The organism is Streptomyces sp. NPDC050422, from assembly GCF_044458665.1.
GTDB lineage: Bacteria > Actinomycetota > Actinomycetes > Streptomycetales > Streptomycetaceae > Streptomyces.
In genome coordinates this window covers 113,617-169,217 of sequence record NZ_JBITIE010000011.1, presented here as the reverse complement: position 1 = coordinate 169,217, position 55,601 = coordinate 113,617, and the positions used below count along the sequence as shown (strand labels likewise).

49 protein-coding genes and 4 pseudogenes (2 of these 53 only partly in view) are annotated in these 55,601 nt (G+C 70.8%); 30 read left to right on the top strand and 23 right to left on the bottom strand.

The window, feature by feature from the left end; translation table 11 throughout:
• A protein-coding gene (locus ACIBJG_RS19190) for an ABC transporter permease (protein WP_399308705.1) crosses the window boundary here: on the bottom strand, positions 1-68 show its beginning. Its footprint begins 583 nt before the window's first position; only the first 68 of its 651 coding nucleotides appear in the window; the start codon lies at positions 66-68; its stop codon lies off the left edge, out of view.
• Positions 65-1,132 carry an ABC transporter ATP-binding protein gene (locus ACIBJG_RS19185; protein ID WP_399308704.1) on the bottom strand — a complete coding sequence of 356 codons (1,068 nt, stop codon included), beginning with the start codon at positions 1,130-1,132 and terminating at the stop codon, positions 65-67. The genes ACIBJG_RS19190 and ACIBJG_RS19185 overlap by 4 nt, the downstream gene beginning before the upstream one ends.
• A gap of 127 nt (positions 1,133-1,259) precedes the next feature.
• On the opposite strand from ACIBJG_RS19185, the gene ACIBJG_RS19180 reads away from it, so the two are divergent.
• A complete protein-coding gene (locus tag ACIBJG_RS19180) occupies positions 1,260-2,819 on the top strand; it encodes an aromatic amino acid ammonia-lyase (RefSeq protein ID WP_399308703.1) in 1,560 nt (519 codons plus the stop codon).
• A 191-nt stretch (positions 2,820-3,010) separates the two neighbouring features.
• Here the strand turns inward: ACIBJG_RS19180 and ACIBJG_RS19175 are convergent, their stop codons facing one another.
• From ACIBJG_RS19175 to ACIBJG_RS19160, 4 genes are all read right to left on the bottom strand, one after another.
• Positions 3,011-3,871 (bottom strand): DUF3592 domain-containing protein, encoded by an 861-nt coding sequence (locus ACIBJG_RS19175; protein ID WP_399308702.1) that lies wholly within the window; start codon positions 3,869-3,871, stop codon positions 3,011-3,013.
• Positions 3,872-3,895: 24 nt separating this feature from the next.
• Positions 3,896-4,981, bottom strand: coding sequence for a hypothetical protein (locus tag ACIBJG_RS19170; RefSeq protein ID WP_399308701.1), 1,086 nt, complete (start codon positions 4,979-4,981; stop codon positions 3,896-3,898).
• 269 nt (positions 4,982-5,250) lie between these two features.
• Positions 5,251-6,774 carry a glycerol kinase GlpK gene (glpK, locus tag ACIBJG_RS19165; RefSeq protein ID WP_399308700.1) on the bottom strand — a complete coding sequence of 508 codons (1,524 nt, stop codon included), beginning with the start codon at positions 6,772-6,774 and terminating at the stop codon, positions 5,251-5,253.
• Between the two features lie 219 nt (positions 6,775-6,993).
• Positions 6,994-7,899, bottom strand: coding sequence for an MIP/aquaporin family protein (locus ACIBJG_RS19160; protein ID WP_399308699.1), 906 nt, complete (start codon positions 7,897-7,899; stop codon positions 6,994-6,996).
• 117 nt (positions 7,900-8,016) lie between these two features.
• Between ACIBJG_RS19160 and ACIBJG_RS19155 the strand changes: the two genes are divergently transcribed.
• The 10 genes from ACIBJG_RS19155 to ACIBJG_RS19110 all read left to right on the top strand — a co-directional run bounded on the left by ACIBJG_RS19155 (position 8,017) and on the right by ACIBJG_RS19110 (position 18,374).
• Positions 8,017-8,511: a carbohydrate kinase family protein gene (locus ACIBJG_RS19155; protein ID WP_399308698.1), complete on the top strand. Its 495-nt coding sequence runs from the start codon at positions 8,017-8,019 to the stop codon at positions 8,509-8,511.
• A 220-nt stretch (positions 8,512-8,731) separates the two neighbouring features.
• Positions 8,732-9,748, top strand: a complete 1,017-nt coding sequence (locus ACIBJG_RS19150; protein ID WP_399308697.1) for a zinc-dependent alcohol dehydrogenase family protein — start codon at positions 8,732-8,734, stop codon at positions 9,746-9,748.
• A 418-nt stretch (positions 9,749-10,166) separates the two neighbouring features.
• A complete protein-coding gene (locus ACIBJG_RS19145) occupies positions 10,167-10,580 on the top strand; it encodes a cupin domain-containing protein (protein WP_399308696.1) in 414 nt (137 codons plus the stop codon).
• Positions 10,581-10,775: 195 nt separating this feature from the next.
• Positions 10,776-10,904: a hypothetical protein gene (locus ACIBJG_RS19140; protein WP_399308695.1), complete on the top strand. Its 129-nt coding sequence runs from the start codon at positions 10,776-10,778 to the stop codon at positions 10,902-10,904.
• Positions 10,905-11,371: 467 nt separating this feature from the next.
• Positions 11,372-12,901 carry a sugar ABC transporter ATP-binding protein gene (locus ACIBJG_RS19135; RefSeq protein WP_399308694.1) on the top strand — a complete coding sequence of 510 codons (1,530 nt, stop codon included), beginning with the start codon at positions 11,372-11,374 and terminating at the stop codon, positions 12,899-12,901.
• Entirely contained in the window at positions 12,898-13,953 is a 1,056-nt protein-coding gene (locus tag ACIBJG_RS19130) for an ABC transporter permease (protein ID WP_399308693.1), read from the top strand. The genes ACIBJG_RS19135 and ACIBJG_RS19130 overlap by 4 nt, the downstream gene beginning before the upstream one ends.
• Entirely contained in the window at positions 13,946-14,998 is a 1,053-nt protein-coding gene (locus ACIBJG_RS19125) for an ABC transporter permease (RefSeq protein WP_399308692.1), read from the top strand. Before ACIBJG_RS19130 ends, ACIBJG_RS19125 begins: the two co-directional genes overlap by 8 nt.
• A 136-nt stretch (positions 14,999-15,134) precedes the next feature.
• The gene (gene rhaS / locus ACIBJG_RS19120) at positions 15,135-16,223 is read left to right on the top strand and encodes a rhamnose ABC transporter substrate-binding protein (protein WP_399308691.1); all 1,089 of its coding nucleotides are present in this window, start codon (positions 15,135-15,137) and stop codon (positions 16,221-16,223) included.
• Positions 16,224-16,478: 255 nt separating this feature from the next.
• Positions 16,479-17,735 (top strand): M20 family metallopeptidase, encoded by a 1,257-nt coding sequence (locus ACIBJG_RS19115; protein ID WP_399308690.1) that lies wholly within the window; start codon positions 16,479-16,481, stop codon positions 17,733-17,735.
• A gap of 174 nt (positions 17,736-17,909) precedes the next feature.
• The gene (locus ACIBJG_RS19110; RefSeq protein ID WP_399308689.1) at positions 17,910-18,374 is read left to right on the top strand and encodes an Asp23/Gls24 family envelope stress response protein; all 465 of its coding nucleotides are present in this window, start codon (positions 17,910-17,912) and stop codon (positions 18,372-18,374) included.
• Positions 18,375-18,526: 152 nt separating this feature from the next.
• Here the strand turns inward: ACIBJG_RS19110 and ACIBJG_RS19105 are convergent.
• The 4 genes and pseudogenes from ACIBJG_RS19105 to ACIBJG_RS19090 form a co-directional block, all read right to left on the bottom strand.
• A pseudogene (locus ACIBJG_RS19105) lies at positions 18,527-18,908 on the bottom strand (phytoene desaturase family protein); the annotation flags it as partial.
• A 73-nt stretch (positions 18,909-18,981) separates the two neighbouring features.
• Positions 18,982-19,068, bottom strand: a pseudogene (locus ACIBJG_RS19100) (FAD-dependent monooxygenase); the annotation flags it as partial.
• Positions 19,069-19,140: 72 nt separating this feature from the next.
• Positions 19,141-19,620 (bottom strand): SRPBCC family protein, encoded by a 480-nt coding sequence (locus ACIBJG_RS19095; RefSeq protein WP_399308688.1) that lies wholly within the window; start codon positions 19,618-19,620, stop codon positions 19,141-19,143.
• 516 nt (positions 19,621-20,136) lie between these two features.
• On the bottom strand, positions 20,137-21,003 hold the full coding sequence (locus ACIBJG_RS19090; protein WP_399308687.1) for an alpha/beta fold hydrolase: 867 nt from the start codon (positions 21,001-21,003) through the stop codon (positions 20,137-20,139).
• 76 nt (positions 21,004-21,079) lie between these two features.
• On the opposite strand from ACIBJG_RS19090, the gene ACIBJG_RS19085 reads away from it, so the two are divergent.
• The gene (locus tag ACIBJG_RS19085; protein ID WP_399308686.1) at positions 21,080-21,937 is read left to right on the top strand and encodes a helix-turn-helix domain-containing protein; all 858 of its coding nucleotides are present in this window, start codon (positions 21,080-21,082) and stop codon (positions 21,935-21,937) included.
• Here the strand turns inward: ACIBJG_RS19085 and ACIBJG_RS19080 are convergent.
• The gene (locus ACIBJG_RS19080) at positions 21,858-22,754 is read right to left on the bottom strand and encodes an L-histidine N(alpha)-methyltransferase (RefSeq protein ID WP_399308685.1); all 897 of its coding nucleotides are present in this window, start codon (positions 22,752-22,754) and stop codon (positions 21,858-21,860) included. The genes ACIBJG_RS19085 and ACIBJG_RS19080 overlap by 80 nt on opposite strands.
• Positions 22,755-22,782: 28 nt before the next feature.
• On the opposite strand from ACIBJG_RS19080, the gene ACIBJG_RS19075 reads away from it, so the two are divergent.
• Positions 22,783-24,291 (top strand): PLP-dependent aminotransferase family protein, encoded by a 1,509-nt coding sequence (locus ACIBJG_RS19075; RefSeq protein WP_399308684.1) that lies wholly within the window; start codon positions 22,783-22,785, stop codon positions 24,289-24,291.
• Between the two features lie 78 nt (positions 24,292-24,369).
• Here the strand turns inward: ACIBJG_RS19075 and ACIBJG_RS19070 are convergent, their stop codons facing one another.
• Positions 24,370-25,329 (bottom strand): MBL fold metallo-hydrolase, encoded by a 960-nt coding sequence (locus ACIBJG_RS19070; protein ID WP_399308683.1) that lies wholly within the window; start codon positions 25,327-25,329, stop codon positions 24,370-24,372.
• Between the two features lie 164 nt (positions 25,330-25,493).
• On the opposite strand from ACIBJG_RS19070, the gene ACIBJG_RS19065 reads away from it, so the two are divergent.
• A complete protein-coding gene (locus ACIBJG_RS19065; RefSeq protein ID WP_399308682.1) occupies positions 25,494-25,985 on the top strand; it encodes a hypothetical protein in 492 nt (163 codons plus the stop codon).
• Positions 25,982-26,323: a transcriptional regulator gene (locus ACIBJG_RS19060; protein WP_399308681.1), complete on the top strand. Its 342-nt coding sequence runs from the start codon at positions 25,982-25,984 to the stop codon at positions 26,321-26,323. The genes ACIBJG_RS19065 and ACIBJG_RS19060 overlap by 4 nt, the downstream gene beginning before the upstream one ends.
• On the opposite strand, the pseudogene ACIBJG_RS19055 reads toward ACIBJG_RS19060, so the two are convergent.
• Positions 26,305-26,909: pseudogene (locus ACIBJG_RS19055) on the bottom strand (flavodoxin family protein). The gene ACIBJG_RS19060 and the pseudogene ACIBJG_RS19055 overlap by 19 nt on opposite strands.
• A 296-nt stretch (positions 26,910-27,205) precedes the next feature.
• Between ACIBJG_RS19055 and ACIBJG_RS19050 the strand changes: the two are divergent.
• Both ACIBJG_RS19050 and ACIBJG_RS19045 read left to right on the top strand, forming a co-directional pair.
• Positions 27,206-27,886, top strand: coding sequence for a HemK2/MTQ2 family protein methyltransferase (locus tag ACIBJG_RS19050; protein ID WP_399308680.1), 681 nt, complete (start codon positions 27,206-27,208; stop codon positions 27,884-27,886).
• Entirely contained in the window at positions 27,870-28,100 is a 231-nt protein-coding gene (locus tag ACIBJG_RS19045; RefSeq protein ID WP_399308679.1) for a CDGSH iron-sulfur domain-containing protein, read from the top strand. The genes ACIBJG_RS19050 and ACIBJG_RS19045 overlap by 17 nt, the downstream gene beginning before the upstream one ends.
• Positions 28,101-28,444: 344 nt before the next feature.
• Here ACIBJG_RS19045 and ACIBJG_RS19040 read toward each other — a convergent pair whose 3' ends face one another.
• On the bottom strand, positions 28,445-29,011 hold the full coding sequence (locus tag ACIBJG_RS19040) for a DinB family protein (RefSeq protein ID WP_399308678.1): 567 nt from the start codon (positions 29,009-29,011) through the stop codon (positions 28,445-28,447).
• 125 nt (positions 29,012-29,136) lie between these two features.
• Here ACIBJG_RS19040 and ACIBJG_RS19035 point away from each other — a divergent pair, with 125 nt between their 5' ends.
• Positions 29,137-29,781: a TetR/AcrR family transcriptional regulator gene (locus ACIBJG_RS19035; RefSeq protein WP_399308677.1), complete on the top strand. Its 645-nt coding sequence runs from the start codon at positions 29,137-29,139 to the stop codon at positions 29,779-29,781.
• Positions 29,782-29,831: 50 nt separating this feature from the next.
• Positions 29,832-31,280 (top strand): MFS transporter, encoded by a 1,449-nt coding sequence (locus ACIBJG_RS19030; RefSeq protein ID WP_399308874.1) that lies wholly within the window; start codon positions 29,832-29,834, stop codon positions 31,278-31,280.
• Between the two features lie 250 nt (positions 31,281-31,530).
• On the opposite strand, the pseudogene ACIBJG_RS19025 reads toward ACIBJG_RS19030, so the two are convergent.
• The 3 genes and pseudogenes from ACIBJG_RS19025 to ACIBJG_RS19015 form a co-directional block, all read right to left on the bottom strand.
• Positions 31,531-31,623: pseudogene (locus tag ACIBJG_RS19025) on the bottom strand (GNAT family N-acetyltransferase); the annotation flags it as partial.
• Between the two features lie 48 nt (positions 31,624-31,671).
• Positions 31,672-31,959 carry a DUF1905 domain-containing protein gene (locus ACIBJG_RS19020; RefSeq protein WP_399308676.1) on the bottom strand — a complete coding sequence of 96 codons (288 nt, stop codon included), beginning with the start codon at positions 31,957-31,959 and terminating at the stop codon, positions 31,672-31,674.
• A gap of 77 nt (positions 31,960-32,036) precedes the next feature.
• Positions 32,037-33,656 (bottom strand): family 20 glycosylhydrolase, encoded by a 1,620-nt coding sequence (locus ACIBJG_RS19015; RefSeq protein WP_399308675.1) that lies wholly within the window; start codon positions 33,654-33,656, stop codon positions 32,037-32,039.
• A 221-nt stretch (positions 33,657-33,877) separates the two neighbouring features.
• Here ACIBJG_RS19015 and ACIBJG_RS19010 point away from each other — a divergent pair, with 221 nt between their 5' ends.
• Complete coding sequence (locus ACIBJG_RS19010) at positions 33,878-35,173, top strand: glycoside hydrolase family 1 protein (RefSeq protein ID WP_399308674.1); 1,296 nt, start codon at positions 33,878-33,880, stop codon at positions 35,171-35,173.
• Positions 35,174-35,183: 10 nt separating this feature from the next.
• Positions 35,184-35,771 (top strand): TetR/AcrR family transcriptional regulator, encoded by a 588-nt coding sequence (locus tag ACIBJG_RS19005; RefSeq protein ID WP_399308673.1) that lies wholly within the window; start codon positions 35,184-35,186, stop codon positions 35,769-35,771.
• Between the two features lie 72 nt (positions 35,772-35,843).
• Here the strand turns inward: ACIBJG_RS19005 and ACIBJG_RS19000 are convergent, their stop codons facing one another.
• Both ACIBJG_RS19000 and ACIBJG_RS18995 read right to left on the bottom strand, forming a co-directional pair.
• The gene (locus ACIBJG_RS19000; RefSeq protein ID WP_399308672.1) at positions 35,844-37,067 is read right to left on the bottom strand and encodes a serine hydrolase domain-containing protein; all 1,224 of its coding nucleotides are present in this window, start codon (positions 37,065-37,067) and stop codon (positions 35,844-35,846) included.
• 1 nt (position 37,068) lies between these two features.
• Positions 37,069-39,387 (bottom strand): glycoside hydrolase family 3 C-terminal domain-containing protein, encoded by a 2,319-nt coding sequence (locus ACIBJG_RS18995; RefSeq protein WP_399308671.1) that lies wholly within the window; start codon positions 39,385-39,387, stop codon positions 37,069-37,071.
• A gap of 364 nt (positions 39,388-39,751) precedes the next feature.
• On the opposite strand from ACIBJG_RS18995, the gene ACIBJG_RS18990 reads away from it, so the two are divergent.
• Positions 39,752-40,699 (top strand): SGNH/GDSL hydrolase family protein, encoded by a 948-nt coding sequence (locus tag ACIBJG_RS18990; protein WP_399308670.1) that lies wholly within the window; start codon positions 39,752-39,754, stop codon positions 40,697-40,699.
• Here ACIBJG_RS18990 and ACIBJG_RS18985 read toward each other — a convergent pair.
• Positions 40,689-41,327 (bottom strand): TetR/AcrR family transcriptional regulator, encoded by a 639-nt coding sequence (locus ACIBJG_RS18985; RefSeq protein ID WP_399308872.1) that lies wholly within the window; start codon positions 41,325-41,327, stop codon positions 40,689-40,691. The genes ACIBJG_RS18990 and ACIBJG_RS18985 overlap by 11 nt on opposite strands.
• A gap of 293 nt (positions 41,328-41,620) precedes the next feature.
• Between ACIBJG_RS18985 and ACIBJG_RS18980 the strand changes: the two genes are divergently transcribed.
• The 4 genes from ACIBJG_RS18980 to ACIBJG_RS18965 are packed head-to-tail and all read left to right on the top strand — an operon-like array spanning position 41,621 to position 46,788.
• Complete coding sequence (locus tag ACIBJG_RS18980) at positions 41,621-43,156, top strand: ABC transporter substrate-binding protein (RefSeq protein ID WP_399308669.1); 1,536 nt, start codon at positions 41,621-41,623, stop codon at positions 43,154-43,156.
• A gap of 28 nt (positions 43,157-43,184) precedes the next feature.
• Complete coding sequence (locus ACIBJG_RS18975; RefSeq protein WP_399308668.1) at positions 43,185-44,126, top strand: ABC transporter permease; 942 nt, start codon at positions 43,185-43,187, stop codon at positions 44,124-44,126.
• Positions 44,123-45,943 carry a dipeptide/oligopeptide/nickel ABC transporter permease/ATP-binding protein gene (locus ACIBJG_RS18970; protein ID WP_399308667.1) on the top strand — a complete coding sequence of 607 codons (1,821 nt, stop codon included), beginning with the start codon at positions 44,123-44,125 and terminating at the stop codon, positions 45,941-45,943. The genes ACIBJG_RS18975 and ACIBJG_RS18970 overlap by 4 nt, the downstream gene beginning before the upstream one ends.
• The gene (locus ACIBJG_RS18965) at positions 45,940-46,788 is read left to right on the top strand and encodes an ABC transporter ATP-binding protein (protein ID WP_399308666.1); all 849 of its coding nucleotides are present in this window, start codon (positions 45,940-45,942) and stop codon (positions 46,786-46,788) included. The genes ACIBJG_RS18970 and ACIBJG_RS18965 overlap by 4 nt, the downstream gene beginning before the upstream one ends.
• A gap of 86 nt (positions 46,789-46,874) precedes the next feature.
• Here the strand turns inward: ACIBJG_RS18965 and ACIBJG_RS18960 are convergent, their stop codons facing one another.
• On the bottom strand, positions 46,875-47,711 hold the full coding sequence (locus tag ACIBJG_RS18960) for an alpha/beta fold hydrolase (RefSeq protein WP_399308665.1): 837 nt from the start codon (positions 47,709-47,711) through the stop codon (positions 46,875-46,877).
• A 312-nt stretch (positions 47,712-48,023) separates the two neighbouring features.
• On the opposite strand from ACIBJG_RS18960, the gene ACIBJG_RS18955 reads away from it, so the two are divergent.
• Entirely contained in the window at positions 48,024-49,838 is a 1,815-nt protein-coding gene (locus ACIBJG_RS18955) for an ABC transporter ATP-binding protein (protein WP_399308664.1), read from the top strand.
• A 37-nt stretch (positions 49,839-49,875) separates the two neighbouring features.
• On the opposite strand, the gene ACIBJG_RS18950 is transcribed toward ACIBJG_RS18955, so the two are convergent.
• Positions 49,876-50,859: a LuxR family transcriptional regulator gene (locus tag ACIBJG_RS18950; RefSeq protein ID WP_399308663.1), complete on the bottom strand. Its 984-nt coding sequence runs from the start codon at positions 50,857-50,859 to the stop codon at positions 49,876-49,878.
• 256 nt (positions 50,860-51,115) lie between these two features.
• On the opposite strand from ACIBJG_RS18950, the gene ACIBJG_RS18945 reads away from it, so the two are divergent.
• The 3 genes from ACIBJG_RS18945 to gap all read left to right on the top strand — a co-directional run bounded on the left by ACIBJG_RS18945 (position 51,116) and on the right by gap (position 54,675).
• The gene (locus tag ACIBJG_RS18945) at positions 51,116-52,528 is read left to right on the top strand and encodes an aminopeptidase P family protein (protein ID WP_399308662.1); all 1,413 of its coding nucleotides are present in this window, start codon (positions 51,116-51,118) and stop codon (positions 52,526-52,528) included.
• Between the two features lie 80 nt (positions 52,529-52,608).
• Positions 52,609-53,565, top strand: coding sequence for a GlxA family transcriptional regulator (locus tag ACIBJG_RS18940; RefSeq protein ID WP_399308661.1), 957 nt, complete (start codon positions 52,609-52,611; stop codon positions 53,563-53,565).
• A 111-nt stretch (positions 53,566-53,676) separates the two neighbouring features.
• Entirely contained in the window at positions 53,677-54,675 is a 999-nt protein-coding gene (gap, locus tag ACIBJG_RS18935; protein ID WP_399308660.1) for a type I glyceraldehyde-3-phosphate dehydrogenase, read from the top strand.
• A gap of 66 nt (positions 54,676-54,741) precedes the next feature.
• Here the strand turns inward: gap and ACIBJG_RS18930 are convergent, their stop codons facing one another.
• Positions 54,742-55,601 carry the 3' portion of an NEW3 domain-containing protein gene (locus tag ACIBJG_RS18930; RefSeq protein ID WP_399308659.1) on the bottom strand. Its footprint extends 142 nt past the window's final position, so the window shows 860 of its 1,002 coding nt (coding positions 143-1,002); its start codon lies beyond the right edge, outside the window; its stop codon occupies positions 54,742-54,744.

Sequence of the window (55,601 nt, the reverse complement as noted above, 5' to 3'; positions counted from 1 at the left end):
AGGTGGGAGAGCGTCAGGGTGGCGAGATCACCGGTGTGGTCGGATATCCAAGACCAGTCGACGGTCATGCGGCCACCGTGCTTGCCTCGCTGTGCACGTGCCCCGCGTGTTCGTGGATGTCCTCGCGGGACGTCACGCCCGTGAGGACGCCGTCCGCGTCGACCCGGGCGACCAGGCCGCTCGGCGCGGCGATCGACTCGTTGAGGGCCGAGAGGAGCGAGTCCGTGTCCCGCAGGGGGCGGACCGGGGTCTTCGTGTCCGTCTCGCTGTCGTGCCAGGCCAGCGGCTTGCGGGCGGCGTCGAGGGCCAGCTGCCAGCGGGCGCCTTCGGAGGCGGGCGCCTGAGGGACCTCCGCGAGCGTCGTCAGGGACAGCAGCTTCAGGCTGCGCTCCGCACCCAGGAAGTCCGCGACGAACGCGTCCGAGGGACGGGCCAGGAGTTCGGCGGGTGCGGCACACTGGACGAGGTGGCCGCCGGTACGGAAGACGGCTATACGGTCGCCGAGCCGTACGGCCTCGTCGATGTCATGCGTGACGAAGACAATGGTCTTGTTCAACTCCCTCTGGAGGCGGAGCAGTTCGTCCTGGAGCTGGGTGCGGACCACGGGGTCGACGGCGCCGAACGGCTCGTCCATCAGGAGTACCGGCGGGTCCGCGGCGAGCGCGCGGGCCACGCCGACGCGCTGCTGCTGGCCGCCGGAGAGCTGGTGCGGGTAGCGCTTGCCGGCGTCGGCGGAGAGGCCGACCGTCTCCAGGAGTTCCGCCGCCCGCGCCCGCGCCTTCTTGCGGCCCCAGCCGAGCAGGAGCGGCACGGTCGCGATGTTGTCCAGGACTGTGCGGTGCGGGAAGAGCCCGGACTGCTGGATGACGTAGCCGATGGAGCGGCGCAGTTCGGCGGCGTCCTGCTCCAGGACGTCCTTGCCGTTGACCCTGATCGTCCCGGAGGTCGGATCGACCATCCGGTTGATCATGCGGAGTGTCGTCGTTTTGCCGCAACCGGAGGATCCGACGAGGACGGTCACGCCCCCCTCCGGCATCTCGAGGGTGAGGTCGTGCACCGCGGTTGTGCCGTTCGGGAAGCGCTTGTGGACCTTGTCGAATTGGATCATGAGGAGTCCCTTGCCCGGCTGCATATCATCATGCAGAGTTCTCGGTGACTGAATAGATTGTCAATGGGTCGTCGCCACTCAGACGTGAATCCGTGGCGGAAAATGGCCGCAGGGGCAGATCGAGCGCCCGATCAAGGAGGAATCACCACTGATGTCGTCTCATGTCGTGGACGGGGTTGTCGGTGACAGCAGCGCGATCGTCGTCCTGGACGGCCGCGGACTGATGGTCGCAGATGTCGTACGCCTGGCCGAATCCGCCGCAATGCCCGTTCCGACGACCGACGGGATGAAGCGCGTGGAGGCCTCGTGGAACGCGGCGCGGCACATCGCCTCGTGGGGTCGCGTCTATGGTCGCTCCACCGGCGTGGGTGCGAACCGGAATGAGTCCGTGCCGACGGAGGCGGCCGCCGACCACGGCCTGCGGCTGCTGCGCAGCCATGCCGGAGCGATCGGCGAGGAGCTGCCCGCGCGGCAGGTCCGCGCCATGCTCGCGGTCCGCGCCAACCAGCTGCTCGCGGGTGGCGCCGGCCTGCGCCCGACCGTCGTCACGGCGCTCTGCGAGGCCCTGGAGACGGGCGTCCATCCGAAGGTCAACGAATTCGGGTCGGTCGGCACCGGCGACATCGCCGCGCTCGCGCAGATGGGCCTTGCGCTTGCGGGCGAACACCCCTGGCAGGGAGTGGGGGCGGCACCCGACCCGCAGCCTCTCGACAACAACGATGCGCTCGCCCTGATCAGCAGCAACGCCCTCACTCTCGGCCAGTCCGCGCTCGCCGTGCACGAGCTGCGTGGCCTGATCGCGGCCACGCAGGTGGTGGCGGCGCTGTCCCTGATGGCGATCGACGGTTCGTACGAGGCTTACGCACTGCCCGTGCACGAGGCGCGGCGGCACGCCGGTTCGTACGCGGTCGCCGAACGGATGCGGGAGCTGCTCGGCGCCCCCGACCGCCCCACGCCCCCGCTCGGCCGGATCCAGGACCCGTACGGCCTCCGCTGCGTCCCGCAGATCCACGGGCCCGCGCACGACGCGGCGGACGCGCTGGAGGGCGTCCTCGCGGTCGAGATCAATGCGGCAGCCGAGAACCCGCTGATCTCGGCGGCCGACATGGCCGCCTACCATCACGGTGGCTTCTATCTGGCTCAACTCGCCCTGTCCCTTGATCACTTCAGGCTGGCGGTGACGCAGGTGGCGCGCCTGTCGACCTCGCGCCTCTCGACGCTGAACGAACCGGGATTCACCCGCCTGCGGCCGTTCCTCGCGGACGGTGAACCGGCGTCGTCGGGCGTGATGATCCTCGAATACGCGGCCGGCGCGGCGCTCGGCGACCTGCGGGCTTTCTCGGCGCCCGCGTCACTCGGCCACGCGGTGCTGTCGCGGGGCGTCGAGGAGCAGGCCAGCTTCGCCTCGCTGGCGGCGCGCCAGACGCTGCGGGCGTGCGAGGCGTACCGGCTCGTCGTTGGCTGTGAACTCGTCGCGGCAATAAGGGCGTTGCGGCTGCGCGACATGCGGCTCGACCCGGAGCTGCCTGTCGGCCGCGCCTTCGAGCTGGCGGACTCGGTGCTCGACGCGGGGCTGGCCGACCGGCCGTTGACGGATGATGTGACGGTTGCGGCCGGGCTGCTCGACCGGTTCGCCGAGCTGTGGCTGGACCTCGGGTCCGGGAGCGGAGCGGCGTTCGACGGTGCGGGTGGGGTACGGAGAACGCTCTGAGCAACGAGGGTTTTCCGCGCGGGCGCCTAAGCCGCCCGCCCGCCGCCCGCCCGCCGTGCCCGGTGCGGGAACGGTGCTCGTGATCATGTGGTTGTCGAGACCGATGAGAGCCGAGCGAGACCGTGCCCGCCCGGACACCATCGCCCATCCCGGCCGCGGCTCTTCCGGGAGAGCGGAGCCTTTCCCGGCCTTCAGAGCATCACCACTCCCGCCACAGCCGTTGCCACGAGCACGACGATCGCCAGGACGTTGAACGTCACGTCCCGGTCCTCGGAGCGGTGTTCGGCCGCGCGGTCCAGCGTGAACTCGGCCGGGTCGGCGGACGTGTAGTGGACCGTGACGTCACGGCCGTACGCACCGGCGGGGGCCGAGAGGTTCGACGTGCAGTGGGCCGTGACGGCCGTGCCCTCGCGGGTGGTGAACGACACGACCGGGGTGATGGTGGTCGAGGTGTCGCCGTCGTCGTCGACACTCACATCCTTCAGGACCGCGACGACCTGCCCCTGCGCGGTGTCCATCGCGGCCAGTCGCTCGATGCGGCGGTTCCTGGCGCGTACTGTCCCAGGGAGATGAACGGCGCCGGAGACCGCCCACGGACCGCTGATGCCGATCAGCGCCCACGGCCACCCCCAGTCGACCGCGGCGAGGACCACCAGCCCCACATAGACCAGGAAGACCGCGAAACTCGGCCGGCCCAGCCCACGGCCGGGCGCCTCCGGAGTGTTGGAGAACCGGTAGGCGTGCGGTCTGCCCCGCAGGTGGCTGACCCCGATCTCCCGGCCCTCCCACGCAGCGGTGATCATCTCGCCCCGCTCGCCGTCGTTGGTCACGGTGACCTCCTGGCCCGAGGCCGGGTCGCGGTAGGAGACGACCACCCATATCCCGCCCTTCCGGGATCCGCCGTGCCGGGGCTCCCGCACCTCCCTGATTCGCCCCGTGACCCGGACCGTCCGCTGCGCCTTGGTCACTCCGGCCAGCGACATGCCGTATCCGACCAGCGCAGCCACACCCCACACCGCACACCACAGCACCAGGAACTCGTCCCACCCCATGCGCCCCTCCTCCTGCCGATCCGGTCAACTGCCGCTGCGCCGCAACACTTTGCCCTGGCCGTCCGTCTCCAGCACTCCCGTGTCCCCGCCGCCGGTGGCCACGACTCTGAGCGTGAGCGAGCCGCTGACGCCGTCGGCGGTGAGCTGCCAGCTCTGCGGGGGCTCGACGCCGAGGGTGGTCGTGGCCTCCTCGACCAGGCCCGGGACGCGTTCGTAGGGCAGGGACCTCGGATCGAACCCGGCGGTCTTCACGCCGGTGGGTGAGAAGACGACCGTCAGCATGTGGTCCTGCACGACGACGGTGAGCGCCTGACGCTTGTCCGCGCCGCGCGTCAACGACTCGACAGCCTTGCGCAGTTCGCCCTGGTCGAGCATCGACTGGCCGGCACCGAGGGTGACGGTGCCCGTCGCCGACGTCACGGTGGTTGTGGACGACCAGGAGGAGACGGACGGCCTGGAGGTGCCGCTCCCGCCCTCATGAGAGTCGAACAGGTCGGCACGGAACAGCAGGAGCACGGCAGCCGCGCCGAGCAGCAGCCCGAAGAGATTGAGGAGACCGCCTGCGCAGCCCTCCGGGGGAGGATCGCTCTTCATGGCCGGACCGGGCACCGAGTCCACCCGGGCGGCGGCCACCCGCTCCTCCCACTCCGGCGTCGGCCGCTTCACGATCCGCGTCTTCCACGGCCGGTCCGGCGGATACTCCACCACGACGACTCCGCGCGGCCGGTAATCGGGCAACTCGACGAGGTTGACGTCCTGTGTTATTTCGACACGGAACGCGGGTGCGTCGTCCGGCGTGACCGAGAGCTCGAACCGCACCGGCACATCGCTGGTCTCACCCCCGAGAGCCTCCAGACTCTCGATCACCGCCGGCGCCATGCGCGGCACGACGGCTGCCTCCCGCGCACGGCGCGGCAGCATGGCGAGGAAGAAGACGAGCCCGTAGACCGCGGGCAGGATCAGCCCTGTGACGATCAGCGCCGCCCTCCCGACGACACAACCACCGATGAAGGCGGTCAACGACGCCCCGGTCACCCCGCCCGTCAGAAACCCCAGAGCGAGGCCGACCGGCTTGCTGTGCCTGGGCGGCGCGCCCGCGGTGATCGTCATATGGCCGATTGTGCACGGCGTGGGTAGCGGCCGACAGACCTGTGGATGGGCCCGGTGTCCTGTGCGGCATCCGCCGGTGCCTACGCACCAACGGCGTCCGCCGGGGTGGGCCGGACGGACGCCGTTCGTGGGTGGCTCACGCGACCCCTCCACGGCGGCCGCCGGATACGCACCCATACGGCGCCCGTCGCCGTCGGCGGAGCAACTGGATGGGCACGAGGCCGTTCAGCGCGGTGGGGCCTCGCTCGTGAAGTGGTCCTGCACCGTACTCAGTCGGCTTTCACCTTTACCCAGTCCAGGGTGCGGTCCACGGCTCGCTTCCAGCCCTCGTATCCTTCCTGGCGCCGCTCCTCGCTCCACTGCGGTTCCCACCGCTTGGACTCCTGCCAGTGGGAGCGCAGTTCGTCGGTGTCGCGCCAGAAGCCGGTGGCGAGTCCGGCCGCGTAGGCCGCGCCGAGCGCTGTGGTCTCGGCGACGACCGGACGGCTGACCGGTACGCCCAGCACGTCCGCCTGGATCTGCATGCACAGGTCGTTGGCGGTCACGCCGCCGTCCACTTTGAGTACGTCCAGGTGCACGCCCGAGTCCTGCTCCATCGCGTCCACCACGTCGCGGCTCTGGTAGCAGATGGCCTCCAGAGTGGCGCGCGCGATGTGCGCGTTGGTGTTGTAGCGGGCCAGCCCCACCATCGCTCCGCGGGCGTCCGAGCGCCAGTACGGCGCGAACAGCCCGGAGAACGCGGGCACGAAGTACATTCCGCCGTTGTCGTCCACCGAGCGGGCCAGTTGCTCGCTCTCCGGGGCGCTGCCGATGATCTTCAGCTGATCGCGCAGCCACTGTACGGCCGCGCCAGTGACGGCAATGGAGCCCTCCAGCGCGTAGACCGCCGGGCTGTCGCCGAACTGGTAGGCCACGGTGGTCAGCAGCCCGTGTTGTGAACGCACCAGTTCCGTACCGGTGTTGAGGACGAGGAAGTTGCCGGTGCCGTACGTGTTCTTGGCCTCGCCGGGTGCGAAGCAGACTTGGCCGACCGTAGCTGCCTGTTGGTCGCCGAGGACGCCCGCGATCGGGATGGCGGCGTTCAGCGGCCGGGAGGTGCGGGCGGTGCCGTACGCCTCCGCGTGGGAGGAGGGGTGAATGCTGGGCAGCATCGCGCGCGGGATGCGGAAGATGTCCAGCAGTTCGTCGTCCCAGTCCAGTGTCTCCAGGTTCATCAGCATGGTTCGGCTGGCGTTGGTGACGTCGGTGGCGTGTACGCCACCGCGCGGGCCGCCGGTGAGGTTCCACAGCACCCATGCGTCTGTGTTGCCGAACAGCGCGTTGCCCGCCTCGGCGGCCTCGCGGAGCCCGTCCACGTTCTCCAACAGCCATTTGATCTTGCCGCCGGAGAAGTACGTGGCAGGTGGCAGTCCCGCTTTGCGCCGGATGGTGTCCCCGTGGCCGTCTCGTTCCAGGGTTGCGGCGATGGTGTCCGTGCGGGTGTCCTGCCAGACGATGGCGTTGTAGTACGGGCGCCCGGTGCGCGGGTCCCAGACGACGGTGGTCTCCCGCTGGTTGGTGATGCCGATCGCCTTGAGGTCCGAAGCGTTCAGGCCGCCTGCCCGGATGGCGTTCTGGATCACCGTGTTGGTGCGTTCCCAGATTTCCACGGGGTCGTGCTCGACCCACCCCGACCGGGGCAGGATCTGGTTGTGTTCGAGCTGGTGCCGGGACACTTCGTTGCCGGCGTGATCGAAAATCATGAAGCGCGTGCTGGTGGTTCCCTGATCCACGGCGCCGACGAACTCGGGCATTGCTGCCGTCCCTTCTGCTGATCGTATGCGTTCGAGAACGGGCCGGCTTCCCGGGGACAGCGGCGGACCGGAGACCGCCGCCGTGCTACGTGCCGGGTCGCGGGATGCCCGCGTCGCCCTCACCACGGTCCCCGCGGGTGCCGGGCTCCGCCTGCGGAAGGCAGCCATTCGGGGCCGGAGGGGCGGCCGGGGACGCCGGCATCCCCTCCGGCCCGGGCCTCAGCGTCGGGACGTCGGCTCGTCCGCTACGTGGCCCTCCTGCTCCGGGCCGCTGCGCGCCTTGACCAAGGGGGCGATGGCCAGGTCGTAGACCGTGGTGCCGACGACTCCGCCGATGAGCGGGCCGACAATGGGGATCCACCAGTAGCCGCTGAACCACTGGAAGGTCCCGGGCAGTGCGATCTTTCCCCAGCCCTCGAAGAACGTGAACAAGCGTGGCCCGAAGTCACGGGCGGGGTTGATCGCGTACCCGGCACTCGTGCCGAAGGTCAGTCCGATCGCCACGACGATAAGACCGATGATGAAGGGCGCGAGATTTGACAGGGGGGCGGTGTTCCGGGTGTCGGTGACCGCGCAGATCAACAGGAGCAGAACACCCGTGCCGATGATCTGGTCGAGCAGCGGACCCCACCACGAGTCCCCGAAGTATTCGGCGGGGAAGGTGGCGAAAATGGAATAGGTGGAAAGCGACTTGTCCCGGGAGAGCCCCGCATGCTGATTGAATGAGTCGATGGCCCACCGGTAGGACGCGTACACGAGCGCGGCGGCTACGAAGGCCCCCACCAACTGAGCGAACCAGTAGGGGATGACCTTCCGCCAGGCCAGCGTGCGCCGGACGGCGAAGGCGAGCGTCACCGCTGGATTGAGGTGTGCACCGGTGACACCTCCGGCAACGTACACGCCGAAGGTGACTCCGAAGCCCCAGCCCCAAGCGATGATGAGCCAGTCGGCGGCCCCGAAGGCGACTGACTGGCGGCCCGATCCGGGCAGGCCGACGACAGCGACAGCCACCGATCCGATGCCCAGCAGGATGAGAACGAAGGTCCCGAGGAATTCGGCTAGCATTTCCCCGCCGATACCCTCGCGATACCCTCGTCGACGTGTCGCACGAACAACCTCAGCCATCATCTCTCCTTCGTTCGGTCGAAATACTTCGCCAGCTCGTGGCCTCTCGCTCGGAACCTAGGCAGCGTGCAGTGCGTGCAGGCCTTGCCGACGACGAGTCCCGGGAATTGCCCTCCGATGGAGTACCGGGGCCTGCCGCGTGAGCAACCGGGTCGCTGCCGCTGTGCCGGAAGCACGCAGGCAGCTGAAGCCAAAAGACCACCGCCCTGGAGACCTTTCTCGTCGCACCTCGCCGGCTCTTCCTGCGCGTCGCCACCGACGAGGGAATCACCGGCTGGGGCCGAACCGGAGGCCGCTGCGGCGCTGCTCGCCCGGGACCGCAGGGAAGTGGTCATCACCCGCGGCGGCGACGGAGCGACTGTCACCACCGCCGGCGGGACGGTCAGCGCCCCGGCCCGGCGTGTGCCCGTCAAGGACGTGATCGGTGCCGGTGACGCCTTCGTCGCGGGGTACCTCTCCGCCCTTCTCGACGGGCTTCGCGTCGAGGAGCGACTGCACCGCGTCATCACCACCGGTGCCTTCGCCGTCACCACACGGGGTGACTGGGAAGGGCCGCCGACCCGAGCCGACCTCGTACGGCTCGACAGCCCTACCGGTACGACGTTGCGCTGATTCACACAAGAATTCAGGGACGTACTGCTGGTACACCCATCGACGGTGACTGGCTGTCCGTGGTGAAGGGCGGTTACCTGGAGGATGTGGTGCTTTTCCCCGGCTGTCCATCGGCGGGGGGAGGAGGCCGCCCGGTCCTGGTGCGCGATGTTCGTGTCCCGGGGTCGGTCGCACGGGACCGCAGCAATGGTCCGACCTCCAGTACGTAAGGAAACCCCTCATGCGCGGCGCAGTGATTCACGCCCCCGGCGATGTCCGTTTCGAGACGCTGGACGACCCGAAGATCCTTCACCCGACCGACGCGATCATCCGGACGGCCGTCTCCTGTGTGTGTGGATCGGACCTCTGGCCCTACCGGGGGCTGGAGCCGGTCGGCGATCCGCATCCGATGGGGCACGAGTACGTCGGTTTTGTCGAGGAGGTCGGCAGCGGGGTCACCTCCGTCAAGCCGGGGCAGTTCGTCGTCGGCTCGTTCGCGACGTCGGACAACACCTGTGCGAACTGCCGTAACGGATTCCAGTCGAACTGCCTGCACCGTGAGTTCATGAGCACCTGCCAGGCCGACTACGTACGCATCCCCAACGCCCAGGGCACCCTGGTCGCCACCGACGGCATTCCCGCCGAGGACCTCTGGCCCGGCCTGCTCGCCGTCTCCGACGTGATGGGCACCGGCTGGTGGGCGGCCGACGCCGCCGAGGTCAGGCCCGGCTCGACCGTCGTCGTGGTCGGCGACGGGGCAGTCGGTCTCTCGGCCGTGATCGCGGCCGGGGAGATGGGCGCGGAACGCATCATCGCGATGAGCCGCCACGCCTCGCGTCAGGACCTGGCCCGCGAGTTCGGCGCCACTGACATCGTCACGGAGCGCGGCGACGAGGGCATCGCACGGATCAAGGACCTCACCGACGGCATCGGCGCCGACAGCGTGCTGGAGTGCGTGGGCACCGCCCAGGCGATGCGGCAGGCCCTGCACTCCGCGCGCCCCGGCGGCAACGTCGGCTTCGTCGGCGTTCCCCACGAGGTCGCGATCGACGGACAGGAACTGTTCTTCTCCCACGTCGGCCTGCGCGGCGGCCCCGCCCCCGTACGCCGCTACCTCCCCGACCTGATCGACCGCGTCCTGGCCGGCCGGATCAACCCGGGCAAGGTCTTCGACCTCACCCTGCCCCTCGACCAGGTCGCCGAGGGCTACAAGGCCATGGACGAACGCCGTGCCATCAAGGCCCTCCTCAAGCCCTGACCGCCACACGTTCCCCGTTCCGTCACGGCGCCGGAACGCCCGGTCCATCGAGGATGACCCAGCATGACCACGTACGTCCTAGTCGGTGCCGGTGCCGGCGCGGACTGGCCACCGCCCGCCGCTTCGGCACAGCCGGCCACAGCGTCGCCCTGATCGCCCGCAGCTCCGAACACCTCGAACCCGTGACGGACGAGCTCCGCCGGGACGGCGTCCAGGCCCGCGCGTTCCCCGCGTGCCCTGCACACCGAGCGCGACCGATTTCGCCACTACGCCGAGCCGATGCCCGAGTGACGGCACCGGTGTGGACATGACCGCGGCACCCCATCCGGGCGTACGGCTCCGGCTGCCCTGCCGGCGATCGCAGCGCCCGACACCGGTACACCGCCCCGCCGCATCAGCACAGCAAGGAGCCCCTTCCGTGGAACACGTCACGCAGACCCCGACCGCCAAAGCACCCGCCGAGCGCTTCACGGGCGACGTCTACCTCAACATGATCGAGACCCCCGTCGAACCGGCCCGGCTGGCGACCGCCCTGGTCCGCTTCACTCCCGGCGCCCGCACCAACTGGCACGCGCACGCCAACGGCCAGACCCTCTACATCACCGACGGCGTAGGCCTCGTCGGTACCCGCGAAGGCGACGTCGTACGGGTCAGCACCGGGCAGACCGTCAAGTGCCCGCCCGGAGAGGAGCACTGGCACGGAGGTACCGACACCACGTTCATGGCCCACATCGCCATGGTCGTTGGCGACGCCGACGGCGATGGCACCACGTGGCTGGAACCGGTGACCGACGAGCAGTATGCCGCGGCGCTCGCCACTGTCATTGACTGAGAGCGGGTACGACGGCCGACCGATGCGGGAGGGGCTGCGCCCCGGTACGGCGTGAACTGGCCTACCAAAGTACCCGCATGACGCCTGAGATGTGGGACGAGCCGGACCGGTGGCGTGCGGAGACAGTGAGGCGGAACATCCTCTCCGGCGCCGTCGCGCAGGGGATAGGCGCAGTATCCGCAGGGTGAGCTGCACATGGCCGCCGACGTCTCCCTCCCGCTCCACAGTTCGAAGGCGAAGGCCGCGGACCACGGCTGGAAGGGCGAAGACCTTCCCTGGGCTTCCTGCGCGAGCACCCACTCGGATCTGCCGAACGTGGACTGACGGCGCTTCGAGCGAACATCCGAGTCGATGCGCTGGAATCCGTGAAGAGAACCCGTCAGCTGGAGGCGGTGGTTCGAGCCGGGTGCCGGATCGCGTGACCACGCGCTGAGTCCGTGGATCCCGGTGGTGAAGGTGGTCTGAGCGGTGGGCGCTGAGAGCGTTTTAATGAATCGATTCATTGCTTAGGGAGAAGTTAGCTGTCCGCGTAGGGGTCGTCAAGAGCGCCCGCCGGATGGCAGGGCGTGTTATCGGATCGTGTCTTCTTCGGGGTGGTGGGTACCCGTGCGGCCCCGCCTTCGCAGTTCAGTAGGGCGTGACAACGTTTCCCCCAAGGGTGCTGGATGTTTCGCCGACTTGGGTGCGGAGCCCCCCTTGACGTGTTCGGCAGGGCGGGGCTAGCTTCCCGGCAACTCCACTGAAACATTTCATGCCAGCGTCCAGCTCGGCACAAGCACGGGAGAATGTCCATGACGCACCCCGAACCGGAGATGACTCCGGTACTCGCGCTGGAGGGGGTGAGCAAGTCCTTCGGCGCTGTCCGGGCGTTGCGTGGTGTGTCCCTGCGGCTGTATGCCGGAGAGGCCCATGCCCTTGCCGGCGAGAACGGCGCGGGCAAGTCGACCCTGATCAAGGCGCTCGCCGGCGTGCATCGCCCCGACGCGGGCACGGTTCTGCTGGACGGCGAGCCCGTCGAGTTCCACGGCCCGGCCGATGCCCGTGACGCCGGTGTCGCCGTGATCTATCAGGAGCCGACGCTCTTCCCGGACCTGTCCGTCGCGGAGAACATCTTCGTGGGCCGCCAGCCGAGGCGTTCCCTCGGCCGGGTGGACCACCGTGCCGTGAGGCGGGCGGCGGCCGACCTCTTCGAACGCCTCGGCGTCGACCTCGACCCCGACCAGCCGGCGCGCGGGCTGTCGATCGCCGACCAGCAACTGGTCGAGATAGCCAAGGCTCTCTCCTTCGACGCCCGCGTCCTGATCATGGACGAGCCGACCGCCGCGCTCACCGGCAGTGAGGTCGCCCGTCTGTTCGGCGTCGTCAGGACACTCCGTGCCGAGGGTGCGGCGGTGCTGTTCATCTCGCACCGGCTGGAGGAGATCTTCGCGCTCTGCCAGCGCGTCACCACCTTGCGCGACGGCGCGTGGATCTCCAGTGAGCCGCTCGAGGGTCTGAGCGAGGACGACCTCGTACGCCGCATGGTCGGCCGCGACCTGGACGAGCTGTACCCGAAGCAGCGTACGGAAGTCGGGGAAGTGGCCCTGCGCGTGAGCCGGTTGACCCGTGAGGGAGTTTTCACGGACGTGTCCTTCGCCGTGCGGCGAGGCGAGATCGTCGGGCTCGCGGGCCTGGTCGGAGCAGGCCGCAGCGAAGTGGCCAGGGCCGTGTTCGGTGTCGACCGGTTCGACGCCGGCGAAGTCGAGGTCCTCGGACGGAAGTTGCGGTCCGGCGCCCCGAGCGTGGCGATGGCCGCAGGCCTCGCCCTCGTCCCCGAGGACCGCCGGGCCCAGGGCCTGGTGATGGACATGTCCATCGAGCGGAACATCGGCCTGACCGGTTTCGCCACGACCACACGCGCCGGGCTGATGAACCGCGCCGCCGAACGCGACCGCGCGGTGGACTGGGCGGTCAAGCTCCAGGTCAAGTACGCCCGGCTCGCCGATGTCGTCGGCACGCTCTCCGGTGGCAATCAGCAGAAGGTGGTCCTCGCCAAGTGGCTGGCCACCTCCCCGCAGGTGCTGATCGTGGACGAACCGACGCGCGGGATCGACGTCGGCACCAAGGCCGAAGTGCACCGGCTGCTCTCCTCGCTGGCCGCGGAGGGGGTCGCGGTGCTGATGATCTCCTCCGACCTCCCGGAGATCCTCGGCATGGCCGACCGGGTGCTCGTGATGCACGAAGGAAGGCTGGCCGCCGAGATCCCCCGGTCCGAGGTGACCGAGGAGACCGTCATGGCGGCGGCGACCGGCCGTGCCGACCGAGGAAGGACCGAGGCATGACGATGACTGCTGACCCGGTGCGGCGCAGCCCGGCACCCGAGTCCGTCGCCTCGCGACGACTCGTCGACAAGGTGTTCAAGGCCCGCGAACTGGCCGTGGCCCTCGTTCTCGTGCTGATGCTCGGCGTGACCCAGCTGACCAACAGCGAGTTCCTGTCCGAGCAGGGCATCAAGGACCTGATGCTGAACGCGACCATTCTGGTGCTGGTCGCGGTCGGCCAGGCCGTGGTGGTGATCACCCGTAACGTCGACCTGTCGGTCGGCTCCGTCCTCGGGATCTCCGCCTTCGCCGCCGGCGTCTACCTCCAGGACGGCGGCAATCCACTCGTCGCGGTCCTGCTCGCCGTCGGCCTCGGCGCGCTTTTCGGCGTCCTCAACGGAGCCCTGGTGAGTCTGGGCAAGGTACCCGCGCTCGTCGTCACCCTGGGGACGCTCTACATCGTCCGCGGCATCGACTCGATCTGGGTCGGCTCCCGCCAGATCACCGCCGACGCACTGCCCGCCTCCTACGTCGACTTCGGCCATGACGGGATCTGGGTGCTGCCCTATCTCGCGCTGCTCGCCATCGTCGTACTGGCCGCCGTCGCCTACTACCTCCGCAGCTACCACAGCGGACGCGACCTCTACGCCCTCGGTTCCAGCCCCGAGGCCGCCCGGCTCGCGGGCATCCCGGTCCGGGCCAGGCTCATGACGGCCTACGTGCTCTGCGGCGCCCTCGCCGGTCTCGCCGGAGCCCTGTACCTGGCCCGCTTCGGCAACGTCGACTCCGCCACCGGAAACGGATACGAGCTCACCGTGGTCAGCGCCGTCGTCGTCGGCGGCGTCGCCTTCACCGGCGGCTCCGGCACGGTCTACGGCGCCGCACTCGGCGCCCTCCTGCTCACGTCCATCAACAGCGTGCTCCCGGCCATCGGTGTCAGCTCCGTCTGGGTCACCGCGATCAACGGCTTCCTTCTGCTGCTCGCCATCGCCGCGGACCGGATCCTGGCACTGCGGGTCGCCGCAGGGCTGCGCAAGAAGGCCGCACAGATGAGGAGCGCCCGCCATGCCTGACATCACCAAGACCACGTCCCCCGCTGCTCAGCCGCCGGCGCTCGCCCGGCTCGGGGGAGCGGTCCGCTGGGACACCGCGGTCGGCGCCCTGCTGCTGACCCTCCTGATCTGTTCGTTCTCCTTCGTCGACAACTTCGGCAACGCGCTGAACCTCTCGTTCCTGATCGGCAACACCCTGCCGATCGCTCTGATCGCCCTGCCCATGACCATGCTGGTGGTCTCCGGCGAGGTCGACCTCTCCGTCGGCTCCACGGCCGGTCTGTCCGGAGCGGTGATGGGCGCGCTGTGGAACGCCGGCATGACCATCGAGACGATCATTCCGCTGTGCCTGCTGCTCGGCGTGGTCTGCGGCCTGATCAACGGACTGCTCGTCACCCGACTCGGGCTGCCCTCGCTCGCCGTGACCATCGGCACCATGGCCGCCTACCGCGGCATCGCGCAGATCGTCCTCGGCTCCGACTCCGTCACCGACTTCCCCACCCAGTACCTCGACTTCGGCGCCGGCCGGATCGGTGACACGTTCATCCCGTACGCGGCCATCCCCTTCACCGTGCTGCTCGCCGTGGCCGTCGTCGTCCTGCACGCCACACCGTTCGGCCGCTCCCTGTTCGCCACCGGCGCCAGCGAGGACGCTGCCCGGTTCTCGGGCATCCGCGTCAAGCGGCTCAAGCTCTCCATGTTCGTGACCACCGGCGTCATCTCCGCTCTGACCGGCGTCTTCTGGGCACTGCACTACGCGAGCGCCCGCTACGACAACGCCACCGGCCTCGAACTGTCCGTCATCGCCGCGGTGCTGCTGGGCGGCATCGACTTCGACGGAGGCAAGGGGACCCTGGGCGGAGCCGTCGCCGGTGTACTGCTGCTGGGCACCCTGCAGAACGTCATGAGCCTGGTCAACGTGTCCGCCCAGTCCCAGATCGTGGTCACCGGCGTACTGCTGGTGATCTCCGTCCTCGCCCCCCGTGTAGGCCGGCAGGTCAGCCAGGCCCGGGCCCGCAGGAGAACCTCCGCCGCGGTCATCTCGCCCTCGGCCCGTACCTCCTGACTCCTGGGCGCCACCTGGTCCGCAGACGTCACACCCCGCACACCATGGGCCCGCACACGAACCCGCACGTCCTCCTTCACCGTCCGGACATCCGTCCGGCAACCCCTGCCGCGCGCGGCAGCGAAAGGAAACCGTCATGCACGGCACCACCGCCAGCAGGGTCCGGCTGACCGCCGCACTCGCCGTCACCGCCGTCCTCGCCCTCGGCGCGACCGCCTGCTCGGGTACCACCAAGGAATCCGCGAACAAGGACGCCGGTCCGGCTGCCGCCACCGGCAAGGCCGACCCGAACAAGGCCACCAAGAAGGGACTCACGGTCGCCTTCCTGCCCAAGCAGGTCAACAACCCCTACTTCACCACCTCGGACAACGGCGGCAAGAAGGCCCTGGGGCAGCTCGGCTCCACCTACAAGGAGGTCGGCACCAGCAGCGGCACCGACACCTCGGGGCAGGTGTCCTACGTCAACACCCTCACCCAGCAGCAGGTCGACGCCATCGCCGTCTCCGCCCAGGACCCGGGCGCTCTGTGCACGTCCCTGAAGCAGGCCATGAAGAACGGCGTCAGCGTCGTCACGTACGACTCCGACACGCAGACGGACTGCCGTCAGGTCTTCGTCTCCCAGGCCGGCGCCGAGGACCTCGGCCGCACCCAGATCCAGCTGCTGGCGAAGCAGATCGGAGGCAAGGGCGAGATCGCGATCCTCTCGGCGGCCCAGACGGCCACCAACCAGAACACCTGGATCGACTTCATGAAGGACGAGCTGAAGAAGCCCGAGTACAAGGACATCAAGCTGGTCAAGACCGCTTACGGCGACGACGACGCCCAGAAGTCCTTCCAGCAGACGCAGGGCCTGCTGCAGGAACACCCCAACCTGAAGGGGATCGTCTCCCCGACCACCGTCGGCATCAAGGCGGCCGCCCAGTACCTGTCCGGATCCAAGTACAAGGGCAAGGTCAAGCTGACCGGCCTGGGCACCCCGAACGACATGCGTGCGTACGTCAAGAACGGCACCGTCGAAGGCTTCGAGCTGTGGGATCCGGCCAAGCTCGGCGCCCTCGCCGCCCACACGGCCGTCGCCCTGGAGTCCGGCCAGATCACCGGCGCCGCGGGGGAGACGTTCAAGGCCGGCGACCTGGGATCGTTCACGATCGGGAAGGACGGCGTCGTGTTGCTCGGCAAGCCGACCGTCTTCGACAAGTCCAACATCGATCAGTTCCAGTTCTGAGCCCCCGAGCACCCCATGTCGTCATGCGGCCTGCCTGCGATTGAAACGATGCATCCATGGCGGTGCCGTGGGGGAACGTCACCCTGGGCGGCGTGGTGACATGGGGTGACCGGATCGGCGTCCCCCAGCACGGCTGGACTCCGCCCGGTTGCCCCGACCGGTGCCCCCGAACAACGTGGTCCCGACAGCCCGTCGCATCGATGCGGTGGCCCGGCACGAGGAAGACGAGCCGCTCCGCCCAAGCAAGGAGTCTCGATGACCGATCCTGCCCGGACCGTGCTGGCCGGCCTCGGCGCGATCCGTTCCGACGTGGAGGACCTCTACAAGGACCTGCACCGGCACCCCGAGCTCGGCCAGCGGGAGCACCGCACCGCGAAGAAGGCTGCGGACGCCCTGCGGGACGTCGGCTACGACGTCACCGAGGGCATCGGCGGCACCGGCGTGATCGGGGTCCTCGCGAACGGGGACGGCCCCGTCGTCATGGTCAGGGCGGACATGGACGCCCTCCCGGTACGTGAACGGACCGGTCTTCCGTACGCCTCCACCGCGACCGCCATCGACGAGGACGGCAGTGAACAGCCGGTCATGCACGCCTGCGGCCACGATGTGCACGTGGCGTCCCTGATCGGCTGCGCCCGGCTGATGGCCGCGCGCCGGGACACCTGGCGGGGCACGTTCGTCGCGCTCTTCCAGCCCTCGGAGGAGAACGGCGACGGAGCCGGCGCCATGATCGGGGACGGCCTCACCGCGAAGTCGCCTCGACCTGATGTCGTCCTCGCCCAGCACGTCCTGCCCTGTCCCGCCGGGTTCGTGGGAACCCGTGCGGGCTCGTTCCTGGCCGCGGCCGACAGCCTGCGCATCACCGTCCACGGACGAGGGGCGCACGGCTCCATGCCCCAGGCGGCGGTCGACCCCGTGGTGATGGCCGCCATGATCGTCGTACGCCTGCAGACCATCGCCTCGCGGGAACTGGCGGCCACCACCCCCGCCGTCGTCACCGTGGGCAGTATCCACGCCGGCACCGGCCCCAACGTCATCCCCGACCGGGCCGTCATCGAACTCAACGTCCGCTCCTATGACGACGCCACGCGCGCCCAGATCATGGACGCGATCGAACGCATCGTCCGCGCCGAGTGTGAGGCGTCCCGCGCGCCCCGAGCGCCGGAGATCAAGCGGATCTCGTCCTTCCCGCCCACCGTCAACGACGAGGAGCCGACCCGGCGCGTCGCGGAAGCGTTCGCCGAGTACTTCGGCGACGACGCCCGCACCGCCGAACTGCAGACCGCCAGCGAGGACATGAGCGAGATTCCCCAGGCATTCGGGGTGCCGTTCACCTACTGGGCGATCGGTGGCATCGATCCGGAGCACTACGCCGAGGCAGTCGGCAAGGGGACCGTGGCCCAGGACATCCCGGTCAACCACAGCCCCTTCTTCGCTCCCGCCATGCAGCCCACGCTGGACACCGGCGTCAGCGCATTGACCGTGGCCGCGCTCGCCTGGCTCGGCAACTGAGCCGCCGGCTGTGGCGCAGAAGCCATGGGGGCCGGACGTCATGGTGAGGGCACAACACCTGAATGGCGGAGGCCCGTCTTCCGGAGCACAGTGGAACTACTGGGGGCAGAGGTCGGCGGAGCAATCCATCCCGTCCGGTCCGCCCCTCTCCGAACAACACTGTGCGAGGAACTCATGGCGACAAGCGACAGCCGGAGTGGCACTGAACTGGGAACGAGCGGCACCTCGGGCGGAACGCGCGGGACCACCGTCATCGCGGACACCGTGGTGTCGACGATCGCCGGCATAGCCGTGCGTGAGACGGAGGGAGTGCATTCCCTCGGCGGGGGCGCCACGCGGGCTCTCGGAGCGGTCAAGGACAAGGTTTCGCGGTCCAACGACCACGGCCGCGGGGTCAAGGTGGAAGTAGGTGAGAAACAGACCGCCATCGACGTCGACATCGTGGTGGAGTACGGCATTCCCATCCTGGACGCCGCGAAGAGCATCCGGTCCCACGTCACGGACGCGGTCGAGACCATGACCGGCCTCGAAGTCGTCGAGATCAACATCAAGGTGCTCGATGTCCACGTGCCGGGATCCGACGACGACGAGGACGAGGACGACGGGGAACGCTCTCCGTCGAAGTCCCGCGTCCAGTGACGCGGGCGCCCCAGCACCCGTACGTGTGAGTGTTGTAGGTGGGCGTCACCCCGTCGCGATGCCTTTTGCACGTTTTCGTGGCTCGGCGACGGGGGCCGTCGTCGCGGGGCGGGTTGGTGTACTCCCTCGGGCGGTGGTGAGGAGCGTCGGCCTCAGCGCCGGCCCTTCCGGTCGCGACGGGTGAGCCCGCTCTGAAGGTGGGACAGGGCGCCGGTGCGCGACCGGCGCAGAGCCGCGCGCGGCGTTGGCTCCGGGGGCGCCATGGACGCCGCCGCCCGGGTGCGCGGAGGCGGAGGCGAGATAGAGCCCGCGGACGGGCGTTTCCGGGCGGCCGGTGCCGGGGGAGGGGCGGAAGACCAACTGCTGGTGCATGGCGGTGGTCCCGCCGTTGATGGCACCGCCGTGGAGGTTGGCGTCCATGCTCTCCAGCGTGGGCGGGGCGAGGATGCGCCGAGCCCTGATGAGGTCGCGGAAACCCGGGGCATAACGTTCGGCCTGGGCCTCGACCCGGTCCGCCATCGTCTCCTGCTCCCGGGTCGCTGGCGAACTCGGGATCGACCCCACGGTCGTGCCGGACCGCGCCTCCGGGCTCGTCCTGGGCCTCCAGTACCTCCACGCTCCAGCCCGCGTCGGCCAGGAGATTCGCCGCGACCAGCCCGTTGGGGCCCGCCCCGATCACTACGGCGTCAGGCATGGCCGGCTCCCGCCTCGATGGTTGGTGCCCCGCCGTGCGGAGCGGCCGATTCCAGGTCGGCTCGGTTACCTTTCACGCCCGGTGCGGCCGGGGTCGCCGGGTCGCTGTGTGTGTCTGGTCTTCGTCCCCCTCGCACAGCTTGGCGAGGCGGCCCAGCATCACCCGGTGCCGTACTTGCTGCGCCAGGTCCACGAGACCGTTGTGCAGAGCGCCGCCGGCACCGCGAAGCGGGTGCTCGTCGAAGATGAGGAGTGTGTGGCCGCCCCAGGGCCGCAGCTCCATCGCGATCCTCGCGGTCCCCAACGGCCCGCTGTCCGCCTCCAGTTCGAGCGTGGTGATCGGCTCGCTGCGGCGGACCACGGTCCGGTTGTGGAGGGTGGCCGGCCCGATCCTGATCTCGTAGCGGAGGGTCGCCCCCAGTTCCGGCCACTGCCCCTCGTCCACCTCGGCCCGCGAGGCACCGACGACCCAGTCCCCGTACCGCTCGACGTCGGACAGGACCGCCCAGACGTCTGCGGGGGACTTCCTGATCAACCGGTGTCGTACGGCCATGCGGTGCCTCCGTGGTCCGAAGTGTCGCGATCGGTGCTGCGGGTTCCCACGCTAAGGGCTGTCCCGCAATTCCTGGCGGGCGCACGACGACAGCTACGGCACCTCGCCGCGTTGTCGAAACGCCCGAATACATCCAGTATGCGGGCGCCTCTCCGCCTTGCGATGCACCGCATCTGACGCCGCGCGCTGATCCACCAGGAATTGCGGGACAGCCCTTAGGCCCGGGTACACACGCGCGCGCGCCGCCGCTCACCACCCACCGCCGCCGGCGGTGCGGGTGGGGGCCGGATGGTGCAGCAGGCGTGTCGGCCGACCTGCCGAGGGGTACCCGTGGGCAGCAGTCGATGTCACTTCTGCCAGTGCCGACAGCTTCGGGTGAGGCACTGCCCGTCACGAAGATCGGAACCCGGTGAGCGAGAGGAAGAACCCAGTGCCGGCCGCTGCGGACAAGGCCGCGCAGAAGGTCCAGAGGCGGTGACGGCGCGACGGCTCGGTCAGGTGGCCTTCAGGTGGCCTTCAGGTGGCCTTCCGGACTCCCGCGGTGTGCGTCGCGGTGAAGGCCAGCAGAAGCGCGGCGGTCCGCGGCGGATCCTCCAGGATGGGGGTGTGGCCGGCACCGGGCAGCCACTCGACCTGCGCGCCGGGGACGGCGCGGTAGTCGGCGGCGGACGACGGGCGCCATCTGCGGTCCTGGTCTCCGAAGATCACCTGCAGCGGCTTGCCGAGGGCCGCCAGCCGGCCCGGGAGCGCCTGCCGGTTCAGATAGGCGAGGGACGCCCGCATCGACGTGGTGAACGCGTGGTAGGTCATCCCGCGCACCTCGTCCACGAGGTCCTGGGGGACCTCGTACCCCTCGCGGAAGCCGGTGCTCGCGAGGCCGCGGATCTGCGCGTCGGTCGGGGGCCACTGCGAGGGGTCGACCGATCCGGAGGGCGCCGGTGAGAGGAAGGCGTCCAGGCCGGGTCCGGTGTTGATGAGCGCGAGTGCGGTCACCAGGCCGGGGCGTTGCTCGGCGAGAGCAGTGGCGGCGTAACCGCCACTGGAATGGCCGACGACGACGGCGTCCTCGACGCCGAGCCGGTCCAGTGCCGTGCCGACCGCACGCCCCTGGGCGGAGGTCTCGTAGTCGCCGCCGGCCGGCTCGGACGACAGGCCGTGCCCGGGCAGGTCGATGCGGATGACGCGGTGGGAGGGGGTCAACAGCGGAACCATCGCAGCCCACGAACGGGCGGAGGCGGCGGAACCGTGGAGGAGGAGGAGCGCCGGGGCGTCACGGGGGCCGTCCTGGCACACATGGATGTCTCCGGCGTCCAGATGGAGGAGCGATTCCTCGGTTGCCTGGACGTCGCCGTTCGCGTGCGGTTGTCCGTCGGGAGTGGTCATGAGCCCACTGTCGCCGTTCTGGCGCGCCGGTTCTTGGACAAATGTTCCCTGCCCCCGGTCCGCGTAGCATGTGACGATGCGCTCCACCGAGAGTGAACGCGACGGACCGGCCGCGTGGGACGTCGCGCGTCCCCGGCGGCCCGGCCGGGTGGTGGGCGCGGACATGGCCGGGTTCGGTGTCCCCGGCCAACTGACGGGCGGGTTGCGGGTGGTCCCGCACCCGGCCGTGATGCTGATCCTGGAAGCCGGTGCGAGCCGGGCCGTCGTGGACGACGGCGTGGGACGGCGGCATCGGGGGAGTGTCGTCGCCGGGCCCGGGTTCGGCTCCGGAGGCGCGGTCCGGGCGTGGGGCGCGCAGGTGGAATGCGTGCAGGTGCGCCTGTCTCCGGTGGTCGCACGCGCCGTTCTGGGCGTATCCCCGGCAGACCTGGCCGGTGCGATGGTGGACCTCGACGACCTGTGGGGACGCGAAGCCTCAAGGGTGCGTGAGCAGTTGGGTGAAGCGTCCTCGTGGGAGCAACGGTTCTCGTTGACGGACGCGCTGCTCACCCGGCGACGCGAGGGCCGGTCGCCGGTGGACCCGGAGGTGGCCTGGGCCTGGGACCGGATCGTCGACAGCCGCGGCCTCGTCCGGATCGGCCGGCTGGCGGACGAACTGGGGTGGAGCCGCAAGCGTCTGTGGTCGCGGTTCCACTCCCAGATCGGCATGCCGCCCAAGCGCGCCGCCGGACTGGTCCGGTTCGACCATGCCGCCCACCGGCTGGTCGCGGGTGACGGCGCGGCCCAAGTCGCCGCGGAAGGCGGCTACTTCGACCAGCCGCATCTGCACCGGGACGTCGTGACGTACACCGGGCTCACGCCGGCGACCGTGGCGGGCGAGCCCTTTCTGACGGTCGACGACACGGCCTGGCCGGGTTCACGGCGACGCCCTTGAAGAACGTGTAGTGGAAGCTCCCGCCGTCGCCGGCGGTGCGGTGCAGGTCGGCGATCCCCTGGTCCCACTCGCCCGTGGTGGTGAGGTCGGCGGCCAGCGCCTTGTCCCGAACGGATGCGACCATGGCGATGAAGGTGTTACGGGTGAAGCCGTCGACCAACGCGGGCCGCGTCCGGTCGGTGTAGACCGTGAGCGGGCGGACCGCGACGTCCTCGTATCCGGCACCGGCCAGCAGCGGCTGCAACTGCCGGCCCAGCAGCGCGTCCCCTCCCGAGGCGGCCTGGAGACTGACCTGGCAGCCGATCGCGGCCCGGGCGAGCGCGCTGTCGGGGTGGAAGAAGGCCGACCCGTGGTCCCCCTCGATCACCGTGATGGTGCCCCCGGGCCGCAGTACGCGCCGCAGCCCGGCCAGCGCCCGCCGGGGGTCCGGCAGGTGCTCCAGGACGAAGCACACGAAGACATGGTCGAACTCCCCGTCGGCGAAGGGCAGATCGAACACATCGGCGCGGAGCCACTCCACCTTGGCCTCCGGCAACAGCCCCGCGACGCGGGTGCAGGCCTGGGCGAGTGACTCCTCGGACCGGTCGACCGCGACTATGCGCGCCCGGGGGCTGGAACGGAGCAGATGGACCGTCTGGGCCCCGATCCCGCAGCCGAGCTCCAGCACCCGGCTGCCCGCGGGGTAGGCCGTGCCGGCGTGCAGCAGTTGCGCCAGCGTGTCCGCCTGGTCGCCCAACCGCCGTCTCTCACGCGGCGAGTAGCCATGCACGTAGTCACCCGCCGGGACGGAGCCGGAAGGAGTTGTGGCTGTGTTCATGGCTCCACTCTGTTGCCACTATGGCCCGATGAACAGATCCAAAGACGGGGCTCCACTCCGGTCCATAACCGCAGGGGCCGACTTCCTCCATCTGGCCATCGACGAGGCACCGGGGGGCGGGAAGTCCGACTGGCTGGCCCGGCAGATCCGGCTCGCGCTGGAGGACGGGCGTCTGCCGGTGGGGAGCAGGCTGCCTGCCACCCGGGTGCTGGCCGGTGAACTCGGCGTATCGCGCGGAGTGGTCACCGAGGCCTACCAACGCCTGATCGAGGACGGGCACCTCGCAGGGCGGGGCCGTAACGGCACGATCGTCGTCGGCGCCCCCGCGGCGATGCCCACAGCGACCAGGCCCGCCACGCGTACCGTCCCGCCGACACCCCGTTCCGTGTTCGCCGCCGCGCCCGGCGCGGACATCTTCGACACGATGCGCACGGCCCGGGCACGGATCGACCTCTCGCCGGGGCTCCCCGACCTCGCCGCGTTCCCGCGAGCGGCGTGGCTGCGTACCGAACGCCAGGTCCTCGATCACCTCGCGGCATCGGACCTCGGATACGGAGATCCACGCGGTACCCCGGCACTTCGCCTGGCCATCGCGAACTGGATCGCCCGCAACCGCGGCATCAGGGCCGACCCCGACGAGGTCCTCATCGTCGCCGGCACCGCCCAGACGCTCACCCTGCTCGGACGGGTGCTGCGCGATGACGGCATCTCCGCGATAGCCGTGGAGGACCCCGGCTCCCTCGGCGCCCGCCAGCACCTGCACAACTGCCGGTTGGACACCCCGCCCGTCGCGGTCGACGCTGAAGGCATCCGCGTCGATCAACTGCGCGCCACGGGCGAAGCGGCCGTCCTCCTCACACCCGCGCACCAGTTCCCCACCGGCGTGGTCCTCCGGGGCAGCCGACGCAGCGAACTGACGCGCTGGGCCCGCGAATGCGACGGACTGATCATCGAGGACGACTACGACGCCGAGCACCGCTACGACCGCACTCCGGTGCCCGCTCTGCGGTCCGTACTCGCCGACAACGTCTTCTACGCCGGCAGCGCCTCGAAGCTCCTCGCGCCGGCCTTGCGCATCGGGTGGGTCCTCGCCCCGCCGAAGTACCGCGACGCGCTCGTGGACGCCAAACGGTTCGCCGACCTCGGCAACGCCGCCCTGCCACAACTCGTCCTGGCCCGGTTCATGGAATCGGGTGCGATGGAACGCCAACTGCGGCACCTGCGCAGGCACCACCGCCACCGCCGCGACGCCATGATCAGAGCCATCAGTACGCACCTGCCGAGTGCGATCGTGCACGGCGCCGCGGCCGGCCTGCACCTGACCATCACCTTCGACGCCGAGTTCGCCGACACGGAACTCGCGGCCATGGCGCTCGCCCGCGACGTGAAAGTGCACCCCCTGTCCTGGCACAGCCAGCGGCGCCACCGACCGGGACTGGTCCTGGGCTACGCCGCGAGCACACCCACCGACATCGGCGAAGGAGTGGCGACTCTCGGCGAAGTGCTGCGAGGCAGCGGTGCCGGGCCCGGGGCTTGATGCCGGCGGTGTTGTTCGGGGCCGGTACCGAGGGGGCATCGTGACATCCGAACGACAGGCTCATGGCCGCCGCCCGGGTCAGGACGGCCAGGGATCGGCCCGGCGGCCCACCACGGGCAGGGTCAGGGCGACCCCGTCGGATTCGGCCTTCCGGGTCAGGAAGTCCATGCTGGCCGTGAAGTCGTCGAGGAAGGCGCGGAAGGGTCTCAGGGGGCGGTCGAGGGGGCGGAAGAAGTCGTCCCAGTGGATGGGGACGACGCGCCGGGCGCCCGTGGCCGTGACCAGCCGGTGCCAGTACTCCTCCCGGAACGCCTCGTCCTGCTTGCCGAGCGCGCCGATCCCCAGGTACACGGTGTCGGCGACGTGCCCGTCGAGGGCGCCCGGCAGGCTGTGCGCGCTGGCGTGGACGAGCAGTCGCCGTGCGCCGTGCCGGACGTGGAGGCTGTAGCAGTCGCCGGTCCGGTAGGCGGTGGCGCGGACCGGAGGCCGCAGGGGCCGGTCGATCGGGCCGGGGGCGATGTCGCCGGGGCTGTGCCGGGCGGGCAGGGCGGTGAGCGTGAAGCGCCCGATCGTGAACGGCTCACCCGTGACGGCCGGTTGGAAGCGGTCGTCGGGGAAACCCTGCCCGAGGGCGATGTTGCGGGTGGATGCGGAGCCGATGAGCCGGGCGCCCGTCGCGGCGGCCACCTGGGGGGAGTCCAGGGCGTGGTCGTAGTGCGAGTGGACGACGAACACGGCGTCGAGACGGTCGATGCCGGCCCGGTCCAGGCCCGCGGCGATGCGCGCGCGGTCCGGTCGAAGGCGGCCGAACCGCATGCGCAGGAGGCCGGGGCGGCTGAAGAACCCGTCGGTGAGGATGGCGGTGTCGCCGTCGTCGAGCAGGAGCGTGGAAACTCCGAGGAACACGGTGCGCGCAGCTCCCGGCAGAGGCGGAGCGGAGGGCTCGTACAGGTGCGTCCACGGGGTGAGGCTGGGCGCCCGCAGGCCCCGCAGCACGTCCGTCACGCGTGGTCCGCGGTGATCAGTGCCGGTATCCATGCCGGTATCCATGCTTCGTCCTCGCTCAAGTGGCCGGTCCGCCGTCCTGGGTGACGTTTCGTCAGTATCCACGGTGGATCGCAGGCCACTCGAGGGGGCTTTCACTTTCCGTATCGGAAACCTGACACTTTCCCTACCGGAAACTGTCCGCTACTCTTTCCGTCATGGAAACAAACGGGGTACGGCCGACGCCCGCGCAAGCCCGTTCCGCCCTGGCCGACACCGAGCGCGTCAGTGCCTCCGCCGCGGAACTGTCGGCCACGCCGTGGCCGACCTGGTTCTTCATCACCCTCACGCTCTACGTGGCCGCGCTCCCGATCACCTATGGAGGCATCGCGGCCGATGGGGACTGGCTGCTGCCACGTCCCGCCTGGTTGGGCATCATGCTGGCGATCACCGCGGTGTACGCGGCGCTCCTCGCCATCGCGGCCAGGGCCTGGCACGACAGGACCGGGGTGGCGCTGCGGCTGGACGTGCTGCCGAAGCGGGCGACCGTGCCGCTCGCGGTCGGACTGCCGGTGCTGCTGGTGGGGGCGGCGTTCGCGTTCCGTGTCACGGGCCGGCCGGGGTGGCTGCTCGCGGCCTCGCTGATCGGTGCCGCCGTGTCCGTCGGCTTTCACCTGGCCTTCGTCCGCCTGCACCGGAAGAGCGCATGAGCGCCGAACCCCACGACTCGCTGGACGGATTCGACGGCACGGTCCACGCCCCGAACCGGTTGCGCGTCTGTGCCTTGCTGGATACTGCCGGAGAGGCCGAGTTCGGCCTGGTCCAGAAGCAACTCGGCCTGTCCGCCTCGGTGCTGAGCAAGCACATCACCGTGCTGATGGAGGCCGGGTACGTCGAGCAGCGCAAGGCGGTCCGCGACACCCGGCAGCGCGTGTGGCTCCGGCTGACCCGGCAGGGGCGGGACGCCTACCGCGGGCACCTGGCGGCGCTGCGGGCGATCGTGGGGCCGGGCATCGAAACGGGCCCCGGCTACGACACGGACGGGTAAGGGTTCTCGGCCAGCACCTCGGCGAGGTGTGCCGCGTTGACCGCCAGGGTGTGGGTCGTGGCGGCCACCGCCTCGGGAGTCCCGTCCAGGTCCTGGTAGTCCGTGCCGTGCTGCGCCTCGCCGACCCAGTAGGACACGGCTCCCGGCGACAGGGTGAAGCCCAGGTCGTTGAGGCCCTGGAAGAGATCGGCACTCACCTTGTGCGCACCGTCCTCGTTGCCGACCACAGCGGCGAGACCCACCTTGCCGTAGGTCAGTTGCCGGCCCTCGTCGTCGGTTTCGGAGATGTCGGCGTTCAGACGCTCCAGCACGCGCTGGCACACACTGGAAGGATGCCCCAGCCAGATGGGGGTGGACACCAGCACGATGTCCGCGGCCAGCACCTTCCGTCGCAGCTCGGGCCACGCGTCTCCCTCACCCATGTCCTGCGCGACCCCCGGCCGCACGTCGTGGTCGACCACGCGCACGGTCTCTCCCTCCACGCCGAGGCCGGCGAGCTCAGCCATGATCTGGTCCGCCAGTAGTTGACTGCTGGAGCGCTTCGGGGAGGGTGACAAGGTACGACGAGAGCAAGAGCGCGTGCCATGCCGGTGAACTCCTTCGGATGCCGCACACGGGACGGTTGTCCCGTCCGCGCGTGAGAGGCCGCCGGGCAGGGGCCGGCCATCCCCACGTGGTGCCGTATACCCGGTGCGGTGTCCGGCAGGCGGCGGATCCCCCGAATGCTCACAAGAGTGGGCGAGTGGGTCACGGGGCAGGAGGCCGGGGACCGTCGCCCGAGTGGCGGCTGACGGCAGGCACACCGAGTCTGGGAGAGGTGGGCGAGCGCCTGGCGCGACGGACAACGACCTGTTCACGTTCGTACCCACGTGGAGGCTCCGGATGACGACTGCTACCGCACCGCCCATCGACCTCGGGAACCTGTGGACACTGCCAGGGGTCTACGCACCCCAGGATGACACCTACCTGCTGGCACAGGCGCTCCACGCCGAAGAGATCACGGCGGACACGGACGTCCTGGACGTCTGTACGGGAAGCGGCGCCCTCGCTGTACTGGCTGCGAGGATGGGCGCCCGGGTGGCGGCCACCGACATCTCCCGGCGAGCGGTACTCACCGCGCGGATGAACGCCGCCCGTGCCGGGCAACGCGTCCGGGTGCTGCACGGTGATCTCACCGGGCCCGTCGCCCGGCACCGCTTCGACCTGGTGGTGAGCAATCCGCCGTACGTCCCCGCGCCCCACGCCCACCGCAGCCACCGGCCGGCGGTCGCCTGGGACGCCGGGCGGGGCGGGCGGCAGGCCGTCGACCGGATCTGCGAGCACGCCCGGGACGTGCTACGCCCGCGCGGTGTGCTGCTCATGGTGCACTCCGGACTCTGTGACGCCGATGAGTCGCTGAGGCGGCTGACGGACACAGGTCTGCGGTGCTCGGTGACGGACCGGTCCCGCGTCCCCTTCGGGCCGGTGCTCACCCAGCGGTTGCCGTGGCTACGGGCCCAGGGCCTGGTCGGCGCCGACGAGGAGACGGAAGAACTGGTGGTCATCCGTGCCGAACGAAGCTGACCGCGCCAGGCGCATGAGTGTCGACCGCAACGGCCCGATGCTCATCGAGGGGCCGGTGGAGATCGTCCAGGAGGACGGGACGGTCGCCACCTCCGACCGGTTCGTCGTCGCCGTGTGCACCTGTCGGCGCAGCCGTATCTATCCGTGGTGCGATACCAGCCACCGCCGCCACTCACGGCCTCCCGGGAACGGGCCGGACGGCGAGGGTGGCTGAGCGCACTCAGCGGGGGAGGGTGGCTGCCGGCCGCTCCCGGTAGCAGCGCGGCCCGCCGGCAACGGACCTACGACACCCCGGCGGTGCGCCGGCTCGGCTTGTTCGGCATCGAACCGCGGATGGACGTCTCCGTCGACAGCTTCCGAATCGAGCCGTCGTACGAGGCGGTCCCGCTGCGGGGAGCGCTCCGGTGGAATCCCGTGCACACATGCGACGCCGCCCACACCCGGTGCGTGAGGCGGCTGGCCGGGTCGGACGGCGCATGGCGGGCGGTCCGGCCGACAGCGGATTCCGAGGACAGCTGTGGCCGGGCGTCATGCCTTCGGGACTGCGGGGGAGCTGTGTTACTGGCCCACCCGTCCGTCGACACACTCGCGCAGCAGGTCGGCGTGCCCGCAGTGACGGGCGTACTCGTCGATCCGGTGCACCATCAGCTCCCGAACCGCGATGTCGTCCTTCCCCAGGCGCTTGCCCAGGTCGGGGTGGTCGGCCAGTGCGGCGTCCAACTCGTCCTGTTCGCGCGCCAGATCGGTGTACGCGGCGTCGACCAGGGCCTGATCGGCGACAGCTCCGTCGAAGTCCGCGTCACTCCCGCCGTACAGCTTCGGCAGCGGGTCACCGTCGCTGATCCAGTTGCGCCAGTCCCGCTCCACCTCGGCCAGGTGCCGCAGCAGTCCGAGCAGGGACATCGTCGACGGCGGAACCGACCGACGGGCCAACTGCTCCGGGCTCAGGCCCTCGCACTTCATCCGCAGCGTCAGGCGGTAGTCCCGCAGGAAGTCCTGCAACGTCGCAAGCTCGCCGTCCGGACCGGGCCCTCCGCCGTTGCTGTTGCGGGGGTCGTTGTCAGGGTCCGTCCACATGTCGGGGTAGACGGTGGCCTGGGTCCATCGTGCGGGCTGCTCGCTCATGCGTGCCATGGTCGTGCCTGAGGCCCTGCCCCGCCACTGGTTTTCCCGTAGGCGGGCAGCCGACTCCATGACCGACGGCGAGGCGCCCGTAGACAGTGTCTACGTCGCGGTGCTAGACACTGTCCATGGAACTCGAAAGCTCCCTTCGGGAACGACTCATCGATGTCGGCGTGGACCTCGTCATGACCGAGGGAACCGCGTCGCTCGGCCTGCGCGAGATCGCTCGCCGTGCGGGCGTCTCCCACGGGGCGCCGCGCCGCCACTTCCCGACTCATCACGCCCTGCTCTCCGCGATCGCCCGTCGGGGCTTCGCGGACCTCGGCTCCCGGTTCGAGGCGACGACGGACGAAGGGGCGTCGCCGCGGGACCGGCTGCAGGCGCTCGCACGGACATACCTCCGCTACGCCTTGGAGCATCGCGGCATGTTCGAGCTGATGTTCCGCCATGATCTGCTCGACAGCGGGACGAACCCCTCGGACGTACCCCCGCTGCGCGAGTCGACCCTCCCGTTGTTCGCGCACATCGTCGAACTGGTGGCGCGTCACACGGCGGAGCGCGAGGAGGCCGGCACCGCCGCGCCGCCCGCCGTCACCGCCGCGGCCCTGTGGGCCAACCTGCACGGCGCCGCCCAGCTGTGGGCGTGGGGCAGCCTGCAACTCGCCCTGGATGCCGCTTCCCCGGCTGCTGCGCCCGGTGGCGACCCGGCCGACCCGCTCGACCGGCTCGTCGTGGTGGTGCTCGACGCGCATCTCGGCCCGGTGGAGGGGTGACCGGGGCCGTACGACCGCGCATCGCACTCCTGGCCGCCACGGCCGGAGCGATGATCGTCGCGCTGGACGGCACCGTACTGCTCGTGGCGCAGCCCGACCTACAGCGTGACCTGCGGGCGAGCGTGACGCAGGTTCAGTGGACCAGCACCGGCTACTTGCTTGCCGTTGCCGCGTTCCTCGTCATCGCAGGGCGCCTGGGGGACAAGTACGGGCATCGGCGCCTCCTGTTCGTCGGAGTGCTCGGCTTCGGGGCGGCATCGGCGGGCATCGCCGTCGCGCCCGGAGCAGGCTGGGTGATCACTCTGCGCATCGCACAGGGCCTGTTCGGCGCGCTCCTGCAACCGGCCACGCTCGCACTGCTCAGACTCGCTTACCCGCCCGACCGGCTCGGTGCGGCGGTCGCCCTTCGTACCAGCGCGATCGGGGTGGCGGCGGGGAGCGGCCCGCTGTTGGGGGGCGTTCTCGTCGAGCACCTGGGCTGGCGTGCCGTGTTCCTGGTCAACGTCCCCGTCGCGCTCACCATCGCCGCGCTCACTCTCGCGGTGAGGGTGCCGCTGCCGCAGCGGTCCGGGCCCCGGAAGATCGACCTCGTCACCGCGGCGCTGTTGGCGGCCGCGCTCGCCGCCCTGGTCCACACCCTGGCCGGCGTACCGGAACGGGGGTGGACCGCCGCGCAGACACTTCTCGGGTTCGTCCTCACCGCAGGCCTCGCGGCCGGGCTCGTCGCGCGTGAACGTCGTGCCGCGCAGCCCTTCGTGCCGCCCGCTGTGGCGCGGTCGGTTCCGGTGGTCGCCTCCATGGCGATGCTGCTGGTCACCTCGGGCGGGCTGTTCGGTTCGCTGTTCGTCACGACCTTCTTCCTGCAGAACGACCTGGGACTCGCGCCGCTCGCCAGCGCCTTGCGCGTCCTCCCGCTGACCGGGCTGATGGTCCTCGGCGCGCCCGCTGCCCATGCCGTGCTCCGCCGGTACGGCGCCCGTCGCGCCGCGATCGCGGGACAAGTCCTCGTGGTCCTGGCCATCGTGGGCCTGTCCCGGCTGGGGCCCGCCAGCCCCTGGCCGGCGTGGAGCGCGACGTTCGCCGCACTCGGTGCCGGTTTCGCCGTCGTGATGGTCACCGCCACCGGGACTGTCGTCGGCGACGCGCCACCCGGATACGCGGGAGTCGTCGGCGGACTCAAGCAGACCGCCATGAACGTCGGCCCGACGCTCGGCATTGCCGTTGCCGCCGGCATGATGCCGCTGGAGTCGTCCTCCGCTCCGCCCCCGGGCGCGGCACCGGCCGTGTCCGGCCCGGCCATGGGTTCCGCCCTGCTGGTCCTTGCCGCTCTCGCCGCCCTCGGCCTGATGCCCGCGTGGCGGCTGCCGTCGCGACCGGGCGGCGACGGAGGGCGACGGCACGGCATGCGGCAGGACCCGGCGCGCCCTGGGCGAACGGCTTCGTCATCGGACGGCGGGAGCGACGCCTGCTTCAAGGCGCCTGCTGAGCACCGAAAGTGACGCACCGGCACATTTCCTTGCCCACTGGCTCCGCCGACCGCCGACTGCGGATCCGCTGGGAGATCCGCGACGACATCCATGAGGCCTTCCTCGCCCTCGGATGTGCACTCATCCGCCGGCGGCGACTGCACGCTCCGGTGACCGATGCCGTGGGTCAGTCAGCCGCCGCCGGCCGGTTGAGAACTTCCTTGGGGGTGCAGCTCCAGCCGACCAGGCGCGGCCCACTCCCGTTGATGCCGATCACGAGTCCGTCCCGGACTCCAGGCCGCTGCTCGAAGCCGGCTGACTTGTACGTGGCGACAGCGCCCACGTTGGAACTCGGTGTGCAGACGAGCGCACTCGACGGCAAGCCACCGATCAGCCGGGTCAACAACGCTGCGGGTCAATACACTTAGAGGCGCACGGTCATGCGCACGGTCACGTCATCACCGGCCGAGAGCCCCTGCGGCTGGCGTACGGCGTTCATGAGCGGCAGCAGATAGCCGCCGTCCCTGGGGAAGAGCGACGTGGTGAACGCCATCTCGCCGATGCGGGTCTCGACAGGGGCCGCGCCCCAGCCGTACGTGGCCATCGCGGCCACCTCGCGGATGTCAGCAGCCTGTTCCTCGGGCACGGCCGCGAAGTAGAACGGTGAAGGCCCCCGCCATTCGATGACGCGGCCGGTGAACTCGACGTGCATGGATCGATCCGTTCGTCGGGGTGGGCCGGACCCCGCGCAGCGTACAAGAGGGCGCCGACCCGGCCCATGTGCACCGGCTACGCGGCCCAGGCGACCTCGGTGCTCGCGAAGTACGCCAGCCCCCGCTGGTCCCACATACGCCCGTGCCGGCCCAGGCGCTCGCGGTACTCGGCCCACGTGGGGGCGCGCCCGCACCATGCGGCCTCCGCCACCGAGGCCAGGCGCGGCAGGAGCAGTACGGTGACGTCGTCGAAGCCCTCGAACTGCTCGGCGAACACGGTCGCTTCGACCCCCGCGACGCATGCGTCCGGGATCGGGTACGCGGCCGGATCCCAGGAAGCGGCGTGCTCGACACCTCGGGGCCGGTAGCTGCCGAAGCCCAGGCGTCCGGCGGCCTCGGCCTGCTCGGGCGGTGCGAACTCCGCCGCGTACGGCCGGTCCAGATAGAGATGGGACTGGGGCGACAGCAGTACCCGCCCGCCGCCCTCGACGACCCGCGCGACGTCCTGGTCCGTGGGGGCGAAGAACCTCTTGAGCGCCTTGATGAAGGCCAGGGTCTGGCCCGCGGCGACGAGTTCGGGCCGCGCGGCGAGTTCCTCCTCGGTGTCGGGTAGGTCCATCATGGGGACGTCCACCCAGTGCTGGACGATGTCCCGCGGTTCGACGCCGGCCCGCGCCGACTCCTGCCAGGCGACCGGGCTTTTGCCGAACTCGCGGACCATCGCGCTCAGTTCGCGTACCGAAGCGGCGAAGTTCTCGGCCGTCGCGCCGAATGCCTCGTCCGCCCCGATGTGGACGAAGGGGCCGTCCGTCAGTTCACAGACCTCCGCGAGCAGCCGGGCGACCGCGGCCCGGGTCGCCCCGTCGGTGAGGTCCAGCGGGGGGATGAAGGGGAAGCGCTCCTTGAGCCCGGCGGGGGCCGGTGCGTCCGCCAGCCCCGGCAGGGCCTCCCTGAGCATGCCGCAGTGGCCCGGCAGGTCGATCTCGGGGACGACGGTGACGAAGCGCCGGGCCGCGTACTCCTGGAGCGACCGGAATTCGGCCGCCGTGTAGAACTCGCGGGCCGGTCCGTCTCCGGCGGGGCCCGTCAGCCGGGGAGAGCCGGGCAGCTCCATGCGCCAGCCTTCGTTGTCGGTGAGGTGGAGGTGCAGCACGTTGAGCTTGTAGAGCGCCACGAGGTCGATGATCCGACGCAGCTCGTCCGGGGTGAGGAAGGTGCGGGCCGGGTCCACCATGAGGCCGCGCCAGGCGTATCGAGGGGCGTCCGCCACCTCCTGGAAGGGGAGTTCGCCGTGCGCCCCGGCCGTGGCGATCAGCTGGACCGCCGACATCGCGGCCCGGAACACCCCTGCGGCGGTGCCGGCCAGGCACTCGATGCCGTCCGCGGTGACCCTGAGCCGGTGCGCCTCGTCGGCTGGGTGCGCGCCGCCGTCCGGGGCCACGCCCACGGTCGTGCGCGCAGGGGGCAAGGGCTCGTCGTCGAGGGCCAGGACCAGCGCGTGGGCGGCGGGGTCGTCGCTCCCGACGGGCAACAGGCGGCCGGGCAGGTGCGGTGAGAGGAGCGCCCGCAGGGTTTGGGCGAGCTGTTCCAGTGCGGGGTCCGCCGACGCGATCCGCCAGGGGCCCGTGGTGTGCAGTACTCCGTCACCGACGCGAGGGGCCGGCGCGGCGGAGGCGTAGGGGATGACGGCGTTCATGGAGCTTCTCCCTGTGCGCGTGTGGGGCCAGGGAGCCGGAGCGGCGTTGTCAGGTTCGGCGCTCCGGCCCGCTGGGGTTCGGTGCGGCCCCCGGAGCGAGTTCGGCTCAGCCGCCTCTTCTCCCGTACCGCTGCCACCTGTACGCTAACACGAAAACCGATCAATGAACGCTTTTTGCGGAGTGGGCGAGAGTCCCGTCTCCGAGTGAAAGGAGAACCCCGATGGTGCACGCGGCCGGACTCGGTCCTGCTCTGCCGGAAGGCTTCCTCATGGGCGCCTCGACCTCGGCCCACCAGATCGAGGGGAACAACGTTTCCAGTGACTGGTGGACCCTGGAGAACCACCCCGGCAGCTTCGTCGCCGAACCCAGCGGGGACGCGGCGGACAGCTTCCACCGGTGGCCCGAGGACATGGACCTGCTGCGCGAACTGGGCTTCGACGCCTACCGGTTCAGCGTCGAGTGGGCCCGGATCGAACCACGGCGGGGCATGATCTCGCGGGCTGCGCTGGAGCACTACCGGGCCATGGTGCGCGGCGCCCTGGAGCGGGGCCTGACCCCGGTGGTGACGCTTCATCACTTCACCTCGCCGCAGTGGTTCAGTGACCTCGGGGGCTGGACGGCCGCGGAGGCGACCGGTCTGTTCGCGGCCTACGCGCGCACGGTCGCCGACATCCTGCGCGAAGGGGTCCGCTACGTGGCCACCATCAACGAGCCGAACATCATGGCCCTGATGTTCGCCTTGAAGAGTCATGCCGCCGAGCACGGCTGGGACAGCGTCGCGCCCGGTTCGCGCACGGCCCGCGAAGGCGGAGCGGCCGCCGTCGACCCTGCCTCCCTGGAACCCGATCCCGCGGTGGCGGAGGCCCTCGTCAGGGCCCACCGGGCCGCGACCGGCGTCCTGAAGGAGGAGGTTCCGCACCTGCAGGTCGGCTGGACCGTCGCCAACCAGGTCTACCAGGCCGAGCCCGGCGCCGAGGAGGCGACGGCCGCCTACGCGTGGCCGCGTGAGGACGTGTTCCTCGAAGCAGCCCGCGAGGACGACTGGATCGGCGTCCAGGCGTACACCCGTCACCGCATGGACGCGGACGGAACCCTCCCGCCGCCCGACGGCGCCGAGACGACACTCACCGGCTGGGAGGTCTACCCCGAGGCGCTCGGCGAGGCCGTCCGGCACACGGCGGAGGTCGTCGGCCCGCACGTACCCGTCATCGTCACCGAGAACGGCATCGCCACGGAGGACGACGAGCAGCGCATCGCCTACACCGCCGCCGCGCTCGCGAGCCTGGGGGAGGCGATGAGCGACGGCATCGACGTCCGCGGATACCTGCACTGGAGCGCTCTGGACAACTACGAGTGGGGCACCTACCGGCCCACGTTCGGGCTCATCGCGGTCGACCGGACCACGTTCGCCCGCTCGCCCAAGGAGTCGGCACGCTGGCTCGGCGCTCTGTCCCTGGCCCGCCGCCTGCCGGACCCCGCGGGGCTCGGCTCGGTCTCCGTGCCGTCCGGGCGTTAGGGTAACCGGCATGGCGAAACGGGGCCCGTACGAGAAGGGCGAAGCCAAGCGCAGCGAGATCCTGCACGCGGCACTGGAGATCTTCGCGGCGGAGGGTTACCGGGGTACCTCTCTGCGCAAGGTGGCGGCGAAGTGCAATCTCAGCCTGCCCGGGCTGATGCACTACTTCGACTCGAAGGAGGACCTGCTCACCCAGGTCCTGCGCATGCGTGACGAGACGGCGCGGGTGCGTCAGGTGGAACGCGACGATCCGAAGAGTTACCGCGAGATCATCAGGGAGGGCGCGAAGACGCCCGGTCTGGTCGAGCTGTTCGTGTCCATGGCCGCGGCCGCCAGCGATCCGGCGCATCCCGCGCACGCCCACTTCGCGGAGCGCTACCCGGTGCTGAGGGAGCGCGTGGCGGACTTCGTGAGAGCGCGGGCGGACGAGGGACGGATCAACACCTCCATTCCCCCGGAGCGCCTGGCCGTCCTCTTCATCGCCGTGGCCGACGGGATCCAGCTGCAGTGGCTGATCGACCGGTCGACGGACATGGAACAGCCCATCGAGGACCTCATGCGGATCCTTGATCCGCGCCAGGAGCCCGACGAGGCCTGAACCGGCCGCGGCGACACGACGAGAAGGGGCAGAGCCGGAGATGACCGGCCTGCCCCTTCCGCGTGATGTGGGTCAGCCGGCTGGGCCCGGCGCCGCGGCCGCGGTCACCACGGCGTCGGTCCACTCCGTCCAGCGTGGATCGGGGCCTGCCGCCGGCTCCCAGGACATCGCCGTACAGACGTACCCCACGGCGAGACCACTCTCCGGACGGGCCATGCCCAGCCGTCCGCCCGCCCCCGCATGACCGAACGAGCCCCCGCCCAGCATGGGCAGACCGGGCCGGGGCAGCTCGAAACCGAGCCCGAAGCGGGAGCGGCCCGAGGCGTCACCGCCGTCGAGTGGGGGCGGGGGCGCCAGGTGCTCGTTGCGCGAGGTCCGGGCCCGGTCGACCGTCAGCGGGGACAGCAGCCGCACACCGTCGACCGGCCCGACGAGCGCGGCATACAACCTGGACAGCGACCGAGCGTTGCCGATGCCGCCCGCGCCCGGCAGCTCGGCGGCGCGCCCCTGCCGGGTCGCGAGGGCCTCGTTCGCGGCCGCCAGTTCCGCCGCCGTCGCATGGAGCGCGAGGGACAACGGGTCGGCGGGGGAGAGACCGAGACCGGCGAGGAAGCCGGTGATCTGCTCGTCGGTCGGCTCCGGACGGACGGCGAACTGCGCGACGAACCGGTGCTCCGCCTCCTGCGGCAGCCCGATCCACAGGTCGAGGCCGAGCGGCCCCGCCACCTCGGCGGCGAAGAAGGCCCCGACGCTCACCCCGGCCACCCGGCGGAGGACCTCGCCGGCCAGGTGGCCGTAGGTGAGGGCGTGGTAGAGGAACGCGGAGCCGGGCTCCCACAGCGGCCGCATCGCCGCGAGTTCCGTGACCCGGCCCTTCCAGTCGAGGAGCCCGGGCAGCCCGACCCCTGCCGCGTCGGAGGCGAAGGACGGCAGCCCGGCCCGGTGGGTGAGGAGATCGGCCACCGTCGTCGCGCCCTTCCCGGCGGCGGCGAAGTCCGGCCAGTAGCGGGCCACCGGTGCGTCCAGGTCCAGCGCGCCGCGTTCGCTCAGCAGATGCGCGCAGACGGCGACCATGCCCTTCGTGACCGACATCAGCACGCCGACCGAGTCCGTCCCGTACGCTGCCGGGCCGGTCGGCCCCCCGCCGGCGGACGCGAGGTCCACCACCAGCCGTCCGTGATGGTGGACGGCCAGCTGCGCCGCCCCGGGGTCGTCCGCCTGCCCCCGGGCGAAGGCATTCCGCACCGCCTCCCAGCCGGGCGCCACGCGTCCGCTGACCGCTGCTTCCCCGGTCATGTCAGGCCCCTCGCCGTTCCTGGTCCTCGGCCATGCGTGCCTCGACCGCGTCGGCCAGTCCGCCCAGGCTCTGCGGCGGAACGGGGCTCTGCGGGAACTCGCAGATGACGTCGAGCGGCACACCCGCCAGGAAGCGCCGCATCACCGGATCCGCCAGGGCGCCCCCGCCCTCCTGGGATGCCTCGCCACGGGCCCGGGCGAACCACTCGCTCAGCAGGGGCCCGCCCACCGGGTGTTCGAGCCACTCCGCGAGCGTGTTGCGGCCCGTCAGCCGGATCTTCGACGGATCACCTTCGACGTCCACCTCGACGCAGGCGCGGATGTCGCGCGAGGAGGCCCCGGCCTCGATGCGGTAGCGGCCGCCCTCGACCTTCCAGCCGTCCTCCCGCTCACTGAAGTACGCGAGATCGTGCCGCGCCACCTCCACGACCACGTCGCGGCTCTCCCCGGCTTCCAGGAACACCGAGACGAAACCGCGCAGTTCGCGTACGGGGCGCAGTACACGCGAGTCCGCCGGGCCGCCGCTGTAGATCTGGACGATCTCGCGGCCGGCCCGGGAACCGGTGTTGGTGACGGTCAGCCCGACGCGGAACACCCCGTCGGCCTCGTCCACATCCAGGCCGTCGTAGCCGAACGTAGTGTAGGACAGGCCGTGACCGAACGGGAAGGCGACCTCGGAGCGACGGGCGTCGTAGCCGCGGTAGCCGACGAAGATCCCCTCGCCGTACCGGGACCTGCCCTCCTCGCCCGGGAACGAGGGGTGACTCGGGGAGTCCTCCAGCCGCAGCGGTACGGTCTCCGCGAGCTTGCCGGAAGGGTTGACGGCACCGAACAGCACCCGGGCGAGCGCGCCCCCGCCCGCCTGGCCGAGCAGCCACCCCTCGACGAGGGCGGGCACCCGCTCCTGCCACGGTGCCGTGCGCACCACGCCCCCGTTGGAAAGCACCACCACGACACGGGGGTTGACCGCCAGGACCCGCTCCAGCAGCCCGGTCTGGTCGGCGGGAAGGTCGAGGTGATCGCGGTCGAACCCCTCCGACTCGTCCTGCGGAGGCAGCCCGAGGAACAGGACGGCCGTCTCGCTGTCCGCCGCCAACCGCACGGCTTCCTCCGACAGTTGGGCCTCCTTCTCCGCAGTCTCGCCCGTGCCGCCGGGGAGGGCGTAGCCGGCGGCGAAGCGTACGTCGGCGCCGGTGGCCAGTTCGCGCAGGCTGTCCAGGGGGACGTCGAGCCGGGTCGGCGTCACCTGTGAGCTGCCGGCTCCCTGGAACCGCGGGGTGCGGGCGAGTTCACCGATGACGGCCACGCTGCCGGCCGCCGGATTCAGTGGCAGCAGCGCCGAGTCGTTCTTCAGCAGCACGACGCACTGGTCGGCCGCCGCGCCGGCCAGGCGGTGATGACCGTCCACGTCGACGGCGCCGGGGGAGCGGACCGGGTCCGTCGTGCGCCGCGCGAAGCGGACGAGCCGTGCGACGGTGAGGTCGAGAACCGCCTCGTCCAGCGCGCCCGACTCGACGGCGTCGGCCACCTCCAGGTCCGTCCGGCCGCCGGTGCCGGGCATCTGGAGATCGAGCCCGGCGCGCAGGGCGGCGACCCGGTCGCGTACCGCTCCCCAGTCGGACATGACGATCCCGTCGAACTCCCACTCGCCGCGCAGGATGCCGGTCAGCAGGCGGGCGTTCTCCGACACGGGGACGCCGTTGACCCCGTTGTAGGAGGCCATGACGGACCAGGGGCGGTCGCGGCGCACGACGCGTTCGAAGGCGCGCAGGTAGATCTCCCGCAGCGGGCGCTCGTCGATGTCGGCGCTGACCCGCATCCGGTCCGTCTCCTGGTTGTTGGCCGCGTAGTGCTTGAGGGCCGCGCCCACCCCGGCGTCCTGCAGCCCGCGCACCATGGCGCCGCCGAGCTCGGACGAGACGAGGGGGTCCTCGGAGAAGTACTCGAAGTTGCGTCCGCACAGGGGCGACCGCTTGATGTTGATTCCGGGGCCGAGCACGACGCCGACACCGTGCGCCGTGGCCTCGGCCGCGATCGCGCCGGCGACCCGCTCGGCGAGCTCCGGGTTCCAACTGCTGCCGAGGGCGACGGCGGGCGGGAAGCAGGTCGCGGGGGCGGCACTGTGCAGGTCGAGCTGCCCGCCGTCACCGCTCTCCTTCGGCAGGCGCAGGCCGTGCGGGCCGTCGGACATCGAGACGGCGGGTGCGCCGGCCGCCGCGCACTCCTGAGTGACGAAGTCCCCGGCCCCGCTGGTCAGCGAGGCCTTCTCGGCGAGGGGGAGCGCGGTGGCGGGCGACGGGTAGGACGGGTTCTGAGGCATACGGCGTACCTATCAGGCTTTCGTAGGAGCGGGGGCGTGCGGTTCGGGCCTTCGTCGGGAGGAGCCGGCGGCGTGCGCGGCGTGCGCGGGCTGTGCGTGGACCGCGCCGCCGTGACGATCCGGTACCGCGAATCGGGGCAAGACGGCATGCGACCCAAAAACGTATGGTGATCGGTTTTCGCTGTCAAGGGTTCGAGCGGGCGGGTCCTGAGCGGCTCCCCGGTCCGGGATTTCTTTTCGGCAGGACTCTTGACGGCCAGAAACCGATCACCGTACGGTTTTTGTGCTCGGGCGGTCTGCTCCGATGAGCTCACCTCTGCCGCCCGCTTATCCGCTCCGCACTGCCACGAATCGAGGAACGGTCATGTCGGTTTCCGGTCGGTCATCCACCCCTGCGCACCGAGAGGCGATCCCGTCCGCACCGGTCGCAGGCGCGGGCTCCCGTGCCCGTGCCCCGCGTCTGGCCTTCGCCACGGCGGCGGCCGCCGCCCTGCTGATCGGCGCCGCGGCGCCCGGCGTAGCGGCCCCGGCCGGCGAGCAGGCGGTGCAGGGGGAGCGCTACGTGGCCCTCGGCGACTCGTACAGCTCCGGCCCCGGGATTCCGCAGCAGACCGACACGGTCTGCGGCCGCTCCGACCGGAACTACCCGTCACTCGTGGCAAGCACCGTCGGCGCCGCCGAGTTCACCGACGTGACGTGCGCCGGAGCCGACACCACCCACATGGCAGGCAGTCAGGAATCAGCGCCGCCCCAGCTCGACGCCCTGCGCCCCGACACCACGCTGGTCACCCTGGGGGTCGGCGGCAACGACCTCGACCTGACCGGAGTCATCACCCGCTGCGTACTGGTGGGCTACCTGGCCCCGTACGGCTCGCCGTGCAAGCACAGCTTCACCCTGTTCGGCACGGACGAGATCGGCTCCCGGATCAACGCTACGGCGCCGAAGATCGACGCGGTGCTGAACGAGATCCACGCCCGTTCGCCGCAGGCCCGGGTCCTGCTGGTCGGCTACCCCTCGCTCCTGCCGGACGACGGCACGGCCTGCCGCGAGACGATCCCGCTGGCGGTGGGGGACTTCGGGTGGGTGCGGGACAAGGAGAAGCAACTCAACACGATGCTGGCGCAGCAGGCGGGCGTCCACGACGCCGACTACGTCGACACCTACGGGCCGTCCGTCGGGCGCGACGCCTGCAAGGCGGCCGGTGACCGCTGGATCGAACCGGCGGACTCCACCGAGGGTGCGGGATTCCACCCGAACGCGACCGGGCACAGGAGCATGGCCGATGCGGTCCTCGCCACCCTCAGCGACTGACGTCCGCTCCGGCTCCCTCGCGCTCCGGACGCAGTCCGTGCATCCGGAGGAAGGCGCGGACCTGCTCCGCCATGTCGACGCTGGCCGGCTCCAGCAGCCACTGGGTCTGCAGTCCGTCCATCAGGGCGAGCCACTGCTGGGCCACGGCCGCCGGATCGCTCGTGGCCTCCGGGCCCGCCGCCGCGAACAGCGCCTCCAGGAGCTCGGTCATCTCCCGGCGAAGCACGCGGTAGCGCTTCACGAAGTACTGGTGGGCGGGGTGTTCCGGATCGGAGGCCTCCGCCGCCAGCTTCGCGTACAGGGCGACGAGGCCCGGCGTCTCGGCATTGCGGACGACGACCTCGACCAGCCGGTGCAGCCGCTCCGCGGGCTCCGGCTCCGGGGCGTCGTGGCGGAGGATGCCGGGGAATAGCAGTTGGGCGTCGACCTCGTCCCGCAGGCTCAATACCTCCAGGAGCAGCGCCTCCTTGCCGGGGAAGTGGTGCAGCAGACCGGCGTGGGTGAGCCCCGCGTGGGCGGCGATGTCGCGCAGCGAGACCGCGTGGAAGCCGGAGCGGGCGAACAGTTCGGTCGCCGATTCGAGGATGCGGGCGCGGGTGCGCTCGCCCTTCGACAGGCGGTGCGGCATGCCCGGCCCATGATCGTTCACTTCGGCGGTCTCCCGTGGCAGTCGGTCGTTGCCCGGCAGTCTCGCGCATCTGCTGCCCGGGCGTATGGGAGGGCCACGCTACGGCCCCGGTGTGCGGGGCCCCCGGGTGAAGGGCCCTTCTGCGGCTCGCTCCGAGCCGGCAGTCGGCAGTACTTACCGACTGGTTGATTTCACAGATCAAAAACCTACCAAGTGGTTAATTCCGTGTGTAGGCTCACCGGCAATCTTCCCCGGGGTACACACTCCCCGGCTCTCCAGACGGAGCGAAAGACATGACCAGAACAGCCCGAATCGCGACGGCGGCCGCCTGCGTCGCGGCATCACTCGCCCTCGCGGGATGCGGAGGCGCCGGCAACGGCGCCGAGGGCGCCGGGTCCTCGACGCTGACCATCGCGACGATGACCCTCCCGCAGAGCCTGGACCCCGCAGTGGCCACCGGGAGTGCGCTGCCGTTCTTCCAGACGGTGTACGACACCCTGATCAAGCGCGAGCCGGACGGCAGCTTCAGCCCGATGCTCGCGACGGAGTGGAAGTACAACGCGGATCGCACCGAGCTCGCCCTGACCCTGCGGGGGGACGTGAAGTTCGCCGACGGAAGCGTCTTCGACGGTGCGGCGGTCAAGGCGAACATGGAGCGCTTCCAGAAGGGCGGCGGAGCCTCCGCGAAGTGGCTGAGTGACCTGGAGGCGGTCGATGTCGTCGACGCCACCCACGTCACGCTGAAGCTCAAGCAGGCCAACCCGGCCCTGGAGTTCTACCTGAGCGACGCGCCCGGTCTGATGGCGAACCCCAAGCAGTTCGCCAACGGGGACAGCCTCACGACGACGCCGGACGGCACGGGCCCGTACCGCCTGGACAAGACCAGGACGACGGTCGGCACCAAGTGGTCCTACAAGCGCAACGCGGACTACTGGGGCAAGAAGCTCCCGTACGAGAACGTCACCATCAGCTTCTTCGACAACGAGACCGCCATCTCCAACGGCCTCAAGACCGGACAGGTCAACGCCGCACTTCTGCAGACCGCGGACCAGCAGGTGGCCATCGAGGCAGACTCCAGGATCAAGACGCAGAAGCAGGAGATCGACTTCCAGGGCCTCCTCCTCTTCGACCGGGGCGGCAAGCTGACTCCGGCGCTGCGCGACCCCCGCGTGCGGCAGGCGCTGAACTACGCCGTCGACCGCGACACGATGCTCGACCGCATCCGCCAGGGCCGCGGCGCGACCACCGACCAGGTCTTCGGCCCCGAGACCCAGGCGTACGACAAGAAGCTGGACTCGTACTACTCCCACGACCCCGCCAAGGGCAAGGAGCTGCTCAGGAAGGCCGGGTACGGAAACGGATTCACGCTCAAGCTGCCCCGGATCCAGGCCATCGTGAACGACGCACTCGCCTCGTCGCTCCAGTCGGACTTCAAGGCCATCGGCGTGAAGCTCGTGTGGGACGACCTGGACGGTGCGTCGGCGGTCCAGAAGGTGTTCAAGGACCGGGCCTACTCCGGCATGGTCATGAACATCGGCCAGCCCACGTCCGACTGGGCGGCGGCCAACGACCTCGTCACGCCCGGCGCGTTCAACATGTTCGGTACGACGGACGCGACCACCCAGAAGCTGCTGCCCCGCATCCAGACGGGCGCCGCTGCCGAGGCGAAGTCGGCCGCACAGGAGCTCAACCAGCACCTCGTCCAGGACGGCTGGTTCGTGCCCTTCTACCGGATGAGCTACCTCCACGTCTCGGACGGCACCGTGAAGGTCACCCCGCAGTCCGGCATGGCCGAACCCTCGATCTACAACTACGCGCCGGTCAAGTAGCGCCCCGCTCCGACGGATACCGAGTGTCATGCTGAATTTCATTGCCCGCAGGATCGCCTCGGGCGCCGTGCTCCTGATCGTCATCTCCTTCCTCTCCTACCTGCTCCTGTCCATCCCGCACATCGACGTGGGACGGCAGCTGCTCGGGATGAGCGCCACCCAGGACGCCGTCGATGCCAAGTACGCCTCCCTCGGCCTCGACAGTTCGGTCCTGCAGCAGTACGGGAGCTGGCTCTCGCACGCCGTCCGGGGTGACCTCGGCAGCTCCTGGTTCACGAGTGAGGACGTGGGCCAGGCCGTCGGCAACCGGCTGCCGGTCACGGCGAGCCTGATGCTCGGTGTCACGGCCGTCACCACGGTCCTGGCCATCCTCCTCGGCGTATGGGCGGGCGTACGCCGAGGAGCGGTCGACCGGTTCGTCCAGATACTCGGCGTGGTGGGGTACGCCCTGCCGGGGTTCCTGCTCACCCTGGTCCTGGTACTGGTCTTCGCGGTCCGGCTGGACTGGTTCCCCGCCATCGGCTACACCGGCTTCACCGACTCGCCCAGCGGCTGGCTCTCCACCGTCACCCTGCCGGTCCTGTCCCTGTCCGTGGCCTCGGTCGCGGGCGTCTCCCAGCAGGTGCGCGGCGCCGTCATCGACGTCCTGCGGCAGGACTACGTACGCACCCTGCGGGCCCGCGGACTGCCGGCGTCCCGGATCGTGTTCAAGCACGTCCTCCGTAACGCCTCCGCGCCCGCGCTGTCCGTGCTCGGCATGCAGTTCGTGGGACTGCTCGGCGGGGCCGTCCTCGTCGAGCAGATCTTCGGACTGCCCGGCATCGGCAGCATGACCGTCACCTACACCACCCGCGGCGACATCCCCGTGATCATGGCGCTCGTCATGCTCACCGTGGTCGGCGTCGTCCTGATCAACCTCCTGGTCGACGTCCTGATCGGCTGGCTCAACCCCAAGGCGAGGGTCGCATGAGCGAGAACCTCAAGGCCACGACGGCCCCCGGCCCCACCGTCGCCCCGCCGTCCGGCGGCAACGCACGCCCCGCACGCCCCCGCGGCACCACCCGGCGGGTGCTTCGCAACCCCCTGGGCGGAGTGTCCGCGGCCCTCCTCCTCATCCTCGTCCTGGCCGTCGTCCTCGCGCCTCTCATCGCGCCGCAGGCACCCGGCGCCTCCTCACTCGCCGACGCGTTCGCCGACCCGAGCGCCGCACACCCGCTCGGCATGGACTCGGCGGGACGCGACATCCTGTCCCGCGTGCTGTACGGAGGGCGCAACACCCTCGGCGGGGCCCTGCTCGCCCTCGCCATCGCCCTGGCGCTCGGGGTGCCGTCCGGACTCTTCGCCGGCTACTACGGCAGCCGGTTCGACGCGGTCGCCAACTGGACCGTCAACCTCGTCATGGCACTGCCCGCCATGGTCGTCCTGCTGGCCTCCCGCGCCATCCTCGGCCCCAAGGTCTGGGTCCTGATGATCGTGCTCGGCGTCCTGGTGGCACCCAGCTTCTTCCGCCTGGTGCGCGGCATCGTCGCCAACGTACGGGGCGAGTTGTACGTGGACGCCGCCAAGGTCTCCGGACTGTCCGACGCCCGCATCGTCGCCCGGCACGTGCTGACCGTCGTACGCGGCCCCATCATCATCCAGGTGGCCCTCGTCGCCGGCATCGCCATCGCCCTCCAGGCCGGCCTCGAATTCCTCGGCGTCGGCAGCGGATCGACGGCCACCTGGGGCGCGATGCTCAACGAGGCGTTCCAGAACATCCAGCGCGCACCCCTGCTCATCCTGTGGCCGGGCCTCGCCCTCGGCCTCACCAACTGCGCCCTCGTCCTCATGGCCGGCGCCGTGCGCGACGCTCTGGAGGAACAGGCCCCCCGGCCGCGGTCCGCACGCCGCCGGCGCGCCGACCCGGCGGGCGAGGGCCCGGAGGGCTCTGGCCGGTCGAAGACCCCCCGTGCGGCGCTCCTCTCCGTACGCGGCCTCGCCGTCGCCTACGCACAGCCCGACGGCACGGACAAGGAGGTCGTGCACGGCGTCGACCTCGACGTGCACCCCGGCGAAATCGTCGGACTCGTCGGCGAATCAGGCTCGGGCAAGAGCCAGACCGCCTTCTCGATCCTCGGCATCCTGCCCGAGGGCGGCCGCGTCACACGCGGAAGCCTCACGGTCAACGGCCGTGAGGTGGCCGGCATGAGCGAACGCGACCACCGTTCCCTGCGCGGAAAGACCGTCGGGTACGTCCCGCAGGAGCCGATGAGCAATCTCGACCCCGCGTTCACCATCGGCAGCCAGCTCATGGAACCCATCCGCCACCACCTCGGGCTCACCCGCAAGGAAGCCGCCGCCCGCGCCCTGGAACTCCTGCGCCTCGTGGAGATCCCCGAACCGGAACGCACCCTGCGCCTCTACCCGCACGAGATCTCCGGCGGCATGGCCCAGCGCGTCCTCATCGCCGGCGCGATGTCCTGCGACCCCGAACTCCTGATCGCCGACGAACCGACCACCGCACTCGACGTACGGGTCCAGGCCGAAGTGCTCGGCCTGCTGCGCCGCCTGCAGAAGGAACGCGGACTCGGCGTGCTCCTGGTCACCCACAACCTCGGAGTCGTCGCCGACGTGTGCGACCGGGTGGCGGTGATGAACACCGGCCGCATCGTGGAGACCGGCACCACCGAGCAGGTCCTCGGCCGACCGGAGGACCCGTACACGCGGACCCTGCTCGCCGCCGTACTCGACGACGCTCCCACGCGTACCCCCTGGCACCCCCGAGCAGCAAGGACCGCCACCGCATGAACACCCAGGAAAGCGCCGGTCCTCCGGACGACCTGCTCGCTGTCCGCGACCTGCGGGTCTCCTTCGCGGGCAAGGGCTGGCGCGCCCCGGACACCGAAGTCCTCAAGGGCGTCGACCTGACCATCCGGCCGGGCGAAACCCTCGGCCTGGTAGGCGAGTCGGGCTCGGGCAAGTCCACCATAGGCCGGGCTGTCCTCGGCCTCGCCCCCGTACGCTCCGGTTCCATCACCTTCGACGGAGAACGGATCGAACGGGCCGACGCACGCCGCCGCCGCGCCCTCAGCCGCGACCTCCAGGTCATCTTCCAGGACCCCTACACCTCGCTGAACCCCGCCCGCACCATCGGCGACACCCTCGCCGAGCCCCTTATCGGCCAGGGCACCGGCGTACGCGAGGCCCGCGGCAGGATCGGCGAGCTGCTGGACCGGGTCCACCTCCCCACCGATGCGGCGGGCCGGCTGCCCAGGGAGTTCTCCGGCGGCCAGCGCCAACGCGTCGCCATCGCCCGCGCCCTGGCCCTGCGCCCCCGCCTCGTCATCTGCGACGAACCCGTGTCGGCACTCGACCTCACCACCCAGCGCGCGGTGCTCGACCTCCTCCTGGAGATCCAGGAGGAGACGGGCGTCTCGTACCTGTTCGTCTCCCACGACCTGTCCGTGGTCCGCTTCATGAGCCACCGGGTGGCGGTGATCCACCGGGGCGAGATCGTCGAGACGGGCGACGCGGCGACGGTCACCTCGCAGCCGAGGCACAGCTACACCCGCACCCTGCTGCTCGCCTCACCGGTGGCGGACGTGGCCGAGCAACGGCGGCGGCGCCGGGCGGCGGAACGGGCGGGCGCCTGACGGCCGGACCGGCGGCACCGGTCAGCCCCCAGCTCAGAAGCCAGCCCCCCAGAAGCCAGCCCCCCAGATGTCAGCCCTCCCAGATGTCAGCTCCGCAGAAAGGCGACGAGCTCGGGAGCGAGCTTCCTGGGGGCCATGACCACCGCACCGTGGTTGAGGCCCTTCACGTGGCGATGTCCGGCGTCCGGAAGCACGTCGATCAGCGCCCGGGCAGCATGCCGGAAGCCGGCCGGGCTCTTGGAGCCCGTCAGAACGAGCGTCGGCGCCTTCGCCGCGGACCAGGGCTTCGTCTCCAGCGGTCTGCCCCGCTGGGTGTCGCCCATCACGGCGAGGTCGTACGGCAGCGTGTGGGCCATGCCCTTGAGGTTTGACCAGACGCCGGGCATCAGCCGCATCGCGCGGACCATGAACGACGGCATGTGCTGCGCCTCGACCATGAACGCCCTGACCGCCTCATCGCGCCTGTTCTCGGCGAGCAGGGAGCGGATGCGAGCGGCGAAGCCGGCCGGCGGGCCGAAAGCGTCGTCCGTGACGGCGAACGGCGGTTCGTGGAGCACGAGCCGGTCGACGTTCAGGCCCGCCGCGGCGGCACGCAGCGCGAGTACGGCGCCCGACGAGCTGCCGAAGACGGACGCGCTGCCGCCCGCGTACCCGATCAGGGCCGCGAGGTCCTCGATCTCCCGTTCCACCGCGTACTCCGCGCTGTCGGCACTGGCTCCGCGGCCGCGCCGGTCGTAGTTGATGACCGTGAAGTGCCCGGCGAGGAGCGCGGCGAGCTTCTTGGCGTCGGAGCGGTCCGCGAGTGCCGGAGACACCAGGATCAGCGTCGGCCCGGTTCCCGCTTGTTCGAACGCGATGGTCGTGCCGTCGCTCGATGCGGTCGTCGATTCCACTGGGGCGGCGTGGTGAGGTGCTGCGGACATACTTCCTCGAATTCACTCGGCGGGCCGATACGGCGTCTTTCGTACGGGAGACCGAGTCCGGCCCGATAAGTCATCGGTCGGCAGCCGGCCGGGAAAAACGCTTGGACGCGGCGGGCGCCGGGACGGGACACTGGAATCCCTCGCCCGACCCCTCCTCGTACTCACCCCGACGCACCGCCGCGCGCCGTGTGCCGCTGGATCGCCCCGGCGAGGGCACTCCACTCGAAATCGAAACTCCGCGCGGCCGGTGAGGCAAGCGCCTCTCCCCGTCGCCGTACGTGGCGGGCAGCCGCACGACCACACAGGGTTGGTATGGGATCGCCTGAATCGCACGCAGCCCCGGGCAGGGGCTCCGTGCTCCTCGCCCTTCGCTACTACGGACGGGAGTTGACCCGCCGAAAACGGCTGACGTTACCCGCGATGCTGCTGCCGGCACTGGGCAACATCGGCATCAACTACGTCGCACCGCTCGTCGTCGCGAAACTCGTCGGCCGCATCGCCGGCGACACCGACACGTCGATCGGATCGATGCTTCCCTACGTCCTCGGCTTCGCCGGCGTGCTGCTGCTCGCGGAGACGTTCTGGCGCATCGGACTGCACTTCCTGAACCGCCTCGACGCCCTCGGCATCGAGCACCTGTACGTACAGGGCATGGACGAGCTGTACGCCAAGGACGCCTCGTTCTTCCACGACAACTTCGCCGGGTCGCTCACCAAGAGGGTCCTGAGCTTCGCCTCCCGCTTCGAGGAGTTCGTCGACACACTGACGTTCTCCGTCGTGGGCAGCTTCGTGCCGCTGATCTTCGGGTCGGTGGTGCTGTGGCGCTACGAACCGCTGCTCGTCGTCGGCCTGTTGACGATGATCGCGGTCACGGCAGTGTGCGTGGCCCCCCTCATCCGCCGTCGGCAGGCCCTCGTCGGACAGCGCGAGGAGGCCATCGCCCGGGTGTCCGGCCACGTGGCCGACAGCCTGATGAACATGGACACGGTCCGGGCGTTCGCCGCCGAGCGGCGCGAGGCCGCCGAACACCGCTCGCGCGTCGCGGAGTCGCGACGGCTCACGTTGCGTTCCTGGGACTACGGCAACCTCCGCATCGACACGCTCGTCGCGCCCCTGTCCGTGCTGACCAACGCCCTGGGCCTGCTGCTCGCCGTCACTCTCGGCGGCGGTGGGAACGGGGTGGAGGCGGTCGTCGTCGCCTTCATGTACTACACCAACGCGACCCGGATCATGTTCGAGTTCAACCAGATCTACCGGCGGCTGGAGAGCTCGATGACGGAGGCCGCCCAGTTCACCGAACTGCTGCTGACGCCACCCGCCCTGCGCGATCCGGAGTCGCCGGAGCCGCTGCGCTCACGGGCCGCCGACGTCCGCTTCGAGCAGGTGACGTTCGCCCACGCGGGAGCACCGCCGCTCTTCGAGTCCCTCGACCTGTCCGTGTGCAGTGGGGCGAAGATCGGCCTGGTCGGCCGGTCCGGCGGTGGCAAGACCACGCTCAGCAGGCTGCTGCTACGGATGTCGGACATCGACGGCGGCAGGATCCTGATCGGCGGTCAGGACATCAGCAGACTGCGCCAGGCCGACGTGCGCGGCATGATCGCGTACGTACCGCAGGACCCGGCGATGTTCCATCGCACGCTGCGGGACAACATCGCGTTCGCCCGGCCCGGCGCCACCGAGGCCGAGATCCGGCGCGCGGCCGAGGCCGCACATGTCACGGAGTTCGCCGACGCATTGCCCGAAGGCTTCGACACGATGGTGGGGGAGCGGGGCGTGAAGCTGTCCGGCGGGCAGCGCCAGCGCGTCGCCCTCGCCAGGGCGATCCTGCGCGACGCGCCGATCCTGCTGCTCGACGAGGCGACCAGCGCACTGGACTCGGAGAGCGAGATCCTCGTCCAGGAGGCGCTGTGGCGGCTCATGGACGGGCGGACGGCCCTCGTGGTGGCGCACCGGCTGAGCACGGTCGCCACCATGGACCGGCTCGTGGTCCTGGACCGCGGCCGGATCATCGAGCAGGGCACGCACCACGAACTGCTCGCGTCGGACGGGGCCTACGCGAAGCTGTGGCAACACCAGTCCGGCGGCTTCCTCGACGACCCGGCCCAGGCGCAGGCGGACCTCATCTGAACGCCGGCGGGCGCGGCCGGGCCCCGGCCGCGCCCGCTCACAGCCACCCCGCACGCTGCGCCTGCAACGCCATCTGGAAGCGGTTAGCGGCACCCAGCCGCGCCATCAGGACCGACAGGCGGCGGAACAGCGTGCGCCGGCTGATGCCCATCTCGCGGGCGATCACGTCGTCGCTCGCGCCCCCGGCGAGGAGCCACAGGAGCCGGCGTTCGCCGGGTGGCAGACCGCTCGGCCGGGTGGTGTGGCCGTGGAAGGGCAGGGCGTTCTGCCAGGACTGCTCGAACAGGGCCACGAGCGCCGAGAGCAGCCCGCACGGCTGCACGACCAGCATCGTGTTGTGCACGTCCGCCTCCTTGATCGACAAGGACACGAGCGCGTACGCGTCGTCGATGATCACGAGCTTGACCGGCACCGAGGGCAGGACCCTGGCCTGTTCGCCGGCCTTGACGCACGGTTCGATGACGTCCCGCAGATGCCCCGGATGCTCCAGCGACTCCCGCGAGTACACGACACGCTGCGTCACCCCGCGGGCGAGCGTGGCCAGCGCGTCGTCCGTCGCCTCTCGCAGCGGGAAGTACGGGGGCGACTCGAACTGCCGGATCTGGTCCCGGGCGCTCGCCCAGGCCTGACGGATCCTCGGGCCGACGGCGTCACCGGTCACGACCTCGACGAGATGGTCGTTGTACGCGGCGAGCCGCTGCCGCCGGAACGAATCGAACGCGCCGCCGACCGCGATGCGCGACTCCTCGACCTCGGCCGCCCGGTGCCGGGCCAGGACCTCCAGCCCCGCGGCGGGCGGCACCGGGGCCACCTCGTCCTCGCCCTCCTCGGCGGCACTGGCCAGACCGGCGTCGACCAGCGCCGCGTACGCCGCGGCGAGCTCCGCACGGGCCAGCCCGGCCGCGGATCCGATCGCGTCCAGCGGGGCGGGGGCCAGCTCCAGCAGCGCCAGATAGACCTGACTCGCCGCCTCATCGATTCCCAGAAGCCGGAGGGCCTCCCCGAGTCTCACGTTCGTCATACCCGCCATTATCGACGGCTTCCGCCCGGGCTGTGGCCGATCTGTGCCAGTGGCGGTCCTGGGCGCCATGCGCCCGCCCTGCGGGATACCGTCCGAGAGCCGCCGACGACCGGCGGCAGCCAGACCCTGTCCGGAGTCCCGCTGCGCCCGCGCTCCGCGCGGACGACGCGGGACTCCGGACAAAACCTGGGACGCGCGTCCGGAGGTACTCCTCCGGCCCCCGCGCCGAGGAACAATCCCGAAGAAGGAGCATGAAGTGGCGAAGGGCCGAAAGAACGGTCTCTACTCAGGGATCTCCGAGGAACTGTCCGCGCTGATGCGGACCGGGTGGGCCGACACCGAGCAGCACGACCTGCGGCCCGACGAGCAGGCCCCGCACGCGGCCCTGCGCCGCGCCGCGCTCTCCGCGCGCTTCCCCGGCGAGCGCCTCGTGATCCCCTCCGGCAACCTCAAGGTCCGGTCGAACGACGACACGTACCCCTTCCGCCCGCACTCGGGCTACGTACACATGACGGGCGACCGGGCCCGGGACGGCGCGCTCGTCCTCGAACCGCGCCCGGACGGCGGCCACGACGCCTACTGCTTCCAACTGCCCCGGGACAGCAGGGACAACAACGAGTTCTGGACGGGCCCCACGGCGGAACTCTGGATGGGCCGGCGCCGCTCCCTCGCCGAGTCGGAACGCGTACTCGGGCTGCCCTGCCGCGACGTCCGCACGGCGGCCGGCGACCTGGCGGCCGTGTCCGGTGTGCCGACCCGGATCGTGCGCGGTGTCGACCCGGCCCTGGAGGCCGCCGTCAGCACCGACGAGGAGCGCGACGACGACCTCGAAGAGGCGCTCAGCGACCTCCGCCTCGTCAAGGACGACTGGGAGATCGGCGAACTCCGCAAGGCGGTCGACTCCACCGTGCGCGGGTTCACCGACGCGGTCGGCGAGCTCTCCGGGGCGGTCGCCTCGTCCGAGCGGTGGATCGAGGGCACGTTCCTGCGCCGCGCGCGCCTGGAGGGGAACTCCGTGGGCTACGGCACCATCTGCGCCGCGGGTGAGCACGCCACGATCATGCACTGGACGGACAACGACGGCCCGGTGCGCCCGGGAGAACTGCTCCTGTTCGACGCCGGCGTGGAGACGCACACCCTTTACACCGCCGACGTCACCCGCACGCTGCCGATCAGCGGAACGTTCACGCCCGTGCAACGCAGGGTCTACGACGCGGTGTACGAGGCCCAGGAAGCCGGCTTCGCCGCCGTCAAGCCGGGCGCCGCGTACCGCGACTTCCACGAGGCGGCCCAGCGTCACCTCGCGGTCCGGCTGGTCGAGTGGGGCTTCATCGAGGGCCCGGCCGACCGTGCCTACGAACTCGGCCTCCAGCGCCGCTTCACCATGGCGGGCACCGGGCACATGCTCGGTCTGGACGTCCACGACTGCGCGCAGGCCCGGCACGAGGAGTATGTCGGCGGCGCCCTGGAGCCGGGCATGGTCCTCACGGTCGAGCCCGGTCTGTACTTCCAGCCGGACGACCTCACCGTCCCCGAGGAGTGGCGCGGCATCGGCGTCCGGATCGAGGACGACCTGCTCGTGACCGCGGACGGCCACGAGAACCTGTCGGCGGGCCTGCCCCGCTCGGCCGACGACGTCGAGACGTGGATGGCCCGGTTCGCGGGCTGAGCACGGGCGGCGGACCCGGCCGCGCCGACGGGCCCCGGCCTGTTCGTCGGCGCGACCGGGCCCCTCGTACCCTGTGTCCCGTGTCAGCCTCCCGTCTTCACCGCACCGCCGTCCTCGTCCTGGAGGGCGCGAAGCCGCTCGACGTCGGGATCCCCGCGCAGGTGTTCACGACGCGCGCCAGCATGCCGTACGAGGTGCGGGTGTGCGGCGCGGCGCCGGGACTCGTGACCGGTGGTGACGGGCTGTCGTACCACGTCGCCGACGGTCTCGACGCGCTGGAGTGGGCCGACATCGTCTTCATCCCTGGCTACCGCTTTCCGGACCGGGACGACCCGCCGCAGGCCGTCGTCGACGCGCTCGTCGCCGCCCACGACCGGGGCGCACGGCTCGCGGCCATCTCGACGGGGGCCTTCGCCCTCGCCGCCACGGGCCTGCTCGACGGCAGGCGGGCGACGACACACTGGCACTACGCGCGGGCGCTCGCGGCGAAGCACCCGCTCGTCCAGGTCGACGAGAACGTGCTGTTCGTCGACGAGGGCAGCGTCCTGACCTCGGCGGGCGCCGCCTCCGGGATCGACCTGTGCCTGCACATCCTGCGCGGCGACCTCGGGGTGGCCGCGGCCAACCACGCGGCCCGGCGGCTGGTGGCGGCGCCCTACCGGAGCGGCGGCCAGGCGCAGTACGTGCCGCGCAGCGTGCCCGAACCGCTCGGCGAACGGTTCGCCGCCACCCGAGAATGGGCGCTGCACCGCCTCGGTGAGCCGCTCACCCTCGACGCCCTCGCCCGGCACGCGGCGGTCTCGCCGCGCACGCTCTCGCGCCGCTTCGTCGAGGACACCGGCTACACCCCGATGCAGTGGGTCATGCGGGCCCGCATCGATGTGGCCCGCGAACTGCTGGAGCGCTCCGAGCAGAGCATCGAGCAGATCGCCGCCGAGACCGGACTCGGAACGGGCGCCAATCTGCGGCTCCACTTCCAGCGCATTCTCGGCACCACACCGAGCGAGTACCGGCGCACGTTCGCCCGAGCCGAGTAGCCCGGCGCCCGGTGGCGCGATCCTTTCGAACCATGGCGCTCACGCCGCTGCCGCGACAGGGGTGCGGCGAGCGAACCTTGGTGGCGAACCGCAGGGACGAAGGGACACCCCATGACTCGCATCGCCATCAACGGATTCGGCCGCATCGGACGCAACGTGCTGCGCGCACTGCTGGAGCGCGACAGCGACCTCGAAGTCGTCGCCGTCAACGACCTCACCGAGCCCGCCGCTCTCGCGCGGCTGCTCGCCTTCGACTCGACGTCCGGCAGGCTGGGGCGCCCGGTGACACTCGACGGGGACGTCCTCGTCGTCGACGGCCGGCGCATCAAGGTGGTCGCCGAGCGCGATCCTGCGCAGCTTCCGTGGGCCGCGCTCGACGTCGACATCGTGCTGGAGGCCACCGGCCGTTTCACGTCGGCCAAGGCCGCCCGCGCCCACATCGACGCGGGCGCGAAGAAGGTGCTCGTCAGCGCTCCCTCCGACGGCGCCGATGTGACACTCGCGTTCGGGGTCAACACCGACGCGTACGACCCGGCCCTGCACACGATCGTCTCGAACGCCTCGTGCACGACCAACGCACTCGCGCCGCTGGCCAAGGTCCTCGATGAACTCGCGGGTATCGAGCACGCCTTCATGACGACGGTGCACGCCTACACGCAGGAGCAGAACCTGCAGGACGGCCCGCACCGCGACGCCCGCCGCGCCCGCGCCGCCGGCGTGAACATCGTGCCGACCACGACCGGTGCCGCCAAGGCGATCGGCCTGGTGCTGCCCAACCTCGAAGGCAAGCTGTCGGGCGACTCGATCCGCGTACCGGTGCCGGTGGGCTCGATCGTCGAACTCAACACCACCGTCGCCCGCGACGTGTCGCGCGAGGACGTGCTGGCGGCCTACCGCGCCGCGGCGGAGGGCCCGCTCGCCGGGGTCCTGGAGTACTCCGAGGACGCGCTCGTCTCGTCCGACATCACGGGCAACCCGGCCTCGTCGATCTTCGACTCGGAGCTCACCCGTGTCGAGGGCCGGCACATCAAGGTCGTCGCCTGGTACGACAACGAGTGGGGCTTCTCGAACCGTGTCATCGACACGCTCCAGCTCCTCGCCAACGGCTGACCGGCCACCGGGGCCCCTGGGCAGGCGCTGAGCGCCGCCCCGAGGCCCCGGCCGGTGTGGCGACGCTCAGGAAGCGATCGCCATGTCGAAGAGGTGGACGTTCGCGTTCGCCGGCAGGACCACGAACTCGACCGTCCTGGACGGGTCCAGCGCGATGGAGTTGGCGAACACCCGGTACTGCACCGTGGCGTTGCCGTACCCGTCGGGCCGGTTGCGGCCGTCCGTCGACTTGACCAGGGTCGCGCCGTGGGCGTCGGCCGGGTCGAACGACCAGTTGGGGAAGCCGAACGACTCCGTGGTGGAGGTGCCGTCGGTGTAGAAGACGGTGGCCTTGCCCGTGGCACCGCTCCCGACGCCAGAACCGAGGAACACCAGCTCGGAACCCTTGCCGGCCAGCGCGACGGCCTGCCCTGCACTGCCCACGTTGTCCTTCGTGCCGGCGGGCACGTCCGGCCACGTCAGGGTGGCGCCCAGCGCGTCGACCTTCGCTCCGGGCGTCAGGCCCACCGCGGCGAGCTTCTGCGCCGAGAAGCTGTTGCCCTCGCCGTCGTAGTTCCCGGCCGTGGTGGCGGACTCGTCGGTGATCGCCACGCCGTTGTACGCCGCCGCGAGGTTCGCCTGCGGTGTTCCGGAGCGGTCGGTCCGGGTGCCGGTGGCCGTCCCGAGGCCGTCGCCGCCCTGGTACGTCGCCGTCGCCGTGAACGTACGGATCACGAACCCGGACCGCTTCTCGGGGACCTGGATCCGGAACGTCGCGGAGGCCGAGGCACCCGTCGCGAAGGATCCGGACACGCTCTGCACGGAAGGCTGGACCGCCCACCCGACGGGCCCGGCGAACGACACCTTGAGCGAACGCAGGCGCTGCGGTGCGGAGTTCTTGACCGTGACCTTCACCGTGGAGATGACCGGTCCGTCGAGGTCAACGG

Excerpts from the sequence above, each read along its gene's own strand:
- ACIBJG_RS18975 (WP_399308668.1), top strand. The coding sequence starts at position 43,185 with ATGCTGAATTTCATTGCCCGCAGGATCGCCTCGGGCGCCGTGCTCCTG.
- ACIBJG_RS19070 (WP_399308683.1), bottom strand. The coding sequence starts at position 25,329 with ATGGATACCGGCACTGATCACCGCGGACCACGCGTGACGGACGTGCTG.
- ACIBJG_RS19060 (WP_399308681.1), top strand. The coding sequence starts at position 25,982 with ATGAGCGCCGAACCCCACGACTCGCTGGACGGATTCGACGGCACGGTC.
- ACIBJG_RS19050 (WP_399308680.1), top strand. The coding sequence starts at position 27,206 with ATGACGACTGCTACCGCACCGCCCATCGACCTCGGGAACCTGTGGACA.
- ACIBJG_RS18955 (WP_399308664.1), top strand. The coding sequence starts at position 48,024 with ATGGGATCGCCTGAATCGCACGCAGCCCCGGGCAGGGGCTCCGTGCTC.
- ACIBJG_RS19075 (WP_399308684.1), top strand. The coding sequence starts at position 22,783 with ATGAACAGATCCAAAGACGGGGCTCCACTCCGGTCCATAACCGCAGGG.
- ACIBJG_RS18965 (WP_399308666.1), top strand. The coding sequence starts at position 45,940 with ATGAACACCCAGGAAAGCGCCGGTCCTCCGGACGACCTGCTCGCTGTC.
- ACIBJG_RS18950 (WP_399308663.1), bottom strand. The coding sequence starts at position 50,859 with ATGACGAACGTGAGACTCGGGGAGGCCCTCCGGCTTCTGGGAATCGAT.
- ACIBJG_RS18995 (WP_399308671.1), bottom strand. The coding sequence starts at position 39,387 with ATGCCTCAGAACCCGTCCTACCCGTCGCCCGCCACCGCGCTCCCCCTC.
- ACIBJG_RS19015 (WP_399308675.1), bottom strand. The coding sequence starts at position 33,656 with ATGAACGCCGTCATCCCCTACGCCTCCGCCGCGCCGGCCCCTCGCGTC.
- ACIBJG_RS19035 (WP_399308677.1), top strand. The coding sequence starts at position 29,137 with ATGGAACTCGAAAGCTCCCTTCGGGAACGACTCATCGATGTCGGCGTG.
- ACIBJG_RS19125 (WP_399308692.1), top strand. The coding sequence starts at position 13,946 with ATGCCTGACATCACCAAGACCACGTCCCCCGCTGCTCAGCCGCCGGCG.
- ACIBJG_RS19150 (WP_399308697.1), top strand. The coding sequence starts at position 8,732 with ATGCGCGGCGCAGTGATTCACGCCCCCGGCGATGTCCGTTTCGAGACG.
- ACIBJG_RS19000 (WP_399308672.1), bottom strand. The coding sequence starts at position 37,067 with ATGACCGGGGAAGCAGCGGTCAGCGGACGCGTGGCGCCCGGCTGGGAG.
- ACIBJG_RS18980 (WP_399308669.1), top strand. The coding sequence starts at position 41,621 with ATGACCAGAACAGCCCGAATCGCGACGGCGGCCGCCTGCGTCGCGGCA.
- ACIBJG_RS19005 (WP_399308673.1), top strand. The coding sequence starts at position 35,184 with ATGGCGAAACGGGGCCCGTACGAGAAGGGCGAAGCCAAGCGCAGCGAG.
- ACIBJG_RS19020 (WP_399308676.1), bottom strand. The coding sequence starts at position 31,959 with ATGCACGTCGAGTTCACCGGCCGCGTCATCGAATGGCGGGGGCCTTCA.
- gap (WP_399308660.1), top strand. The coding sequence starts at position 53,677 with ATGACTCGCATCGCCATCAACGGATTCGGCCGCATCGGACGCAACGTG.
- glpK (WP_399308700.1), bottom strand. The coding sequence starts at position 6,774 with ATGCCCGAGTTCGTCGGCGCCGTGGATCAGGGAACCACCAGCACGCGC.
- ACIBJG_RS19090 (WP_399308687.1), bottom strand. The coding sequence starts at position 21,003 with ATGACCACTCCCGACGGACAACCGCACGCGAACGGCGACGTCCAGGCA.
- ACIBJG_RS19080 (WP_399308685.1), bottom strand. The coding sequence starts at position 22,754 with ATGAACACAGCCACAACTCCTTCCGGCTCCGTCCCGGCGGGTGACTAC.
- ACIBJG_RS19110 (WP_399308689.1), top strand. The coding sequence starts at position 17,910 with ATGGCGACAAGCGACAGCCGGAGTGGCACTGAACTGGGAACGAGCGGC.
- ACIBJG_RS19180 (WP_399308703.1), top strand. The coding sequence starts at position 1,260 with ATGTCGTCTCATGTCGTGGACGGGGTTGTCGGTGACAGCAGCGCGATC.
- ACIBJG_RS19040 (WP_399308678.1), bottom strand. The coding sequence starts at position 29,011 with ATGAGCGAGCAGCCCGCACGATGGACCCAGGCCACCGTCTACCCCGAC.
- ACIBJG_RS19170 (WP_399308701.1), bottom strand. The coding sequence starts at position 4,981 with ATGACGATCACCGCGGGCGCGCCGCCCAGGCACAGCAAGCCGGTCGGC.
- ACIBJG_RS18985 (WP_399308872.1), bottom strand. The coding sequence starts at position 41,327 with ATGCCGCACCGCCTGTCGAAGGGCGAGCGCACCCGCGCCCGCATCCTC.
- ACIBJG_RS19135 (WP_399308694.1), top strand. The coding sequence starts at position 11,372 with ATGACGCACCCCGAACCGGAGATGACTCCGGTACTCGCGCTGGAGGGG.
- ACIBJG_RS19010 (WP_399308674.1), top strand. The coding sequence starts at position 33,878 with ATGGTGCACGCGGCCGGACTCGGTCCTGCTCTGCCGGAAGGCTTCCTC.
- ACIBJG_RS19085 (WP_399308686.1), top strand. The coding sequence starts at position 21,080 with ATGCGCTCCACCGAGAGTGAACGCGACGGACCGGCCGCGTGGGACGTC.
- ACIBJG_RS19065 (WP_399308682.1), top strand. The coding sequence starts at position 25,494 with ATGGAAACAAACGGGGTACGGCCGACGCCCGCGCAAGCCCGTTCCGCC.
- ACIBJG_RS19095 (WP_399308688.1), bottom strand. The coding sequence starts at position 19,620 with ATGGCCGTACGACACCGGTTGATCAGGAAGTCCCCCGCAGACGTCTGG.
- ACIBJG_RS18960 (WP_399308665.1), bottom strand. The coding sequence starts at position 47,711 with ATGTCCGCAGCACCTCACCACGCCGCCCCAGTGGAATCGACGACCGCA.
- ACIBJG_RS19130 (WP_399308693.1), top strand. The coding sequence starts at position 12,898 with ATGACGATGACTGCTGACCCGGTGCGGCGCAGCCCGGCACCCGAGTCC.
- ACIBJG_RS19175 (WP_399308702.1), bottom strand. The coding sequence starts at position 3,871 with ATGGGGTGGGACGAGTTCCTGGTGCTGTGGTGTGCGGTGTGGGGTGTG.
- ACIBJG_RS19030 (WP_399308874.1), top strand. The coding sequence starts at position 29,832 with ATGATCGTCGCGCTGGACGGCACCGTACTGCTCGTGGCGCAGCCCGAC.
- ACIBJG_RS19160 (WP_399308699.1), bottom strand. The coding sequence starts at position 7,899 with ATGGCTGAGGTTGTTCGTGCGACACGTCGACGAGGGTATCGCGAGGGT.
- ACIBJG_RS19185 (WP_399308704.1), bottom strand. The coding sequence starts at position 1,132 with ATGCAGCCGGGCAAGGGACTCCTCATGATCCAATTCGACAAGGTCCAC.
- ACIBJG_RS18990 (WP_399308670.1), top strand. The coding sequence starts at position 39,752 with ATGTCGGTTTCCGGTCGGTCATCCACCCCTGCGCACCGAGAGGCGATC.
- ACIBJG_RS19155 (WP_399308698.1), top strand. The coding sequence starts at position 8,017 with ATGGAGTACCGGGGCCTGCCGCGTGAGCAACCGGGTCGCTGCCGCTGT.
- rhaS (WP_399308691.1), top strand. The coding sequence starts at position 15,135 with ATGCACGGCACCACCGCCAGCAGGGTCCGGCTGACCGCCGCACTCGCC.
- ACIBJG_RS18970 (WP_399308667.1), top strand. The coding sequence starts at position 44,123 with ATGAGCGAGAACCTCAAGGCCACGACGGCCCCCGGCCCCACCGTCGCC.
- ACIBJG_RS19115 (WP_399308690.1), top strand. The coding sequence starts at position 16,479 with ATGACCGATCCTGCCCGGACCGTGCTGGCCGGCCTCGGCGCGATCCGT.
- ACIBJG_RS19140 (WP_399308695.1), top strand. The coding sequence starts at position 10,776 with ATGGCCGCCGACGTCTCCCTCCCGCTCCACAGTTCGAAGGCGAAGGCC.